The sequence below is a fragment of the Mesorhizobium sp. M0626 genome (assembly GCF_040320665.1).
Classification (GTDB): domain Bacteria; phylum Pseudomonadota; class Alphaproteobacteria; order Rhizobiales; family Rhizobiaceae; genus Mesorhizobium.
The window spans coordinates 1-56,045 of sequence record NZ_JAMYQD010000030.1 but is presented as its reverse complement, the minus strand read 5'-3'; the positions used below and the strand labels follow the sequence as shown (position 1 = coordinate 56,045).

54 protein-coding genes, 3 tRNA genes and 1 pseudogene (1 of these 58 running past the window's edge) are annotated in these 56,045 nt (G+C 62.5%); 34 read left to right on the top strand and 24 right to left on the bottom strand.

What is annotated here, in order from left to right; genetic code table 11:
• The 4 genes from NKI37_RS29315 to NKI37_RS29300 form a co-directional block, all read left to right on the top strand.
• Window positions 1–308, top strand: partial view of a rhomboid family intramembrane serine protease gene (locus NKI37_RS29315; protein WP_023688374.1) — the final stretch only. 460 nt of this gene lie to the left of the window's left edge; 308 of the gene's 768 nt are visible here — the last part of the coding sequence; the start codon falls outside the window, past its left edge; the stop codon is at window positions 306–308.
• A 177-nt stretch (window positions 309–485) separates the two neighbouring features.
• A complete protein-coding gene (locus NKI37_RS29310; protein ID WP_023667498.1) occupies window positions 486–917 on the top strand; it encodes a CBS domain-containing protein in 432 nt (143 codons plus the stop codon).
• Window positions 918–1,119: 202 nt separating this feature from the next.
• Complete coding sequence (gene gatB / locus NKI37_RS29305; RefSeq protein ID WP_023715796.1) at window positions 1,120–2,619, top strand: Asp-tRNA(Asn)/Glu-tRNA(Gln) amidotransferase subunit GatB; 1,500 nt, start codon at window positions 1,120–1,122, stop codon at window positions 2,617–2,619.
• 4 nt (window positions 2,620–2,623) lie between these two features.
• Window positions 2,624–3,112 carry a GNAT family N-acetyltransferase gene (locus tag NKI37_RS29300; RefSeq protein WP_352790619.1) on the top strand — a complete coding sequence of 163 codons (489 nt, stop codon included), beginning with the start codon at window positions 2,624–2,626 and terminating at the stop codon, window positions 3,110–3,112.
• A gap of 16 nt (window positions 3,113–3,128) precedes the next feature.
• Here NKI37_RS29300 and NKI37_RS29295 read toward each other — a convergent pair whose 3' ends face one another.
• The 4 genes from NKI37_RS29295 to panB form a co-directional block, all read right to left on the bottom strand.
• Window positions 3,129–4,529, bottom strand: coding sequence for an ArnT family glycosyltransferase (locus tag NKI37_RS29295; protein WP_352790621.1), 1,401 nt, complete (start codon window positions 4,527–4,529; stop codon window positions 3,129–3,131).
• A gap of 182 nt (window positions 4,530–4,711) precedes the next feature.
• The gene (locus NKI37_RS29290) at window positions 4,712–5,872 is read right to left on the bottom strand and encodes a helix-turn-helix transcriptional regulator (RefSeq protein WP_352790623.1); all 1,161 of its coding nucleotides are present in this window, start codon (window positions 5,870–5,872) and stop codon (window positions 4,712–4,714) included.
• 222 nt (window positions 5,873–6,094) lie between these two features.
• Window positions 6,095–6,952 (bottom strand): pantoate--beta-alanine ligase, encoded by an 858-nt coding sequence (gene panC / locus NKI37_RS29285; protein ID WP_352790655.1) that lies wholly within the window; start codon window positions 6,950–6,952, stop codon window positions 6,095–6,097.
• 11 nt (window positions 6,953–6,963) lie between these two features.
• A complete protein-coding gene (gene panB / locus NKI37_RS29280) occupies window positions 6,964–7,794 on the bottom strand; it encodes a 3-methyl-2-oxobutanoate hydroxymethyltransferase (RefSeq protein WP_023681501.1) in 831 nt (276 codons plus the stop codon).
• 324 nt (window positions 7,795–8,118) lie between these two features.
• Between panB and NKI37_RS29275 the strand changes: the two genes are divergently transcribed.
• The 3 genes from NKI37_RS29275 (at window position 8,119) to NKI37_RS29265 (ending at window position 9,644) form a co-directional block, all read left to right on the top strand.
• Window positions 8,119–8,517, top strand: coding sequence for an NADH:ubiquinone oxidoreductase subunit NDUFA12 (locus tag NKI37_RS29275; RefSeq protein WP_023667491.1), 399 nt, complete (start codon window positions 8,119–8,121; stop codon window positions 8,515–8,517).
• A gap of 115 nt (window positions 8,518–8,632) precedes the next feature.
• Complete coding sequence (locus NKI37_RS29270) at window positions 8,633–9,184, top strand: DUF2155 domain-containing protein (RefSeq protein WP_352790625.1); 552 nt, start codon at window positions 8,633–8,635, stop codon at window positions 9,182–9,184.
• 76 nt (window positions 9,185–9,260) lie between these two features.
• Window positions 9,261–9,644 carry a hypothetical protein gene (locus NKI37_RS29265; RefSeq protein ID WP_023667489.1) on the top strand — a complete coding sequence of 128 codons (384 nt, stop codon included), beginning with the start codon at window positions 9,261–9,263 and terminating at the stop codon, window positions 9,642–9,644.
• A gap of 42 nt (window positions 9,645–9,686) precedes the next feature.
• On the opposite strand, the gene aat is transcribed toward NKI37_RS29265, so the two are convergent.
• The 6 genes from aat to NKI37_RS29235 form a co-directional block, all read right to left on the bottom strand.
• Window positions 9,687–10,304, bottom strand: a complete 618-nt coding sequence (gene aat, locus NKI37_RS29260; RefSeq protein ID WP_023681498.1) for a leucyl/phenylalanyl-tRNA--protein transferase — start codon at window positions 10,302–10,304, stop codon at window positions 9,687–9,689.
• Between the two features lie 27 nt (window positions 10,305–10,331).
• Window positions 10,332–11,675, bottom strand: coding sequence for an acetyl-CoA carboxylase biotin carboxylase subunit (accC, locus tag NKI37_RS29255; protein WP_023681497.1), 1,344 nt, complete (start codon window positions 11,673–11,675; stop codon window positions 10,332–10,334).
• 10 nt (window positions 11,676–11,685) lie between these two features.
• The gene (gene accB, locus NKI37_RS29250; protein WP_023667486.1) at window positions 11,686–12,141 is read right to left on the bottom strand and encodes an acetyl-CoA carboxylase biotin carboxyl carrier protein; all 456 of its coding nucleotides are present in this window, start codon (window positions 12,139–12,141) and stop codon (window positions 11,686–11,688) included.
• A 26-nt stretch (window positions 12,142–12,167) separates the two neighbouring features.
• Entirely contained in the window at window positions 12,168–12,602 is a 435-nt protein-coding gene (aroQ, locus tag NKI37_RS29245) for a type II 3-dehydroquinate dehydratase (protein ID WP_023667485.1), read from the bottom strand.
• A 150-nt stretch (window positions 12,603–12,752) separates the two neighbouring features.
• The gene (locus tag NKI37_RS29240; protein WP_023748766.1) at window positions 12,753–13,556 is read right to left on the bottom strand and encodes a DsbA family protein; all 804 of its coding nucleotides are present in this window, start codon (window positions 13,554–13,556) and stop codon (window positions 12,753–12,755) included.
• Between the two features lie 54 nt (window positions 13,557–13,610).
• Window positions 13,611–15,023: a M48 family metalloprotease gene (locus NKI37_RS29235; RefSeq protein WP_352790628.1), complete on the bottom strand. Its 1,413-nt coding sequence runs from the start codon at window positions 15,021–15,023 to the stop codon at window positions 13,611–13,613.
• Between the two features lie 152 nt (window positions 15,024–15,175).
• Between NKI37_RS29235 and NKI37_RS29230 the strand changes: the two genes are divergently transcribed.
• Both NKI37_RS29230 and NKI37_RS29225 read left to right on the top strand, forming a co-directional pair.
• Window positions 15,176–16,324 carry a pyridoxal phosphate-dependent aminotransferase gene (locus NKI37_RS29230; protein ID WP_023715790.1) on the top strand — a complete coding sequence of 383 codons (1,149 nt, stop codon included), beginning with the start codon at window positions 15,176–15,178 and terminating at the stop codon, window positions 16,322–16,324.
• A gap of 11 nt (window positions 16,325–16,335) precedes the next feature.
• Window positions 16,336–17,265, top strand: a complete 930-nt coding sequence (locus tag NKI37_RS29225) for a glutaminase (RefSeq protein WP_023715789.1) — start codon at window positions 16,336–16,338, stop codon at window positions 17,263–17,265.
• A 93-nt stretch (window positions 17,266–17,358) separates the two neighbouring features.
• Here NKI37_RS29225 and NKI37_RS29220 read toward each other — a convergent pair whose 3' ends face one another.
• Complete coding sequence (locus tag NKI37_RS29220) at window positions 17,359–20,277, bottom strand: ribonuclease E/G (RefSeq protein WP_023715788.1); 2,919 nt, start codon at window positions 20,275–20,277, stop codon at window positions 17,359–17,361.
• Between the two features lie 647 nt (window positions 20,278–20,924).
• Between NKI37_RS29220 and NKI37_RS29215 the strand changes: the two genes are divergently transcribed.
• The 5 genes from NKI37_RS29215 to NKI37_RS29195 all read left to right on the top strand — a co-directional run bounded on the left by NKI37_RS29215 (window position 20,925) and on the right by NKI37_RS29195 (window position 27,331).
• The gene (locus NKI37_RS29215) at window positions 20,925–22,184 is read left to right on the top strand and encodes an N-acetylmuramoyl-L-alanine amidase (RefSeq protein WP_352790631.1); all 1,260 of its coding nucleotides are present in this window, start codon (window positions 20,925–20,927) and stop codon (window positions 22,182–22,184) included.
• 213 nt (window positions 22,185–22,397) lie between these two features.
• Window positions 22,398–24,854, top strand: coding sequence for a penicillin-binding protein 1A (locus tag NKI37_RS29210; protein WP_023667477.1), 2,457 nt, complete (start codon window positions 22,398–22,400; stop codon window positions 24,852–24,854).
• Window positions 24,855–24,984: 130 nt separating this feature from the next.
• Window positions 24,985–26,116, top strand: a protein-coding gene (gene prfB, locus NKI37_RS29205) for a peptide chain release factor 2 (RefSeq protein WP_155922402.1) whose coding sequence is annotated in 2 segments (ribosomal slippage) — window positions 24,985–25,050 and window positions 25,052–26,116 — 1,131 coding nt in all. Because the reading frame shifts where the segments join, the coding sequence is not laid out codon by codon here.
• A gap of 118 nt (window positions 26,117–26,234) precedes the next feature.
• Complete coding sequence (locus tag NKI37_RS29200; protein WP_023691227.1) at window positions 26,235–26,654, top strand: GFA family protein; 420 nt, start codon at window positions 26,235–26,237, stop codon at window positions 26,652–26,654.
• Window positions 26,655–26,941: 287 nt separating this feature from the next.
• Window positions 26,942–27,331 carry a hypothetical protein gene (locus NKI37_RS29195; RefSeq protein ID WP_023715786.1) on the top strand — a complete coding sequence of 130 codons (390 nt, stop codon included), beginning with the start codon at window positions 26,942–26,944 and terminating at the stop codon, window positions 27,329–27,331.
• Between the two features lie 54 nt (window positions 27,332–27,385).
• Here NKI37_RS29195 and NKI37_RS29190 read toward each other — a convergent pair whose 3' ends face one another.
• The gene (locus NKI37_RS29190; protein ID WP_352790633.1) at window positions 27,386–28,255 is read right to left on the bottom strand and encodes an NmrA/HSCARG family protein; all 870 of its coding nucleotides are present in this window, start codon (window positions 28,253–28,255) and stop codon (window positions 27,386–27,388) included.
• A gap of 103 nt (window positions 28,256–28,358) precedes the next feature.
• Here NKI37_RS29190 and NKI37_RS29185 point away from each other — a divergent pair, with 103 nt between their 5' ends.
• The 4 genes from NKI37_RS29185 (at window position 28,359) to NKI37_RS29170 (ending at window position 31,409) form a co-directional block, all read left to right on the top strand.
• Window positions 28,359–29,249, top strand: coding sequence for a LysR family transcriptional regulator (locus NKI37_RS29185; RefSeq protein ID WP_027050429.1), 891 nt, complete (start codon window positions 28,359–28,361; stop codon window positions 29,247–29,249).
• Between the two features lie 146 nt (window positions 29,250–29,395).
• Window positions 29,396–29,764 carry a GFA family protein gene (locus NKI37_RS29180; protein WP_027050430.1) on the top strand — a complete coding sequence of 123 codons (369 nt, stop codon included), beginning with the start codon at window positions 29,396–29,398 and terminating at the stop codon, window positions 29,762–29,764.
• Between the two features lie 149 nt (window positions 29,765–29,913).
• Window positions 29,914–30,564, top strand: coding sequence for a YiaD family glycine zipper/OmpA-like lipoprotein (locus NKI37_RS29175; RefSeq protein ID WP_023667470.1), 651 nt, complete (start codon window positions 29,914–29,916; stop codon window positions 30,562–30,564).
• Between the two features lie 236 nt (window positions 30,565–30,800).
• A complete protein-coding gene (locus NKI37_RS29170; RefSeq protein ID WP_023681486.1) occupies window positions 30,801–31,409 on the top strand; it encodes a hypothetical protein in 609 nt (202 codons plus the stop codon).
• 250 nt (window positions 31,410–31,659) lie between these two features.
• Here NKI37_RS29170 and NKI37_RS29165 read toward each other — a convergent pair.
• Window positions 31,660–31,908 (bottom strand): annotated as a pseudogene (locus NKI37_RS29165) (DUF2798 domain-containing protein); the annotation flags it as partial.
• 47 nt (window positions 31,909–31,955) lie between these two features.
• The gene (locus NKI37_RS29160; RefSeq protein WP_023681485.1) at window positions 31,956–32,840 is read right to left on the bottom strand and encodes an NmrA/HSCARG family protein; all 885 of its coding nucleotides are present in this window, start codon (window positions 32,838–32,840) and stop codon (window positions 31,956–31,958) included.
• Window positions 32,841–32,959: 119 nt separating this feature from the next.
• On the opposite strand from NKI37_RS29160, the gene NKI37_RS29155 reads away from it, so the two are divergent.
• Window positions 32,960–33,853, top strand: a complete 894-nt coding sequence (locus NKI37_RS29155) for a LysR family transcriptional regulator (protein ID WP_023681484.1) — start codon at window positions 32,960–32,962, stop codon at window positions 33,851–33,853.
• Window positions 33,854–34,015: 162 nt separating this feature from the next.
• Here NKI37_RS29155 and NKI37_RS29150 read toward each other — a convergent pair whose 3' ends face one another.
• From NKI37_RS29150 to NKI37_RS29140, 3 genes are all read right to left on the bottom strand, one after another.
• Window positions 34,016–35,629 carry a DEAD/DEAH box helicase gene (locus NKI37_RS29150; protein WP_352790636.1) on the bottom strand — a complete coding sequence of 538 codons (1,614 nt, stop codon included), beginning with the start codon at window positions 35,627–35,629 and terminating at the stop codon, window positions 34,016–34,018.
• Between the two features lie 192 nt (window positions 35,630–35,821).
• A complete protein-coding gene (locus NKI37_RS29145) occupies window positions 35,822–36,589 on the bottom strand; it encodes an NAD kinase (protein WP_352790638.1) in 768 nt (255 codons plus the stop codon).
• A 445-nt stretch (window positions 36,590–37,034) separates the two neighbouring features.
• Window positions 37,035–40,010: a caspase family protein gene (locus NKI37_RS29140; RefSeq protein ID WP_352790640.1), complete on the bottom strand. Its 2,976-nt coding sequence runs from the start codon at window positions 40,008–40,010 to the stop codon at window positions 37,035–37,037.
• A 285-nt stretch (window positions 40,011–40,295) separates the two neighbouring features.
• On the opposite strand from NKI37_RS29140, the gene NKI37_RS29135 reads away from it, so the two are divergent.
• The 4 genes from NKI37_RS29135 (at window position 40,296) to NKI37_RS29120 (ending at window position 44,308) form a co-directional block, all read left to right on the top strand.
• Window positions 40,296–41,330, top strand: coding sequence for an extracellular solute-binding protein (locus NKI37_RS29135; RefSeq protein WP_023688398.1), 1,035 nt, complete (start codon window positions 40,296–40,298; stop codon window positions 41,328–41,330).
• Window positions 41,331–41,427: 97 nt separating this feature from the next.
• A complete protein-coding gene (locus tag NKI37_RS29130) occupies window positions 41,428–42,855 on the top strand; it encodes an amidase (protein ID WP_023688399.1) in 1,428 nt (475 codons plus the stop codon).
• A gap of 69 nt (window positions 42,856–42,924) precedes the next feature.
• Window positions 42,925–43,614 (top strand): TetR/AcrR family transcriptional regulator, encoded by a 690-nt coding sequence (locus tag NKI37_RS29125; RefSeq protein ID WP_023688400.1) that lies wholly within the window; start codon window positions 42,925–42,927, stop codon window positions 43,612–43,614.
• 142 nt (window positions 43,615–43,756) lie between these two features.
• Window positions 43,757–44,308 carry a DUF2569 family protein gene (locus NKI37_RS29120; protein ID WP_352790642.1) on the top strand — a complete coding sequence of 184 codons (552 nt, stop codon included), beginning with the start codon at window positions 43,757–43,759 and terminating at the stop codon, window positions 44,306–44,308.
• Window positions 44,309–44,434: 126 nt separating this feature from the next.
• Here NKI37_RS29120 and NKI37_RS29115 read toward each other — a convergent pair.
• Window positions 44,435–44,510: transfer RNA gene (locus tag NKI37_RS29115), tRNA-Thr, on the bottom strand.
• 158 nt (window positions 44,511–44,668) lie between these two features.
• On the opposite strand from NKI37_RS29115, the gene NKI37_RS29110 reads away from it, so the two are divergent.
• The 3 genes from NKI37_RS29110 to NKI37_RS29100 all read left to right on the top strand — a co-directional run bounded on the left by NKI37_RS29110 (window position 44,669) and on the right by NKI37_RS29100 (window position 45,757).
• Window positions 44,669–44,836, top strand: a complete 168-nt coding sequence (locus NKI37_RS29110; protein ID WP_023710564.1) for a hypothetical protein — start codon at window positions 44,669–44,671, stop codon at window positions 44,834–44,836.
• A 163-nt stretch (window positions 44,837–44,999) separates the two neighbouring features.
• Window positions 45,000–45,248 carry a hypothetical protein gene (locus tag NKI37_RS29105; RefSeq protein WP_023702462.1) on the top strand — a complete coding sequence of 83 codons (249 nt, stop codon included), beginning with the start codon at window positions 45,000–45,002 and terminating at the stop codon, window positions 45,246–45,248.
• A 200-nt stretch (window positions 45,249–45,448) separates the two neighbouring features.
• Entirely contained in the window at window positions 45,449–45,757 is a 309-nt protein-coding gene (locus NKI37_RS29100; RefSeq protein WP_023667455.1) for a BA14K family protein, read from the top strand.
• 76 nt (window positions 45,758–45,833) lie between these two features.
• Here the strand turns inward: NKI37_RS29100 and NKI37_RS29095 are convergent, their stop codons facing one another.
• Entirely contained in the window at window positions 45,834–46,196 is a 363-nt protein-coding gene (locus NKI37_RS29095) for a hypothetical protein (protein ID WP_245263552.1), read from the bottom strand.
• A 47-nt stretch (window positions 46,197–46,243) separates the two neighbouring features.
• Window positions 46,244–47,062 carry an HTH-type transcriptional regulator BhcR gene (bhcR, locus tag NKI37_RS29090; protein WP_023681470.1) on the bottom strand — a complete coding sequence of 273 codons (819 nt, stop codon included), beginning with the start codon at window positions 47,060–47,062 and terminating at the stop codon, window positions 46,244–46,246.
• A gap of 203 nt (window positions 47,063–47,265) precedes the next feature.
• Here bhcR and gcl point away from each other — a divergent pair, with 203 nt between their 5' ends.
• The 3 genes from gcl (at window position 47,266) to NKI37_RS29075 (ending at window position 51,112) form a co-directional block, all read left to right on the top strand.
• On the top strand, window positions 47,266–49,047 hold the full coding sequence (gcl, locus tag NKI37_RS29085; protein ID WP_352790645.1) for a glyoxylate carboligase: 1,782 nt from the start codon (window positions 47,266–47,268) through the stop codon (window positions 49,045–49,047).
• A gap of 168 nt (window positions 49,048–49,215) precedes the next feature.
• On the top strand, window positions 49,216–50,013 hold the full coding sequence (gene hyi / locus NKI37_RS29080) for a hydroxypyruvate isomerase (protein ID WP_023702459.1): 798 nt from the start codon (window positions 49,216–49,218) through the stop codon (window positions 50,011–50,013).
• Between the two features lie 214 nt (window positions 50,014–50,227).
• Window positions 50,228–51,112: a 2-hydroxy-3-oxopropionate reductase gene (locus NKI37_RS29075; protein WP_023725775.1), complete on the top strand. Its 885-nt coding sequence runs from the start codon at window positions 50,228–50,230 to the stop codon at window positions 51,110–51,112.
• A 70-nt stretch (window positions 51,113–51,182) separates the two neighbouring features.
• On the opposite strand, the gene rlmB is transcribed toward NKI37_RS29075, so the two are convergent.
• Window positions 51,183–52,034, bottom strand: a complete 852-nt coding sequence (rlmB, locus tag NKI37_RS29070) for a 23S rRNA (guanosine(2251)-2'-O)-methyltransferase RlmB (protein WP_352790647.1) — start codon at window positions 52,032–52,034, stop codon at window positions 51,183–51,185.
• 210 nt (window positions 52,035–52,244) lie between these two features.
• On the opposite strand from rlmB, the gene NKI37_RS29065 reads away from it, so the two are divergent.
• Together NKI37_RS29065 and NKI37_RS29060 are read left to right on the top strand one after the other, a co-directional pair.
• Window positions 52,245–52,329, top strand: a tRNA-Tyr gene (locus NKI37_RS29065).
• A 28-nt stretch (window positions 52,330–52,357) separates the two neighbouring features.
• Window positions 52,358–52,431, top strand: a tRNA-Gly gene (locus tag NKI37_RS29060).
• A 16-nt stretch (window positions 52,432–52,447) separates the two neighbouring features.
• On the opposite strand, the gene NKI37_RS29055 is transcribed toward NKI37_RS29060, so the two are convergent.
• Window positions 52,448–52,837 (bottom strand): VOC family protein, encoded by a 390-nt coding sequence (locus tag NKI37_RS29055; RefSeq protein WP_352790649.1) that lies wholly within the window; start codon window positions 52,835–52,837, stop codon window positions 52,448–52,450.
• Window positions 52,838–52,935: 98 nt separating this feature from the next.
• Between NKI37_RS29055 and NKI37_RS29050 the strand changes: the two genes are divergently transcribed.
• Window positions 52,936–53,823 carry a helix-turn-helix transcriptional regulator gene (locus tag NKI37_RS29050; protein WP_023691241.1) on the top strand — a complete coding sequence of 296 codons (888 nt, stop codon included), beginning with the start codon at window positions 52,936–52,938 and terminating at the stop codon, window positions 53,821–53,823.
• On the opposite strand, the gene NKI37_RS29045 is transcribed toward NKI37_RS29050, so the two are convergent.
• Window positions 53,820–54,296 carry a YidB family protein gene (locus NKI37_RS29045; RefSeq protein ID WP_352790651.1) on the bottom strand — a complete coding sequence of 159 codons (477 nt, stop codon included), beginning with the start codon at window positions 54,294–54,296 and terminating at the stop codon, window positions 53,820–53,822. The two genes, NKI37_RS29050 and NKI37_RS29045, sit on opposite strands and share 4 nt — an antisense overlap.
• 131 nt (window positions 54,297–54,427) lie before the next feature.
• On the opposite strand from NKI37_RS29045, the gene NKI37_RS29040 reads away from it, so the two are divergent.
• A complete protein-coding gene (locus NKI37_RS29040) occupies window positions 54,428–54,685 on the top strand; it encodes a GlsB/YeaQ/YmgE family stress response membrane protein (RefSeq protein ID WP_023688411.1) in 258 nt (85 codons plus the stop codon).
• Window positions 54,686–54,750: 65 nt separating this feature from the next.
• Here the strand turns inward: NKI37_RS29040 and NKI37_RS29035 are convergent, their stop codons facing one another.
• Window positions 54,751–55,638, bottom strand: coding sequence for a DMT family transporter (locus NKI37_RS29035; RefSeq protein WP_352790653.1), 888 nt, complete (start codon window positions 55,636–55,638; stop codon window positions 54,751–54,753).
• Window positions 55,639–55,950: 312 nt separating this feature from the next.
• Here NKI37_RS29035 and NKI37_RS29030 point away from each other — a divergent pair.
• Window positions 55,951–56,045 (top strand): GTP-binding protein (locus tag NKI37_RS29030; protein ID WP_131922527.1); only part of this gene is annotated, 95 nt, incomplete at its 3' end.

Sequence of the window (56,045 nt, the reverse complement as noted above, 5' to 3'; positions counted from 1 at the left end):
TGATGGGTGCGGCGGCTCGCTTCGGGTTCCGTACCGACCGCTCCTCCGGCAGGGCGGCCTTTGCCGGTCCCGTGCTGCCGATCGCAATCGTTTTGCGCATGCGCGGCGTCGTCAATTTTCTCGGCGCCTGGATGGTCATCAATCTCGCCACCGGCCTTTACGGTCTCGGGCTCGGAGAGCCCGGCCAGATCGCCTGGGAAGCGCACATTGGCGGCCTCGTCGCAGGCTTCTTCGGGTTGCGCTGGTTCGACCGGCGCTGGCGGGCGCCTGAATGGGAGATCCCCGACGACCAGCGCACCCCCGACTAGCGCACTCTATTGGCGCAGCCCACTGGCACACCCCACTGGCACACCCCACTGGCACACCCCACTGGCACACCCCACTGGCACACTTGAAAAGCAACCGATCACGGCGCACGATGTTCACTCTTATGTGAAGCCGGTCAGGGCGGGAGCTGGCTAGCCAAGCAGGAGGAGGAGGACGCCATGACGGTTAAGGCAATTCTCGAGAGAAAAGGCCATGACGTGTTCACGCTCGGGCCGAATGTAAAGCTCAGCGAAGCCATTCGAATCCTGGCCGACCACAAGATCGGTGCACTGGTCATCACCAATGGCGATCGCAAGATCGTCGGCATCCTTTCCGAGCGTGACATCGTGCGGGTCGTCGCCAGGGAAGGCGCTGCCGCACTTGATATAACGGTACGCTCGGCGATGACGCCGAAAGTGAAGATCTGCAACGAGAACCACACGGTCAACGAGGTGATGGAGATCATGACCAAAGGCCGTTTCCGCCATCTGCCGGTGGAAAAGGACGGGCTGCTCGACGGCATCGTGTCGATCGGCGACGTGGTCAAGCGCCGCATCGAGGATGTCGAGCGCGAGGCCGACGAAATCAGGGCCTATATCGCAACGGCCTGACCTGACGAAGAAACCGCCGACCGAATACCGGCCGGCGGCGTTCATTCTATCGGTTGCCGAGCGGCCGAAAGGGGCTGAAAAGACCAGCCCGCTGCTCTGCGCTGCTTTGGGCGCTTGTCTCGCGAAGCGGTTTGCACTAGCGAAGACCGATACCCAAATTCGCGAAAATCGCAGTTTTCGCGAGCCAAAAGCGCAGGCCACCATGACCCTTATCGATACCCGCACGCCCGATGCCAAACGTTTTATTCCCGGCGCTACCGGCGATTGGGAGATCATCATCGGCCTCGAGGTTCATGCGCAGGTGACCTCGGAAGCAAAGCTGTTTTCCGGGGCGTCGACGACTTTCGGCGCGGCGCCCAACGCCAATGTCAGCCTCGTCGACGCGGCCATGCCCGGCATGCTGCCGGTCATCAATGAGGAATGCGTCAAGCAGGCGATCCGCACCGGCCTCGGATTGAAGGCGCAGATCAACCACAAGTCGGTGTTCGACCGGAAAAACTATTTCTATCCCGACCTGCCGCAGGGCTACCAGATATCGCAGTTCAAGCAGCCGATCGTTGGCGAAGGCACGATCGTCATTTCGGTCGGTCCCGACCGGCAGGGCGAGTTCGAGGACATCGAGATCGGCATCGAGCGCCTGCACCTGGAGCAGGACGCCGGCAAGTCGATGCACGACCAGCATCCGACCATGTCCTATGTCGATCTCAACCGCTCCGGCGTGGCGCTGATGGAGATTGTCTCCAAGCCGGACATGCGCTCCGCCGACGAGGCCAAGGCTTATGTCACCAAGCTGCGCACCATCGTGCGCTATCTCGGCACTTGCGACGGCAACATGGACGAAGGCTCGATGCGCGCCGACGTCAACGTCTCCGTTCGCAAGCCCGGCGGCGAATTCGGTACGCGCTGTGAGATCAAGAACGTCAACTCGATCCGCTTCATCGGCCAGGCCATCGAGTTCGAGGCGCGCCGCCAGATCGCCATCCTCGAGGATGGCGGCAAGATCGATCAGGAAACCAGGCTGTTCGACGCCGTCAAAGGCGAGACGCGCTCGATGCGCAGCAAGGAAGAGGCGCATGACTACCGCTACTTCCCCGATCCCGACCTTTTGCCGCTGGAATTCGATCAGGCCTATGTCGACGCGCTGGCCAAGGAGTTGCCGGAGCTGCCCGACGACAAGAAGGCGCGGCTGATCTCTTCACTTGGCCTGTCGACCTACGACGCCTCGATCCTGGTGTCGGAAAAGCCGATCGCCGACTATTTCGAGCAGGTGGCCTCGGGCCGCGACGGCAAGCTTGCCGCCAACTGGGTCATCAATGACCTGCTCGGCCAGCTTAACAAGGCCGGCAAGGACATTGAAAATGCTCCTGTAACACCGGAGCAGCTCGGTGCCGTGATCGACCTGATCAAGGAAGGCACCATCTCCGGCAAGATCGCCAAGGATCTGTTCGAGATCGTTTGGAACGAGGGCGGCGATCCGCGCCAGCTGGTCGAAAGCCGCGGCATGAAGCAGGTCACGGACACCGGCGCCATCGAGAAGGCGGTCGACGAAGTGATCGCCGCCAACCCCGACAAGGTCGAGCAGGCTCGCGCCAAGCCGACCATGGCCGGCTGGTTCGTCGGCCAGGTGATGAAAGCCACCGGCGGCAAGGCCAACCCGCAGGCGGTCAACGATCTGGTCAAGGCCAAGCTCGGTATCGAATAGAACAATGTTCGTCCGCACCGCCAGCGAACGTGACCTTGCCGCTGTCCGCGCGCTGCTGGTCGAAACCTGGCACGCAACCTACGACGCGATCTATGGCGCCCAGCGGGTGATCGAAATTACCGACGACTGGCATTCGATCGCCTCGCTCAAGGCGCGGCTGACAAGGCCGAACTCGGAATTCCTGGTCGCCGATGACGGCAAGCGTATCGGCGGCATGGCTTTTGCCGCCGCAACGGCGGATGCGAAGATCGCGTTGCTGAACCAGCTCTATGTACTGCCGGCCTGCCAGCGGCAAGGCATCTGCCAGGCCTTGCTGGACGAGGTCGAAGCCAGCTTTCCCGAGGCAAACACTTTGCGGGTCGAGGTGGAAGAGGCCAACGTGCCGGCCATCGCCTTCTACCGTTCGAAGGGATTTTTGCCGGCCGGCAGCACCGCCGATTGCGGCGGCGGTTCGGGGTTGCCGGCGCTGATCTTCGAGAAGCCGCTGGGATAAGCGTCCGACGAAACGTTCAGTGCTGTCCCTTCAGGACGACCAGATAGCCGCGTTCCACCGGCTGCCGGAAGGCGATCTGTTCGGATGTGCCCGGATCTTTCGATTGCTTTTCGATGACGTAGCCACCGGGATGAGACTTGAGCCATTCCTCAGGCTTGTCGGCGTTCTCGAATGGCTTCTCTATTCGCCCAAGGAAACCGACCTCGCCCTGATAGTCGAATGCAACGGCCCAGTCCGCGTCCTTTCGTTCGTCGATGAAGCTCGCCAGCGGCGCGAGATCGTAGCGTTTGAACACGGTTGCCGAGGCGGCGGCGTGGCCGACGGCGAAAAGGGCAAGCATGACAAAGGCCGTAGCCCTCAGCCTGGCGACTGAAATCTCGGCCATGAAGTAGCCCAGCAGAATGGTCGCGAACGGTAGTGCCGGCACGACATAGTGCGGCTGCTTGCCGGATATGGCGCTGAAGACCAGCAGCACCGCAATGAACGAGAACGACAGCAGGCGCAGGGCACGCAGATCCGGGGATTTGGTGTCGATCAGGCTGCTTATCTGGGCAACCGGCCTCAGCCGCCACACCGGGGGGATAAAGGCCCAGGGCACGAACATGAGCGGCAACAGCATCAGGTAAAAGTAAAACGGCCGGCCATGCGAATTGTGCAGGCTTCCGGTAACCCGACCCGCCGACTGGTTCCAGACGAGGTCGTAGACGAAACTGCCCTTGGTCAGGATGGTCGCGGGCGCCAGCCATATGGCGACCGGGACAAGGGCGGCGAGAATTGCCAGGCCGGCTCCGGCAAAGAACTGCAAAGGGGCAAGGCCGGCTCGCCGGTCACGCCAGAGGGGATAGAGCAGGACGGGCGTGCCGATGTGAATGAGCACGACCGGGCCTTTGGCCAGCACGCCGAGCCCGATGAACAGACCCGCCAGCACCGCCTGCCACCGGTTGCCGGTCCTGGCGAAGACCAGCAACGACAGCAGTGCGGCGACCACGCAGGCCGTCAAAAGCATGTCGAACAGGATCAGGGTCGAATAGATGACAAAGACGGTGCTGCCGGCCACCAGCCAGGGGATGCGGCTGGCGATGTCCGGGCGCTCGGGAAACAGGGTTTTGGCCAGAAGCGTCGTCAGCCAGATGACCAGCGACGAGGCGGCGAAGATGACGAGCATCGCCGCCGCGCGGCTCACACCGAAGATGTTCCAAGAGAGATCGATGAGCCAGAACAACAGCGGCGGCTTCTGCAGATAGGGCGCAAAGTTCATCGTCGGTACGAAGACATGTCCACCGAGATACATCTCCCAGGCGACGCTGAGATAGCGCGTCTCATCGACCGGCAGTAGCGGACGAAAAGCGAGCGCGATGCAAAGCAGGGCCAGCAGGAAGAGGTAAGGCAGCAGCCGTTCAATTCGTGTCGGTATCAAGTTCGGGGACCGCCCAGGAAATGGTTTCCACGTCCGGTCGTGCACGATGCACCGTCTTCGGACCGGAGCAGAACCGCACCATGATTTTGGCCGAATTGCAACGATGCCGGCTTGGTATTGTGGATTACGCCTGCGTACCGGCAAATAGTTGAAAAATTTGACGATTGTCTCCGAGTATGGCTTCAGGCCGAGCGCAGCGGCGGCGTCAATTCGCGCATCAGGAGTTCCAGCTCTCGCTGGTCGCCGGTGGCGGTCTTGTCGAAGATGGTTGCCAGCTGTGATTTGACGGTGCCGTCCGAGACGCCGCTGGCAGCCGCGATTTCACGCCGTGTCAGCCCGGCGGCGACATGGCCGGCGACACGCTTTTCCGCTGCGGTCAGTCCGAACAGCGCAGCGATCGCTTCCAGCGCCGGCACTGATGCGGCGCCGGCGGCGGCAATGAAAATGGCCGCGGCGGCGCGCGGCGATATGCGGGCCGAAATGTCGCGTCGCGCCAGAGGCATGACATGCGCCACCGCCGGAGACATGGCCTTCACCAGCGGAATGTTGATGCCGGACGGTCCGAGCGCGAATTCGTCGCGCGTGCCGAGCTGGACGGCGCGACCGATGGCGGTGTTGGCGTTGGCATAAGCGAAGGACAGCTGGCCGCGCACCGAGGACACTGAGGCGGTTTCGGTGAGCAGGGCTTCGGCTGCCGGATTGGCGAAAATGATCTGCATATCGTCGGCGACGATCAGCACTGGATGGTCGAGGCTCTCAAGGATCGAGCGAAAGACGTCGGCCTTGCGCCGCTCGGCCTCGAACAGGTCGCCGATGGTCACCGCACGCCGGACATGGGGGGCGAGCCTGGACATCAGGTCGATATCCCTGGCTGAAATCTGGGGCCTGTCCTTGTCGGTAACCACCATCAGCGTGCCGGTGCGCGCCGGCTGCTTCATCAGCGCCACCCAGAAGAAATCGTCGAGACGGTTGGGTTCCACCCACTCGCGCACGATGCGGCTTTCGAGCCAGTTCTGGCGGGCGTCAGGGCCTTGCAGGGCGTAGACGCTATCGACGGTGAACGGCATGTCGATTTCCATCTTCGGCACCGCCTTGAAGAAGGGCACCTCGCAGGCGTAGTCGCGCTGCAGCGGCTCAAGCAGGACCGGATCGCCGCAGGAAGTCGAAAACCGGGCCGAGTTTCTCGCCGTATCGACGACCGCCAGCATGGCAAGCCGGCCGAGCGCCAATTTGCAGATTGATTCAAGCGTCGATGGCCAACGGCCGACATCGGCAATCGAATCGTAAATCGCTTCGACGATCTGCGGCAGGGCGCGACCGAATATGTTGGCCTGGACAGACACGTAGAGCCTCGTAAGGATTGCAGCGTAGTGTCAGGTCACACACTGTCTCCGCCTGAGTCGCACACAACATAGCCGGCCTGGTTCGTCTGTGAAACGTCTCACAGCGGCGTTCGGTGTATTGTGAGCGCCTACGGGCTGACCAGAACGTGCCTGATGAGCCGTTGTCTAAGAGCGCTCGGGCCGGTCTGCGATACAAATCAAAGTGAACGGAACTGGAATTTTTCAGGGAATAAATGAGGAAACTTCCACATTGTCGATCAACCTGGTTCTGCCAAGCCACGCTGCGGCAAGCAGGCGGCCATCGCCGTCACGCCGCCACGAGGTGAGCGTCAGGCTCTTGCGCGCGGCGACATAGTCGACGCTGTCGAAGCCTGCCTCGAGAAGCGCGGCAGTGGCTTTGCGGGTGACGCCGTTTTCATCGGCGCCGGCCGCGAGCGCTGCCGCCGTCTGGCGCAAGATGACATTGAGCTGTCGCGCGACGTCGAGTTCGGCGGCGTCGAGATAGGCGTTGCGCGACGACATTGCCAGGCCATGCGCATCGCGCACGGTTGGCGCGCCGACGATTTCCACCGGAAGGTCAAGATCGCGGCAGAGCTTTCGGACGACGCAAAGCTGCTGGTAGTCTTTTTCGCCGAAGATGGCGTAGTCGGGCAGGGCTTGCAGAAAGAGCTTGGCCACGACCGTGGCGACGCCCTCGAAGAAGGTCGGCCTGAAATCCGATTCCAGGCCAGAAGACGGGCCGCCGACCGAAATCTTCGTCGCAAAGCCTGCCGGATACATCTCGGAAACCGTAGGCGTGAAGGCAAGCTGTGCGCCGGCCTCGGTCAGCCGGTCGAGATCGCGGGCCAGCTGACGCGGATACTTGTCGAGATCTTCAGTGGGGGCGAACTGGGCCGGGTTGACGAAGATGGAGACGACGCAGCGATCGGCCGTTGCGAGCGCAGCCCCGACCAGCGAGATATGGCCGTCATGCAAAGCGCCCATGGTCGGCACCATGGCGACGCTCAGGCCTTCGCGCCGCCATTCGCGGATCTGCGCGCGAAGGCCGGGCACGGTGTCGACGACGAGCGGCTGGCGGATGGGGGGCCGGTTCATGCCTTGTCCTTGTCGCTCGCGGCTGAAAAGACGTGGCCCGGCCCGGGGAAGGTGCGGCTGCGCACCTCCGCCGCATAACGCGCCGCGGCATCGGCGACCGCGCTGCGCAAATCGGCGTATTCCTTGACGAATTTCGGCACCCGGTCGACCGTCAGGCCGACCATGTCGTCGATGACCAGGATCTGGCCGTCGCAATCGCGGCTGGCGCCGATGCCGATGGTAGGAATGGTAATGTGCCGGGTGAGGTCGGCGGCAACGGTCTCGACCGTGCCTTCGATGACCAGCGAAAACGCGCCGGCCTTTGCGACCGCGTCGGCGTCGCGCATGAGCGCGGCCACATTCTCCGGCGTGCGGCCCTTGATCTTGTAGCCACCGTCCTTTTCCACCGATTGCGGCTGCAAGCCGATATGGCCCATCACTGGAATGCCGGCCGTGACGATTGCGGCGATCTGGAGGGCGACTTCGACGCCGCCTTCCAGCTTCACCGCCTCGCAGCCGGTTTCCTCAGAGATGCGGCGCGCCGAGGCAAGGGCTTGCGCGGCCGAAGTCTCGTAGCTGCCGGCCGGCATGTCGACCACCACGCAGGCCTTTGACGAACCGCGCATCACGGCCTGGCCATGGGCGATCATCATCTCCAGCGAGGCGCCGAGCGTGGTCTTGTGGCCATGCAGCACCATGGCAACGCTGTCGCCGACCAGGAGAAGGTCGACATGATCGTCGAGCAGGCGGGCGACGGGATAGGTGTAAGCGGTAAGGCATACGACCGGCACGCCGCCCTTGCGGGCGCGTATTGTCTCCGCACTGATCCTGGCGACAGCTAAGGCCATTCCTCACCTCCCGCAGCCGGCGTTGACTACAGCGCCGCGCGTCCCGTGGACGCGCAAAGGACGCTGTAGCACTTTGGTTTGCGCATGATCCTTTCCGAAAATCGATTTCGATTTTCGGGGTCATGCGGCAGCGCCGGGCGATGAGAGCTTTAGGAAGACGCAGCCGGCTTGGCAAGCGTCGGTTCGCAGGTGCGAAATGGATCGGCCAATGACCGAGCGTTTCGGCATGCCGTCAGTGCCGCAGGCGCCGCAAAACCCTTGCCTTCGCCAAGGCCTGACGCCATAAGCAGGGACAGCCACCGCCGCGCGCCCGCGAGGATCTGAATGAAAACTTTCCTTCTGCAGTTTTTCACCTGGTGGAACCGCCAGACGCTGGGAACCCGTTTTCACACCTGGCGCCACGGCAACAAGGTCGGCCAGGATGGGGCCGGCAACGTCTACTACGAAGGCGGCGTCGATTCGGAAGGCCGCACCCGCCGCTGGGTCATCTACGCCAATTATTCGGAGGCGTCAGCGATCCCCCCGGGCTGGCACGGCTGGATGCATCACCGCGTCGATGTGGCGCCGCCAAGCGATGACTATCGGCCGCGCGAATGGGAAAAGGCGCATGAGCCGAACCTCACGGGAACACCGGCGGCTTATCGCCCAAAGGGTTCCGTGCTCACCAATCAGCACCGTCCGCAGGTGACGGGCGACTACGATGCGTGGACGCCTGGTTCTTGACCGCCGGCCGGTCCTTTGTCGCCACAATTGGCGTTTAGCTGCTTGCTGATATGACAACGGCGAATAGCCTTGGGCGTGACAGAATCACCCGGGCCCAAACCACCGGTATCTCCGCATGAACATTTTCAGCCTGACATCGATGGCCGGACTGGCGGCAATTGGCGCTATCGCCATGTTTTCGACAGCGTTTGCCGCGGCGCAGGCGCCTGCGACAGCACCCGCAATCTCCGATCGCATCACCAATCCGGTCGCCGAATTTGCCGGCATCGACAAGATCACCGGCCGTATCATCACCTTCGATGTCTACATCGACGAAACCGTGCAGTTCGGCGCTTTGCAGGTGACGCCGCGCATCTGCTATTCGCGGCCGGAGAATGAAGAGCCGAAGACCGATTCCTTCGTCGAAGTCGACGAAATCACGCTCGACCGCAAGATCCGCCGCATCTTCACCGGCTGGATGTTCGCCGAGAGCCCCGGCCTAAACGCCGTCGAGCACGCCGTCTATGACGTCTGGCTAAAGGGCTGCAAGCAGAAGTCGGATGTGCCGCCGCCCGACGCGGCCAATGCCGAGACGCCCAAGGTCGACACGTCCAAGCCAAAGCCCGCCGCTGCTCCGGCCGCCGAACAGCCGGACCCCACGGAGCCTGACGCGACCAACACCAACTGATCCTCCGGAACCGTCATTGGCCACCATGCGTTGGGCCATGGACGACCGCGCATTTGCGCGCTTGGAGGATATTCTGATGTCGGACAGCAAACGGATCACGGCCAGCAAAGACGACCTGCTCGAACTCGAAAAGGGGTTCTGGACGGGCGACGAAGCTTACTACGCCGCCAATGTCGACACAGAATGCCTGGTAGCATTTCCTGAGATGGCACAGGCAATGGACAATGCCGATCTGGCCAAGACCGCGACCAAGCCCAACCGCTGGCGCGACCTTCAGATCGACCTCAAGGGTATCATCGAGCCCGGCAGCGACATTATCATGCTGACCTATGAGGCTCATGCGACACGAGAAAACGGCGAGCCCTACGCCGCGTTGGTCAGCACCGGCTATGTTCATCGTGTCAACGGCTGGAAGATGATGTTCCATTCGCAGACGCCGATGGAAACCGCGAAGGGCTGACCCCTTTCACCGGTCGAGCCGGCTCGGCCGCTCGGTCTCCGGTCAGGGATAAAAAACGGCTTCGCCCTTCAGCGCGTCGGCCAACATCTTCTCGTATTTGACGCGCGGCACGTCGACCGCGCCGAAGCGTTTGAGATGCTCGGTGGTGAATTGCGTGTCGAGCAGGGCAAAGCCGCGCGCCTTCAGCCGCTCGACCAGATGATACAGGCAGGTCTTGGACGCGTCGGTTTCCCGGGCGAACATGCTTTCGCCGAAGAACACGCGACCGAGCGAGACGCCATAGAGGCCGCCGACCAGCCGTTCCTCGCGCCATGCCTCGACCGAATGGCAGTGCCCAAGACGGTGCAGCTCGATATAGGCTTCGCGGATCGGCGCGTTGATCCAGGTCGAGCGGCGCTCCTCGCGCTTTTCGGCGCAGCCGTCGATCGTCGCCTCGAAATCGAAATCGAAGCGGATGTCGAACGGGTGCTTGCGGATCGTCTTCCGCAGGCTCTTCGGCGTGTGGAAGCCGTCGAGCGGGATGATGCCGCGCGTCTCCGGCCGCACCCAGAACACTTCCGGGTCGGAAGCGCTCTCCGCCATCGGGAAGACGCCCGAGGCATAGGCCTTGAGCAAGAGGTCGGTCGGAATGCGATAGCCGGGTGCGTAAGGGCGGGTCATCGCGGCATCATAGCGGCAATTCGGGCGCTATTCCTCTTTGGCCAGATACTTTTCCAGCCAGTGGATGTCGTAGTCGCCATTGGCGATATCGGCATTGCCGACCAGGTCCCGAAACAGCGGCAGCGTCGTTTTGATGCCGTCAACGACGAATTCGTCGAGCGCCCGGCGCAGCCGCATCATGCATTCGACGCGGTTGCGGCCGTGCACGATCAGCTTGCCGATCAGGCTGTCATAATAGGGCGGGATCTTGTAGCCGGAATAGACACCGGAATCGACGCGGATGCCGAGACCGCCAGGCGTGTGGAAATGTGTAATCGTGCCGGGCGAAGGCGTGAAGGTGCGCGGGTCCTCGGCATTGATGCGGCATTCTATGGCGTGGCCGTTGAACTTGATGTCCTCCTGGCGCACCGAAAGCCCGCCGCCGGAGGCAACGCGGATCTGTTCGTGGACGAGATCGATGCCGGTGATCGCCTCCGTCACCGGATGCTCGACCTGCAGCCGCGTGTTCATCTCGATGAAGTAGAACTCGCCATTCTCGTACAGGAATTCGATGGTGCCTGCGCCGGAGTAGCCGAGGTCGGCGATGGCCTTGGCACAGATATTGCCGATGCGGGCGCGCTCCTCGGCGTTAAGGGCCGGCGAGGGCGCCTCTTCCCAGACTTTCTGGTGGCGGCGTTGCAGCGAACAGTCGCGCTCGCCGAAATGCACGCCGCGGCCGGCGCCGTCGCCGAATACCTGCACCTCGATGTGGCGCGGCTTTTCCAAGTATTTCTCGATGTAGACGGCATCGTCGCCGAAGGCGGCTCCCGCTTCCGTGCTCGCTGTCTGCAAGGCGATCTCGAGATCGGCCTCGGTAAGGGCGACCTTCATACCGCGCCCGCCACCGCCTGCCGATGCCTTGATGATCACGGGATAGCCGATCTCGGCGGCAATGCGCCTGGCTTCCTTTTGATCGGTGACGGCGCCGTCGGAGCCCGGCACAACCGGAATGCCGAGCCGCTTTGCGGTGCGCTTGGCCTCGATCTTGTCGCCCATGATGCGGATGTGGTCGCCCGACGGGCCGATGAAGGTGATGTTGTGGGCGGCGAGAATGTCGGCGAACTTGGCGTTTTCCGACAGGAAGCCATAGCCCGGATGCACGGCATCGGCGCCTGTGATCTCGCAGGCTGCGACGATCTGGTGGATGTTGAGATAGCTGTCGCGCGACGGCGGCGGACCGATGCACACGCTTTCGTCGGCGAGCCTGACATGCATGGCGTCAGCGTCGGCGGTCGAATGCACGACCACGGTCTGGATGCCGAGTTCCTTGCAGGCGCGCAGCACCCGAAGCGCGATTTCGCCGCGGTTGGCGATGAGGATCTTCTGGAACATCCGGCCCGCTCTACTCGATCACGACGAGCGGCATGCCGTACTCGACCGGCTGGCCGTCCTCGAACAGGATCGCCGTCACCGTGCCGGCGCGCGGCGAAGGGATCTGGTTCATCGTCTTCATCGCTTCGATGATCAGCAGCGTCTGGCCTTCCTTGACCTTCTGGCCGACTTCGATGAAGGCCTTGGCGTCGGGCGAGGGCGCGAGATAAGCGGTGCCGACCATCGGCGAGGGGACCGCGTTCTTGGACGGATCGGCCACTGCTGGTGCGGCAGCCGCGGGCTGCTGCGCTGCCGGAGCATAACCGGCCTGCGGTGCGGCGATGGCGTGGACGGCCGGCGCCTGGCGCGATACGCGCACCTTCAGGTCGCCGAGCTCGACTTCGATCTCGGTGAGATTGGTGTCGTTCAGTATGCCCGCGAGATCGCGGATCAGTTGCTGGTCAACACCGGTCTTCTTTATCGACATTTTCGAGCCTTCTGTTTGTGGGCCGGTCATAGGCGTGCCGCCAGCGCCTGCAGCGCCAGCGAGTAGCCAAGCGGCCCGAACCCGCAGATCATGCCGACAGCGACCGGCGCGACCATGGAGACGTGGCGGAATGGTTCCCGCGCGTGGATGTTGGAGAGGTGAACTTCGGCGACGGGCAGCGGCGCGACAGCGCGGATGGCGTCGTGAATGGCAATCGAGGTGTGGCTGTAGGCACCCGGATTGATGACGATGCCGGCTGCCTTGTCGCCGGCTTCCTGGATCCAGTCGACGAGGTCGCCCTCATGGTTCGACTGGCGAAAATCAATCTCGAGGCCAAGCGCGGCGCCCGCCTGCTTGCAGTCGTCGGCGATCGCGGCAAGCGTCTTGCCGCCATAGATGCCCGGCTCGCGCTTGCCGAGCGCGTTCAGGTTGGGGCCGTTCAGGACGAAAATCGTTTTCAAAAATGCCGACCTTTTTCGACGCCGGCCTCAAGCCGGCGCGCAGGGCCTTCTATAATGGGCATAGCCGCCCGCGGAAAGAGCACAAGTGCGATCTTTCACTGTCCACAACAGGCGGAAATGTGCCCGTGAGAAATAGGCTCGCGTGCAAGATCAGAGCGCGGCTTTCGCCGCCTCGATCTTTTCAGCCAGCACTTCCTGGCCGAGCGCCCCGAACACCACCTCATTGCCGACCACGTAGGAAGGCGTTCCGGTGATGGCCAGCTTGTTGGCGAGGTCGAAGGTCTTGGAGAAAGCCTCGGTGATGGTCGGATCCTTCATCTTCTCGCGCAATTTCGCCTCATCGGCGCCTAGCGACAGCGCAACCTTGATGGCCGCCGCCTCGGTGGCGCGGCCCTGGCCGCCGAGCAGGGCGTTGTGGAACTCGCCGTATTTCTCCGGATGCATCAGGTGGAAAGCCATCGAGACGACGCTGGCCTTTTGCGAATCCGGCCCGAGGATCGGGAATTCCTTGAGCACGAAGCGCAGCTCCGGATCGGCCTTTGTCAGAGCCTGCATGTCGTCGATGGCGCGTTTGCAGAAGCCGCAATTGTAATCGTAGAATTCGACGATGGTGACCTTGCCCTTCGGGTTGCCGACGACACCGTCGAAGGTCGAGTTGAAAATCTCGGACTTGGCCTTCTCGATGACTCCGAGGCTGGCGATGCGCTGCTCTTCCTTCTGCTTGGCCTCGAGCGCCTCCTGCACTTCGAGCAGCACTTCGGGGTTCTTCAGGAGATAGTCGCGGATAATGCCCTCGACCTCGGTGCGATCGATCTTGGTGTCGGCCGAGGCGGTCTGCACGGCCTGCGCCGTGCCGGCCTTGGCCACCTGCGGACTGCCGGCGACGAACCCGAAAGCCAGCATGGCAAGAGCAGCCGCCACTCCCGTCGTGCCGAGCAATATTGCCTTGTTCATCGTCTGATCCTCTTTACCGGTTCCGGTCTATCCTAGTCGCCGCCGGCGACCGGTTCATTTCTTGAGTTTGCCTGAAGGGTTGTAGTTTATGATGTCCTGCGCCCGAATCCAGCCGGGTTCGCCACGCTTCAAGTCCTTTTGCGCGCGCATGGCGAAAATTTTCGCATTCGTGTAATCGCCGGAATAGAAATGGCCCTCGGCGGTGGCGAGTTCCGCCGCCGGAATGTTGCCAAGCTCGCCATAGGCCTGGGCGAGATAGCGGTATCCGACCGTGTTTTCCTTGTCGCGCCCGAGGCCGTTGTTGATCTGCACCACCGCCTTCTTCAGCGAATCGGGCGTGCCGATGGCCATCAGCGCCTGGCCGAGAGAAACGGGCAACAGGCCCGACCTCACCGGATCGAGGCTGACCGCCTTGGCATAGGCGTCCGCGGCGTCCTTGGGCTTGTTGGCCTTCATCAGTACGTCGCCGCGCATTTCCTGGAAGTAGGGGTTCTTCGGCTGTTCCTTGATCAGTGCATTGGCCTTGGTCAGCGCCGCACCCAGATTGCCGTAGAGATAGGCCATCTGCGCTTCGCCATAGCGCGAGGCGAGGCTGCCCGGGGCCTTGCGGATCAGCCGCGTGGCCGCGGCCTGGCCGCCCATATAGGCGGCGATCTTGATGCGCATCATGTCGTGCCGCTGCTGCAGTGCCGGCGGATCGACCTTGTCGACATTGGGGCTCTGCTTGACCAGCACTTCGAGATTGGCGATGCGCTCCTGCGGCATCGGGTGGCTGATGCGGTAGGGATCGACCTGCGTGCCGGAAAGCGACAGCGCGCTCTGGAAGCGGGCGAAGGTCTTCAGCATGCCCATGCCGGACTGGCCGGTGGCATTGAGATAGGTGATGGCAGAGCGGTCGGCGGTCGACTCTTCGGTGCGCTGGTAGGCAAGAATGCTGCGCTGCGCCATCTCGCCGCCGCCCGCGGCGACACCCATGCCGGCGCCGGCAAGGCCGCGGCTGTTGGTGGTGGCGCCGGCAACGATGGCGCCGGCGCCAAGCAGCGTGGCGATGATGGCCATGGTCTTGGCGCGCTCGAGCTGGTCGCGCAATTTCTGCTGATGGCCGCCGGCGATGTGGCCGGCCTCGTGGGCGATGACGCCGATGATCTCATTGGGCGTTTCGGCCTGCATCAGCGCGCCGGTGTTGATGAACAGCCGGCGCCCGGTGACGAAGGCGTTGAAGCTCTGATCGTTGACCAGAACGATATCGACACCGTCATTGGCAAGACCGGCCGCCTTGAAGATCGGCCGCGCATAGTCGCGCACCAGCGCCTCGATCTCGGCATCGCGCACGACCGGCACCGCCTGGGCGAAGGCCGTCACCGAGCCGGTGACAGCGACGGCGGCGGCAAGCAAAAGCGTCGCGAAGCCGCGCGCTGTCTTCCCGATGGAAGATTTGGACATCGTTGATTTGGGTCGGCTCAGCATGAGGTCCACTGGTAAACGAGCGCGCGAACGATGAAAAGTCACGGCACCGAAACTAGGCGAACTTGTGATCCTCACATCAATCGGGCATTTGTGCGGCGCTGCCGCCGGTTGATGGCTTTGAGCGGCGGGCCGGACGGAAAGATTGAGGTCAAATGGTAGTTTCGCTGTCGCGCCGCGGTGAAGTCGAGCCGTTTCACGCCATGGACATTCTGGCCGAAGCCAACCGGCTGAAGGCGACGGGCGTGCCTGTCGTCTCCATGGCCGTCGGCCAGCCATCCGATCCGGCGCCCGTGGGCGTGAGGGAAGCAGCCGCAAATGCGCTGAGGATCGGACGCATCGGCTATACCGACACACTCGGTCTGGCGGATCTGCGCAAGGCGATCGCCACGCATTATGGCGACCATTACGGGATCGATGTCGCGCCGAACCGGATCGCCGTGACCACGGGATCGTCGGCCGCCTTCAATCTGGCATTCCTGGCGATGTTCGATCCCGGCGACCGCGTCGCCATCGCAGCACCCGGCTATCCGGCCTACCGCAACATCATGGCCGCGCTCGGTATCCAGATCGTCGAGATCGAGCTCGGCAGCGACGCCTATCTTCATGCCGAACATTTGAAATCGGCGCACCGGGAAAAACCGCTGAAGGGTGTGTTGTTCGCCAGCCCGGCCAATCCGACAGGTGCGGTCATTCCCGTCGACGAGTTGTCGGCACTGGTGAGGACAGCCGAAGAACTCGGCATCGCGGTGATTTCGGACGAAATCTATCATCGGCTGGCCTATGCCGCGCCCGACACCACGGCGCTGGCCCATGGCTCAGGCGTGACGGTGATCAATTCCTTCTCGAAATATTATTGCATGACCGGATGGCGCATCGGCTGGATGGTGCTGCCGGAAGCTCTGGTGAGGCCGATCGAACGCATCGCCCAGAGCCTCTACATCTCGCCGCCGGAACTGTCGCAGATCGCGGCGATCGAAGCCTTCAAGGCGGCGGAAGAGCTGGAAGCAGTGAAGGCGCGCTATGCCTGGAACCGCGAGCTGTTGATGCGGCGCCTTCCGGAACTCGGATTTCCCTTGGCGGCGCCGATGGACGGTGCCTTCTACGCTTTCTGCGATGTCACCCGGCATACCAATGACAGCATGGCCTTTGCGCGCAAAATGCTGGCCGAAGCGCATGTGGCGGCGACGCCCGGTCGCGATTTCGATCCGCTGGCAGGACACCGCACGATGCGCTTTTCCTATGCCGGCAGCCATGACGACATGGTCGATGCGATGGCGCGCATCGAGCGCTGGCTGAAATAGCGGGGACGAGCATGCCGGATCTTGAACAAACGCTGGCCGACATCGCCGCCGAGATGGCCGAGCGCTCCGATCGCGGCGAGGTCGCCACCTACATTCCGCAGCTCGGCAAGGTCGATCCGAAGAAATTCGGCATTGCCGCCGTGACCAATGACGGCCGCGTGCTGGTCGCCGGCGACGCCGACCAGGCGTTTTCGATCCAGTCCATCTCCAAGGTGTTTACGCTCACGTTGGCGCTCGGCAATGTCGGCGACGCGCTGTGGCAGCGTGTCGGACGCGAGCCGTCGGGCAATCCGTTCAACTCGATCGTGCAGCTCGAGCATGAGAACGGCATTCCGCGCAATCCGTTCATCAATGCCGGCGCCATCGTCGTCTCCGACATACTGCTTGCCGGCCACCAGCCGCGCGAGGCGATCGGCGAAATCCTGCGCTTCATCCAGTTCCTTGCCGATGACGAAGCGATCATCATCGACCGCGAGGTCGCGGCTTCCGAACGCGCCACCGGCTATCGCAACTTCGCGCTTGCCAACTACATGAAATCCTTCGGCAATCTCCACCATGCACCGGAGCTGGCGCTGGGCGTGTACTTCCACCATTGCGCCATCGCCATGAGCTGCCGGCAATTGGCGCTGGCCGGCCGCTTCCTCGCCAATGGCGGCAGAAACCCGGCAACCGGGCACTCCGTGGTGTCTGCCGAGCGGGCGCGGCGCATCGGCGCCATGATGCTGACCTGCGGCCACTATGACGGTTCCGGCGATTTCGCCTTCCGTGTCGGCATTCCCGGCAAAAGCGGCGTCGGCGGCGGCATATTGGGGATCGTGCCGGGTGTGGCTTCACTCGCCGTATGGTCGCCGGGCTTGAACGCCAACGGCAATTCCAAGCTGGGGTCGATCGCCTTGGAAAAACTGGCCAGGATGATGAACTGGTCGATTTTCGCCCCCTGATGCTTTCCGCCATTCGCGCATGAAAAAATCCCGCGCCGTGGTTTGAACGGCGCGGGATTTTTGTCAGGAACCTATCTTAATCGGCTGAATAGCTTAGAAAAAGCCCTTCCGCTGCCACCAGCCGGCGCGCTTCGGCTTTTCCTCGGCCTTTGCCTCGTCGGCAACGCTGGAGGAAACCACCGGCACCGCGGAGGTATCCGCGGCCACGGCTTTGCGCCGTGACGGGCGAGCCTTGGCGGGCTCGTCGTCGACGGTCGTTTCCGTGGCGGCATCGGCCGCAGCGGGGGCGGCTGCTTCGACGGCAGCTTCCGGTGCAGCCTCGGCCGCCGTCTCATCGGCGACTTCCACCACAGCCTTCTTTGCCCTTGAAGCGCGCTTCTTCTTCGGCTTTTCGGCTGGAGCGTCGTCGTTCGCCGCGGCGGGAGCCGCTGCTTCTTCAACCGCTACGGCTGCTACGGGCTCGCTTGCGGCCGTTCCGACTTCAGCGGCCTCGGCCACCGAGGCGGTTTCGCCGGCTTCGGTCTCCGTGCCGTCTTCGCGACGATTGCGCTTGCCGCCGCGCTTGCCGCGACGGCGCTTCTTGCCCTGGGCGTCATCTGATGCTTCCACCGTTTCGACGGCGCCAACCTGGGCTTCGTCTTGCTGTGTTGCATCGTCACCGCCTGGTTCAGCGGCAAAGTCGTCGCTTGCCGCCGAAACCGAAGCACCTTCGGCGCCATGCTCGCGATCGCCATGTTCGCGTTCGCGATCCTTGCCGCCGCGCCGCCTGCGGCGCTTGCGACGCTTGCGATCGCGGCCTTCGCCGTCCTCAGCCGATCTCGGCTGCTGCTGCTGCGACTGCGGCTGCGCCTGGCGCGGCTGCTCGGCCTGTACCACAACCTCGTCGTCTTCCTCCTCGATGACGATCTCGTCCTCGGGCTCTTCCGGCTCGACATAGGCCGGGAAGGTTCGCGCTTCGACAAAGCCTTCCGGCTTTTCGGCAATGGCGCCGCGGAAGATCGCGTAGTGCTGCACACCCACCGTATCATCGGCCTCGACGGTGATGGTCAGGCCAAAGCGGCTTTCGAGTTCCACCAGCGTGCCGCGCTTGTGGTTGAGCACATAGAGAGCGGTCGCCGCCGGGGTTCGCACCGTGATGTGGCTGCGCGAATCCTTGAGCAGGAATTCCTCGATCGCCCGCACCACCATCAGCGCCACCGACGAATCGGAGCGCACATGGCCAGTGCCGCCGCAATGAGGGCACGGCTTCATGGTTGATTCCAGCACGCTGGCGCGGATGCGCTGGCGCGACATCTCCATCAGACCGAAATGCGAGATGCGGCCGACCTGGATGCGGGCTCGGTCGTTCTTGAGGTGATCCTTCAGCCGCTTCTCGACGGAGCGGTTGTTGCGGTTCTCCTCCATGTCGATGAAGTCGATGACGATCAGGCCGGCGAGATCGCGCAGCCTCAATTGCCTGGCGACTTCTTCCGCCGCTTCAAGGTTGGTGTGGAGAGCGGTGTCCTCGATCGAGTGCTCCTTGGTGGAGCGGCCCGAATTGACGTCGATGGCGACCAGCGCCTCGGTCTGGTTGATGATGATATAGCCGCCGCTCTTCAGCGTCACCTGGGGCTGCAGCATGCGGTCGAGCTGCGCCTCGATGCCGTTGCGCACGAAGATCGGCGTCGTGTCGCGGAACGGCTGAACCACCTTGGCGTGGCTCGGCATCAGCATGCGCATGAAATCCTTGGCCTCGCGGTAGCCTTCCTCGCCGGAGACAAGAATCTCGTCAATATCCTTGTTGTAGAGGTCGCGCACCGAGCGCTTGATCAGGCTGCCTTCCTCATAGACGAGGGCAGGGGCGGTGGATTGCAGCGTCAGATTGCGGACGTTTTCCCAAAGCCGCATCAGATATTCGTAGTCGCGCTTGATTTCCGCCTTGGTGCGGCTTTCGCCGGCGGTGCGCAGGATGACGCCCATGCCCTGCGGCACTTCGAGATCGGCAACGACCTCCTTGAGGCGCTTGCGGTCGACCGCACTGGTGATCTTGCGCGAAATGCCGCCGCCGCGTGCGGTGTTGGGCATCAGCACGGAATAGCGGCCGGCAAGCGACAGATAGGTGGTGAGCGCCGCGCCCTTGTTGCCGCGCTCTTCCTTGACCACCTGCACCAGCAGAATCTGCCGGCGCTTGATGACTTCCTGAATCTTGTACTGGCGGCGCACCGGCTTGCGGCGGCTGCGCACCTCTTCCAGCGCATCCTCGGCGCCTACGGATTCGATCTCGTGGTCGTCCGGATGCGAGGACTGCACCTCTTCCAGCATGCCGCGGTCATTGTCCTCGGAGGTGGCTTCGCCACTTGCCTCGCTGGACGACCTTTCGTCACCCGGCTCCGCCGCAGGGACAGCTTCGGAGATCACATCCGCTTCGACGCTTGCCGCGATCGATGTCGGGCCGCCTTCCGACGGTTCGGTCGCGGATGTCTCGGCGTCGGAGGCTTCGCTGTCGCCATGCCCGGCATGATCGTCATGCCCGGCGGTATTGGCCGCGGCATGCTCGGAAGCAGGCGCTTCGGAGACGGCATCGCTGCCGGCATCGCCATGTTCGCCGTTTTCATCATCGGCGCCGGCGTCGCGCTTGTGTTCGCCTCGCTCACGACCCTTGCCGCCGCGCCGGCGGCCGCGCCGGCCGCGATCGCGGCTCTGGCGGTCGTCGCCGTCATTGTCCTCGTTCTCCTCGTCCTCGGCTTCCTGCGCTTCAGCGCGCAGCAAAGCCTGACGATCGGCGACCGGGATCTGGTAATAGTCGGGGTGAATTTCACTGAAGGCGAGGAAACCGTGACGGTTGCCGCCATATTCGACAAAGGCTGCCTGAAGGGAAGGTTCGACGCGCGTTACGCGGGCGAGATAGATGTTTCCTTTGAGCTGCTTCTTGTCCTGAGATTCAAAGTCGAATTCTTCAATACGGTTACCGCGGATAACGACAACGCGTGTTTCCTCCGGGTGGGAGGCGTCTATCAGCATTTTGTTGGGCATTATTTCGTTTCCTCCCGGCAGCCGTCAGCCGCAGCTTGCGAGGCAAAGCCCGCTGCTGCGTGTCTGGGATGTGGGTGCCGGATGTCTGAATGTCCGCCGGACGCCGCTTGAGCGCCATGGCGGTGCCGCCCGCAGCCACAATGGCGCGGTTTGATGCGGACCTTTCCATGATTGCGCTTGAAGCCATCGTCACCAGCAGAACCTTTTGAACCAAAGCCCGGACGAACCGGACCAGCTTGTTTGCTCATACAGAGCCGGCACGGGAACAACCCCGGCCGTTTTCCTCACGCAGGCGATTCCCCCGCCACGGGCGCACACCTGCGAAATTCGTCGCGATCACCTGAAGCCTTTTCGCTGGAGCGAAAGGAGCCGCCTTTCATCTGACCTGTAGCAGGAAGCTGCGGGAGAAGCGGTTCCAGGATTGCAGTGATCCACCATCGCTTTTATGATTTGACGGGGTGGAAGGCAACCCCGATTTCGGATGCCGGCAAAAAGCAGTGCCGTAACGGAAGCACAGGCCTTAATCCTCAATGAAAAGGCTTGGTTAACCTTCTCTGGATACCAATCGTTAATCGAGTCTGCGGCCTGACCGGCATTTCGACCAACCACGCGGGCGCAAGCGCCAAACCGGGAGCGACTGCAAAGAAATGGGACTGGCGGGCATCACAGACAAGGGCCATGGCTGTGCAGGCCGTTTCCTGCGCGCTGCCGGTGTGCTGTTGCTGCTGGCGCTTTGCCTTGCTTTTGCGCCGGTCTCACGCGCCGCCGATGCGCCACTCGGCGCCACCGCCTACAAGATGGCCGGCGACGCAACCAAGATGCGCATCGTCATCGATTTCGACCGCGAGCCCGACATCAAATGGTTCCTGCTGCGCGGCCCCAACCGGCTGGTCGTGGACCTGCCGCGCACCCGATTCGCCATTGGCGCGAAGGACGCCAAGGCCCGCGGCCTGGTCAAAGCGGTGCGTTATGGCGATCAGGGCGAGGGATCGCGGCTGATCCTGACCGGCAAGGGGCCGTTCTCGGTCGACAAGCTCGAGGTGCTCAAGAACGAGGACGGCGCAGGCTATCGCATCGCCATCGACATGTCGGCAGCCTCCGACCGCGAGTTCGACGAAGCCCTTGCCAACCAGGCGCTGACCACTGGCTCGACCGTCTCCACCGACAAGGGCTCCAGGGTCGGCACAGGGCCGATCTCCAATCCCGGGCATCGCTTCACCATCGTCATCGATCCCGGCCATGGCGGCATCGACGGTGGCGCCGAAGGCCTCAACGGCACCATCGAGAAGAACGTGACCTTGGCCTTTGCCACTGAATTGCGCGACAAGCTCGCCACCGTCGGCAACTACGACGTGTTCATGACGCGCGACACCGACGAGTTCCTGCGGCTCGATGACCGCGTGCGCATCGCCCGGCAGCACGAGGCTGACCTTTTGATCTCGATCCATGCCGACACGATCAGCGTCAAGGGTATCAGAGGCGCCACCGTCTATACCGTCTCCGACAAGGCGTCCGATCCGCAAGCGCAGGCGCTTGCCGACCGTGAAAACCTCTCCGACCAGTTCGCCGGCATGGTGATCAAGGACGACAACAAGGAAGTCACCGACATACTGATCGACCTGATCCGCCGCGAGACGCATAATTTCTCGATGAGCTTTGCCCACACTCTGGTCGGCCAGTTGTCCACCAGCGTCGGCCTGATCAACAATCCGCAGCGTTCGGCCGGTTTCAAAGTGCTGAAAGCGCCCGATGTGCCGTCGGTGCTGGTGGAACTCGGCTATCTCTCCAACGCCAAGGATGAAGCGCAACTGCTCGACGCCGACTGGCGCGGCAAGGCGGCGGAGAGCATCACCAACGCCGTCGCCCTGTTTGCCTCCGCCAAGATGGGAACGGGAACCGGAGGCTGAGATGGTCGCCGCCGCCCACGACCGGAGGCAGCGTTGCACGACGACAACACCAGGCGCTTTTATTTCAGGTGGGGGATGCCTAAACCGGGCACTGCCGTATTTTGCCCACATGGTGGCGACATGGGTTTTCCATCACGGATCGGGACAGTTGCGAAGGCTTGCGCGAAAGGCGGCTTCGTCTAGGAAATTCCCGGACCTCGGACTGGAGCGGGCATGATTCGTCTTATCGGCTATTTCTTTGGTATCGGCACGACGCTGGCGCTTATCGTCGCCGCGGGCGTGGCGATATACATCAGCCATCTATCGAAAGACCTGCCCGACTACGAGGTTCTGGCCAAGTACGAGCCGCCAGTGACGACCCGCATCCATGCTTCCGACGGCTCGCTGATGGCCGAATATGCGCGCGAACGGCGGCTCTATCTACCGATCCAGGCGGTTCCGGACCGGGTCAAGGCGGCGTTCCTGTCGGCCGAGGACAAGAATTTCTACAACCATCCCGGCATCGACATCACCGGGCTTGGCCGCGCCATCTACGTCAACCTGCAGAATCTGGGTTCGGGCAGGCGCCAGGTCGGCGCCTCGACCATCACCCAGCAGGTGGCGAAGAACTTCCTCTTGTCCTCGGACCAGACCTACGAGCGCAAGATCAAGGAGATGATCCTGGCCTTCCGCATCGAGCAGGCTTATTCGAAGGACCGCATCCTTGAGCTCTATCTCAACGAAATCTTCTTCGGTTTCGGCGCCTATGGCGTTGCGGGCGCGGCACTGACCTATTTCGACAAGTCGGTCAACGAACTCACCGTCGCGGAAGCCGCTTATCTGGCGTCGCTGCCGAAGGGGCCCAACAACTACCATCCCTTCAAGCATGCCGACCGCGCCATCGAGCGCCGCAACTGGGTCATCGACCAGATGGTCGAGAACGGCTACGTGACGCGCGAGGAAGGCGACAAGGCCAAGGCCGAGCCGCTTGGCGTGACGCCGCGCCGCAATGGCTCCTATCTGTTTGCGGGTGAATATTTCACCGAGGAAGTGCGCCGCCAGATCATCTCGCGCTATGGCGAGAACGCGCTCTATGAGGGCGGCCTTTCGGTGCGCACGACGCTCGATCCGAAGATCCAGCTCATCGCCCGCAAGTCGATGCAGAACGGCTTGCTCAAATACGACACGCTGCGCGGCTATCGCGGACCGGTGACGCATATCGATGCTTCCGGCGACTGGGGCGTGGCGCTGGGCAACGTCAAGGGGCTGGAAGACGTGCCGGAATGGTCGCTTGCCGTCGTGCTCGACAGCTCGGCGACCGGCCTTTCCATCGGCCTGCAGCCGACGCGGCAGATATCAGGCGACATCGTCAAGGAACGCGTCGAAGGCGCCGTCAGCAAGGAAGACATGAGCTTTGCCATGCGCCATGTGGTCGATGGCAAGACGGTCAAGGCCAAGTCTCCGGCCGATGTACTGCAGCCCGGCGACGTCATCTTCGTGCAGAAGAACGAAGGGTCGGAAGGCGCCTACACGTTGCGCCAGGTGCCGGAAGTGGAGGGCGGCCTGATCGCCATGGATCCACATACCGGCCGCGTGCTGGCCATGGTCGGCGGCTTCTCCTATGCGCAGTCGGAGTTCAACCGCGCCACGCAGGCGATGCGCCAGCCGGGATCGTCCTTCAAGCCGATCGTCTATTCGGCCGCGCTCGACAATGGCTATACGCCGGCCTCGGTGATCATGGACGGACCGATCACCATCCAGAGCGGCACCACGACCTGGACGCCGAAGAACTATGACGGCACGGTGGCCGGTCCCGCGACCTTGCGTTCCGGCATCGAAAAGTCGCGGAATTTGATGACGGTGCGGCTCGCCAACGACATGGGCATGAAGCTGGTGGTGGAATATGCCGAGAGGTTCGGCGTCTACGACCATCTGGCGCCGTATCTGCCGATGGCGCTGGGTTCCGGCGAGACGACGGTGATGCGCATGGTGTCGGCCTATTCGATCATGGCCAATGGCGGCAAGTCGATCAAACCCTCGCTCATCGACCGCATCCAGGACCGCTACGGCAAGACCGTGTTCAAGCAGGACGAGCGCGGCTGCGAAGGTTGCAATGCGCCCGAATGGAACAACCAGCCCGAACCGGAACTGGTCGACAATTCCGAGCAGGTGCTCGATCCGATGACCGCCTACCAGATCACCTCGATGATGGAAGGCGTCGTCCAGCGCGGCACCGGCGCCACCATCGCCGAGCTTGGCCGCCACATCGCCGGCAAGACCGGAACGACCAATGACGAGAAAGACGCCTGGTTCATCGGCTATACGCCGAACCTCGTCGTCGGCCTCTACATGGGTTACGACACGCCACGCGGTCTCGGCCATGGCGCCACCGGCGGTGGTCTGGCGGCGCCTATCTTCAAGGACTTCATGCGCGTTGCGCTGGACGGCACGCCCAATGTCGACTTCAAGGTGCCGGAAGGCATGAACCTGGTCGCGATCAACCGCAAGACCGGCATGCGTGCCGCGTCGGGCGATCCCGGCACCATCATCGAAGCCTTCAAGCCCGGCACCGGCCCAGCCGACAGCTATTGGGTGATCGGCATGGGCGCCGACGGGTCCAACGGCGCCGGCGGACCGCTATCGCCGCAGGCTACGGAAGCCATCCAGGCACCCGGCGGCGGACTCTACTGACGACCTGATTTTTTACGTCGAGTGGGCTGGCTTGTTGAGCCGGCCCATTTCGCTTTACAGGCAGCAATGCCGTGCCTATGTATCGCGCCGACCCAAGCGCCACTTCAAAAACAGGACAGAACAACCAGCCATGCGCGCGGAAACGCAGAATATTGTCGACGAGATCAGGCAGGCGATCACCCTGCTGAGGAGGCATCTTTGACTGGGATCAGGCTATAAAGCGGCTTGAATACCTGAACGTGCGCGCCGAGGATTCCAGCCTCTGGAATGATCCGCTGGAAGCGCAAAAGCTGATGCGCGAGCGCCAGGGCCTCGAAGACGGGATCGCCGGGGTCAAAAGCCTGACTCAGGCGCTGGAAGACAATATCGGCCTGATCGAACTGGGTGAGGAAGAGGGCGACCAGAGCGTGATCGCCGAGGCGGAAGCAGCCCTCCGCTCGATGCAGGGCGAGGCCAAGGCCCGCCAGGTCGAGACGCTGCTGTCGGGCGAGGCCGACGCCAACGACACCTATCTCGAAGTCCATGCCGGCGCCGGCGGCACCGAGAGCCAGGACTGGGCCTCGATGCTTCTGCGCATGTACACGCGCTGGGCCGAGCGTCGCCGTTTCAAGGTCGAAGTGCTGGAAGTCCATGACGGCGAAGAGGCCGGCATCAAGTCCGCCACGCTCCTGATCAAGGGCCACAATGCCTATGGCTGGCTGAAGACCGAGTCGGGCGTTCATCGCCTGGTCCGCATTTCACCCTATGACAGCAATGCGCGCCGCCACACGTCCTTCTCCAGCGTCTGGGTCTACCCGGTCGTGGATGACAGGATCGAGATCGACGTCTCGGAATCCGATGTACGCATCGACACCTACCGCTCATCCGGTTCGGGCGGCCAGCACGTCAACACCACGGACTCGGCGGTTCGCATCACCCATATCGCCACCGGCATCGCGGTTGCCTGCCAGGCCGAACGCTCGCAGCACAAGAACAAGGCGAAGGCCTGGGAAATGCTGCGCTCGCGCCTTTACGAGGAAGAGCTGAAGAAGCGCGAAGCGGTGGCCAATGCCACAGAAGCGTCGAAGAGCGACATCGGCTGGGGTCACCAGATCCGTTCCTATGTGCTGCAGCCCTACCAGTTGGTGAAGGACCTGCGCACCGGCGTCGAGAGCACCAGCCCGTCGAGCGTGCTCGACGGCGACCTCGACGACTTCATGGAAGCTTCGTTGTCGCAGCGCATCGAGGGCGGTGCCGGTGAAGCCGTGGCCGACCTCGACTAGGATATGTCCATATTCAGGTGAGGCCGGCCTGCGAATGGCTGATTCCTGCGCTTCCGCCACTTTCGACTCAGCTGACTTGAATAAGAACATCCCTGGGCGGGGGAGCGAAGGAGGAACCATGACTCGCAGGCTCACCGGCAAATGCTTTTGCGGCGCGGTCCAGTATGAAGTGGCGGACGAGTTCGTCTATGCCGCCAACTGCCATTGTTCGAACTGCCGGCGCACCACAGGTTCCGCCTTCAAGCCCTTCGCCGGCATCGAGCGCGAGAAACTTGCCCTTGCCGAAGGGCATCACGGGCTCATCCATTTCGGCGATGACAGCGGCCACGATGCGCATTGCAGCCGCTGCGGCTCGTTGCTGTATTCGCTGGTCCGCGACGGCGCCTATGTCCATGTCGCCATGGGCACGCTGGTCGACGATCCGACGATCCGGCCGACCGCGCACATCTTCGTCGGCTCCAAAGCGCCATGGTTCACCATCGCCGACGACTTGCCGCAATATGAAGGGCATGTGATCGCCGGTCCAGGCGACGTATAGGCTGGAACCACATACGGCCAATCCCGTTGTTTCGTTGCCCGTCTGCCGGGATTTGAGCCTGGCCTTGGATCTCGTCAGCGGTTGCAGATAGCGGCGTAGATGTGCGGCCTCGCGCAGCAACTTCTTGCGCCGGCCAAGGAATCAGCCCAGCATCCGAGGGCTGGAAGAGAAAAAGCATTTATGGCCGGACGCGGCATATCTGCGACCTGACGATCCGGCCACTGGGAAGACACGTTCCGGGAACGGGCAAGCGAAACGCTTGATGCTCGTTTGAAAGGAACGCTTCCATGTCTGCTGCCACTCTCCGATCGGCCAGAGCCGTTCAACCGGCTGGCCGACTCCTGTTTTCCTTGTTCGTCACCCCGATCTTTGCAATCGCGATGGCGGTGCTGACCGCACCCGCCTTCGCCCATGACGCCAAGCCTACGGCGGCGAAGCCGCAAGGCTGGAGCTATCCCTTCGCCTGCTGCGCAAACTACGACTGCCGCACCACCCATACCGGCGAGGTGCTGGAAAAGCCGGAGGGCTATGTCATCGCCGGAACGGGGGAGGTCGTTCCGATGAGCGACAAGCGGGTCAAGGACTCACCCGACGGCGATTTCCACTGGTGCGCGCACCAGGCCGGCCTCGACGCAGGCAAGACGATCTGCCTGTTCGTGCCACCGCGTTCCTACTGAGTTCTGTTGGCAGTTCTCATCGGAAGGCCGGCCTTGGTGCTGAAGGCGCTTGCGTCAGACGGAAGCAGCGAGTGCTGAGGCGAAGTCGCGATACGGGCGCAGTGGGCGACCCAGAAGTGCCGTCAGGCGCTCGACGTCGCCGGCCTCGGGCAGCATCCCGTCGGTGAAGAAGCGCTCGCCCATCAGGCGCATGTCGTAGGCCATCCAGGCGGGCAGGAACTGCTTGAGATTTTGCTCAAAACCCTCCGTATTGTCGCCGCTGTAGCTGATCGGGCGGGCGAGTACGTCTGACCAGATTGCGGCAATATCCGTCCCGGTCAATGTCTGCGGACCGACGAGGTTGATCCTCTCGAACGCAAGCGGCTCCTTGGACCGTTCGCGACGCAGCAGCTCAAGAGCGGCGACCTCGGCTATATCACGGGCATCGATCATGGCGAGACCCTTGGGGCCGATCGGCATTGGGTAGGTGCCGTAGCCGGTGATGACGTCTTCGACCGTCCGATCGTTCTGGATGAAGTAGGCCGGGCGCAAGATCGTAGCTTTGAAGTCCATCTGTTCGATCATTCGCTCGACGCCGAACTTGCCCGCGAAATGCGGCACGTTCACATAGACGTCAGCGTGGATCACCGAGAGATAGACGATCCGCTCGATGCCGGCCGATCGGGCGACATTCAAGGCGATCAAAGCCTGGGTGAATTCGTCCGGCACCACGGCGTTCAAGAGGAACAGCGTGGAAACGCCAGACATGGCTTTGCGCAGCGAATCGACATCGAGAAAGTCGCCTTGCACGACGGATACGCCTGCCGGAAAACTGGCTTTCGACGGATCGCGCACGAGAGCACGCACATCGGCGCCGCGCTTGGCGAGCTGTTCGACGACTTGGCGGCCGATATTGCCGGTGGCGCCGGTAACGAGAATGGTCATGGAATTTCTCCTGTTGGGTTGCTTGACAGCCCCAATATGTGTGGCTCACAAAGAGCCCAGTAGACGGCATTTTTAGACACGTCGTCTCGCTGGTGGGACAGTCATGGATCTTTTAGCCCTTGCCGATTTTAACCTCGTGGCTCGCCATGGCGGCTTCGGCAAAGCGGCAAGGTCCACCGGCCGGCCCAAGGCAACGTTGTCCCGGCGCGTTGGCGAATTGGAAAGCAGTCTGGATCTGCGTCTGTTCGAACGGGGTGCGCGTAACCTGAAGCTGACCGAAGAAGGACGGGCGCTCTTCGAGCGGACGGGGGCGTTGCTTGCCGAGCTGGACGAGACGGCATCGGCGATTGCCTCGGGCGGTCAGAGACCCAAGGGCAGATTGCGGATCAGCGCGCCTTTGCATTTTTCGCAGACTGCAATGGGGAGGATCGCTGCGGGATTTGCCCTGAGGTATCCTGAGGTGAGGCTTGAAGTGACCACCGAAGACCGGCATGTCGACATGATCGAGGAAGGCTACGATCTGGTAATCCGGGTCAATCCGGATCCCGATGAAAGCCTGGTCGGACGGGCGTTTCTCCGCGACCGCCTGGTCGTTGTGGCGAGCCCGGACCTTCCTCGCCCGACCGATGGGCTCGCCGCTCCTGGCGTTGCGCGCGGGACAGGCGAGCGGCAAACATGGCAGGTGAAGACACCAGGTGGCCGGGCAACACTTAGAATCGAGCCGGTCCTCGCCTTGTCGACGCTGATCATGGTCCGCGATGCGGTGCGAGCCGGCGTCGGCGCAGGACGGCTTCCCATTTCGTTGGTGGCCCACGACCTGGCTGACGGCACACTGGTGAATTGGGGGGATATTGACGGCCCCGAAATTTCTCTATGGACGCTCTACCCGTCGCGGCGGCTGCTCAGCGCGCGCGTGTCGGCGTTCCTGGATTTTCTGAAACAGGCTTTCCCAAACGGGACGCCGGACGAACTGGCCGCCTATATCGGCAGGTGACGACGATTGGGAGGTGACGACGGGTCCGCTTCGGCCAGAGCGCCGCTCGGCTCGATCGATCGAAGCCTGCTGACAGACAGTTGTCAGGAGCCTTCCTTTATGGTGCCTTGCCGCATGGGTGGCGGCAACGGAGAGGAAAGCTTTTCATGACCATCAAGGCCAGCTGTCATTGTAAGGCGACGACGTTCGAGGTTTCGCAGGCGCCCGAGACGGTAACACAATGCACTTGCTCGTTCTGCTCCAAGCGCGGTTCGCTGTGGGCTTACTACGTTCCGTCGCAATTCAAGCTCACCAGCTCGCCGGAAAACGTTTCCTTCTATCAATGGGGATCGAAGACCGTCAAACACGGGTTTTGCGCCATTTGCGGCTGCGGCACCTTCACCGAAACGCCGGACTGGTCAACCGGCAAACCGGGCTTCGACAATCCCAAGATATCAGTCAATTCGCGGCTGTTCGACGATTTCGACCTCGATAAGGTCGAGGTGGTCGTCATTGACGGCAAGAACCTCTGGTAGGCCAGCACCAGCCACCGAAGCGGAAGAGTGGCGCGAGCGGGGAAAAGCCGCTTTCGCCGCTCGGTTTTTCGCCGCATTTCATGTTACAAGACCCGAGAAGGGCTTATATGCGCGAGCGCAAAGGCCGCGCTTTGGAGAGGGACGATTCTATGAAAAAGACTGTGCTCGTCGCCGTTGCGACGGCTGTGCTGGTGAGTGCCTGCACCACGACCGATCCGTACACCGGCGAGCAGAAGGTTTCGAACACCGCAGCCGGCGCCGGCCTTGGTGCCCTGGCGGGCGCGGGCCTCGGCCTGCTTGCCGGCGGCAATGACCGCCGCAACGCGCTGATCGGCGCCGGTATCGGCGCGCTGGCCGGCGGCGCCATCGGCGCGACCATGGACCAGAACGAGGCTGAACTGCGCCGCCAGCTCGAAGGCACCGGCGTCAGCGTCACCCGCACCGGCGACCAGATCATCCTCAACATGCCGTCCGACATTACTTTCAACGTCGACCAGGATGCGGTGAAGCCTGGCTTCTACCAGGTGCTGAACTCGGTTGCGCTGGTGCTGAAGAAGTTCAAGCAGACCACGGTCGACGTGTTCGGCCACACCGATTCGACCGGCGGCGACGAACACAATTTCGATCTGTCGCAGCGCCGTGCATTGGCGGTCGCCAACTATCTCTCGGGCCAAGGTGTCGATTCGCGCCGCTTCGCCGTCACCGGATTCGGCAAGACCCGCCCGATCGCTTCCAACGGAACGGCGGCCGGCCGTGCGCAGAACCGGCGCGTCGAGATCCAGCTTTCGCCGCTGACCTGAATTGTTCGGCATCGAAATGCGAAGGCGGCCCCCGCAAGGGGCCGCTTTCTTTTTGGGCTCCTGTGGTCCGTCAAAAGGTCTAACGCATTAGAGATTTCTAATAATTCCTTTCCGGAGGCCTTGGAAGGGATTAGCATTGGTGCGGTTCCAGAGGGGATGGGGCGATACAAACGGCCGCGCAGTCACTTAGTCGGCCCCGGTCCTGCACGGCCAGATAGGAAATCTGGGAGGAATGCATGACAAGAACAGCTCGTCTTGGGCGTTGCGGCGTCCTCATTTTGACAGGTCTGGTCTCAGCTTGGTGCGCAGCGGCCACGGCTCGAGCCGAGGACGCCAACAAAGCCGACATCGAAGCGTTGAAGAAATCGCTCGCCAAATATGAAGACTACACGGTCGCCGTCCGCGACCTTTATCTGTCGACTGTCGGGTGCGTCTATTACAGCGGGGACAGGATCGAGGGCGCAATGGACTATCCGAAGGGCGCTATGGGCATCCATTTCGTCAACGTCCCGAGTGTCGGTCAGAAACTCGATCCGATGCGCCCCAATGTGCTGATCTACGAGCCGACCAAGAAAGGCTTGAAATTGGTTGGCGTGGAATGGCTGGTGCCCCTGACGCCAGACACCAAGGAACCTCCAAAACTATTTGGCCAGACCTTCATGGGACCGATGGAAGGGCACTATCCGCTCATTCCGAGGGAGTTCGTCCACTACGACCTTCATGCCTGGCTGTTCAGAGACAATCCGAACGGCATGTTCAGTCCGACCAACCCGAACGTGAAATGCAGCAAGGCAGAGTTTCCGATGCTGGAAAAACCGACCAAGATGATGCCCGGCCCGATGTGACGGACGGGCCAGGATAGGAGCGTGCCAAGAGTGCAAGCTGGCCGGCTGCATTTGAGAGCGCTCGGGATCAGGCTCGGACGACGATCGGCATGAGGGCCGGCGCGCATGAAGGCTGCCCGCATGATGTCGTCGCGGAAGCCGACAATGGCGCTGCGAGCCGTCAGTCGAAGGTAAAAGCGGCCCGCAAGGGCCGTTTTTGTTTGGCATGTCGGACCCTGTAATCAAGGCCTACGAGGTCGGCTGATCGACAAATTGCCGCAACGATACGGCGCACGATCGGCAAGACCGGCAGCAGACTTGGAAAGCCCACTAGCCATGATGCTCCCCATGCATACGGCCAGGTCGCCACGAAACCGGTTGTCCAGCCCGCATTGATCAGCGTCGCTACCGCGGAAACAATGCACGACATCAGGATGGAAAGAACGAATGGCATCACCAGCGCATTGTAAGAGGCCGGTAGCTTCCTCGATTTCAAAACCTTGTGGGATGACGGTCGCATCAAATATCTCCTTCTCGAAAAGTGGAAGTATGCGCGGCTGGGCGCAGTCAGGCGGCCTGCGCCATTTGCTGGGCAAGGTTTCGAATAAAGCCGCGCAACGAACGCGGTTCGCGGCCCAGGGCGGCGCGCAATGTCAGACTGTTCCCACCAAGGCCATAGTGGGCGTAGTGGGCGTATATTTTGGCCAGCACCTGCATTTGGCGGTCATTGTAGGGAAGGCGTGCCTCGGCCGCCCACTCGCCAAATGTCGGCTCACCAGAAGAGATGGGTCGGCCAAGTTCCTCACTCATCATCGCAACGATGTCTTCCCGGCTGTGCATGCCGTCAGCGCACAGATCGAGGGTCGCGTAGGACAATCGCGCTTCGGTTAGGGCGATCGCCGCCACCTCAGCGACATCGCGGTAGTCGACGCGGGCCAGCTTCGCCGTCTTTGGAAACGGTTCCGAGAAAACACCATGTTCAACGACGGACGGCCAGGCCGCTGCGAGGTTCTGCATGAAATTGGCAGGGTGCAGAATCGTATATTCCATCGTTGTCGAGTAGAGAGCAACCTCGACAGGTACCTTGCTGGCATGGTTCTTCAGTCGCGTATTGGTAGGCTGGATCACCGACGAGAAGACGAACTTTCGAACTCCTGCTCGCGTGGCGGCCTCAACCATGGCAACGCCCATGGCTGCTTCATCGGGAGCAAAAGCCGGCCCAATGTGAAAGACGCCGTCGACGCCCTCGACCGCCTTTTCGAGGCTCTGACGATTTCGCAAATCTCCTGTCGCAACCTCGGATGCCCCTAGCTTCCGGGCCTTTTCGGCATTCGCAGGGTCGCGAACGAGCGCTCGAACATTGGCATTGCGTCGGACAAGTTCAGGCACGACAAGTCCCGCAACTCGGCCTGTGGCACCAACGACCAGAACAGTTGGATTGGCTACTTGCATGACGATTCCCTTCCATCAAGCCTGTCCTCGCGGGACAACTTGCAGAGAGGTACGACGTCGCAATTGTCGTTACAATTACCCGTTTTTGCGATATATTATGTCGAAGATCGGGATAATACATGAGCCGGATGGACGATTTCGAGGCTTTCATCGCGATCGTCGAGCATGGAAGTCTGACGACTGCCGCACATCGGCTGAACCGCTCGCTGCAGTCGGTCAGCCGGTCTCTGGCGGCACTGGAGGAATCAGTCGGCGTCGAGCTGATCCACAGGACAACGCGTCGCTCGACACCGAGTGAAGTCGGAGCAGCCTTTTTCAACCGGATCAAACCCGCGGTCGACGAAATAAACGACGCAAGACTTCAGGCGATCAATCAACGATCGGAGCCGGCAGGCGTCCTGCGCATCGGGGCGCCGGTTCTGTTTGGCCCGAACGTCCTGATGCCTGTCATCGCCGAATACATGCGGACATTTCCCCGGGTCGAGGTCGATCTTCAACTTTCCGATGGATTTGCCGATCTTGGCGCCGAAGGTCTCGACCTGGCAATACGCATCGGCGATTTGCCGGATTCCAACTTGAAAGCCAAACGCCTGGGGGCGTTGCGGCGCGTTGTGTTCGGCGCGCCTTCCTATTTCGCGCGGTGTGGCCGGCCGGCCCATCCCTTCCAGCTGAGTGAGCACAGTTGCATAATCAGAACCGCTAACGAGCGTCCAGGTGAATGGACGTTTCAGATCGACGGGAAACCCCGGACCGTGAAGGTCGCAGGCGCTTTTCGCTCCAATCTGATGACCTCGGTCTATGCCGCCGCAATCCACGGACTGGGTTTGGGCTTCTCGCCTCTGTGGCAGATAAGACATTTGGTCGACGACGGTCTCGTCGAACTGGTTTTGACGGAATTCGAGCCGGCACCGGTGCCGATCCATGCCTTGTGGCAGGAAGGCCGGTCATCTTCGGCCAAGGTTCGGGCGTTTCTGGATTTATTGGCATCCCGCCTGGAACTGAAAAGCCTGTAGCATCGACGGGCTATTTAAGCCTCCAGACCGGAAGCGATCGGGTAGATCGAGCCTGTTTTGCGGTTACCGCGCATGGCGCCGATCCTGGAGCGGGCTCCAGATCTCACATCCCAGTCGCGTCCAGGCAAGCCGCGCGTCCTCGGGACGCCGCGGCTCATGGGATCAGACCTTGGCGACGATCTTCATGAAGGCCGGCATGTCGTCGCCGAAGCCGACGGTGCCGTCATTGTCTTCACCGCGGTTGTTGCCGCGGGCAGGGCGGCTGTTGCTGGCGCGCTGCGGCCTTGTGTCGCCGCGTTCCGGGGCGCGGTTCTCGTTGTTGCGATCGGAGACCTTGCGGTCGCTGTTTTCGGAGCGGATCGCTTCCTTGCGCTGATGCCGTTCGCCGGTGTCGGCGACCGCGGCCTCGGCTACCACCGGCTGTTCCTCGCGCGCGGCTTCTGCCGCCGGCGCGTCGTCGCTGCGCTTGGCATGGCGTTCGCGCGGCTTGCGCTCGCCACCGTCCTTGCGATCATGGGGCTTGCGGTCCTCGTCCTTGCGGCCGGCGCGGCGCGGAGCGCCACGGCCACGGCGGGGCGCTTCGTCCTCGCCGCCTTCGCTGGCGACCACGGTCGACAGGTCGCCGTCATGCCACTCGATCTTGTTGCCGATCAGCCGCTCGATGGCGTCGATGTATTTGGTGTCGGACTTGGTGGCGATGGTGAAGGATTTGCCCGAGCGTCCGGCGCGGCCGGTGCGGCCGATGCGGTGGACATAGTCTTCGGCGTGGATCGGCACGTCGTAGTTGAAGACGTGGCTTACGTCGGGAATGTCGAGGCCGCGCGCGGCGACGTCGGACGCCACGAGATAGCGCAATTTGCCATCGCGGAAATTGGCCAGCATCTGCATGCGGGCGCGCTGGTCCATGTCGCCATGCAGGGCGCCGGCGTCGAAATCATACTTCAGCAGCGAGCGGAACAGCTCCGCGACCTCGACCTTGCGGTTGCAGAAAATGATAGCGTTCTTCAGCTCGGCGTCTTCGGCCTTTATCAGATTGCGTAGCGTCTCGCGCTTGTCCCACGGCTTGGAGCCGGACTTGACCAGGCGCTGGATGATGTTGGTGGCAGCGGATGCCGCCTTGGACACCTCGACGCGCACCGGCGCATGCAGGAATTTCTCGGTGAGCTTGGTGATCTCCGGCGGCATGGTCGCTGAGAAGAACAGCGTCTGCCTGGTGAACGGGATCATCTCGCAGATGCGCTCGATGTCGGGGATGAAGCCCATGTCCAGCATGCGGTCGGCCTCGTCGATGACGAGGATCTCGACGCCGTTGAGCAACAGCTTGCCGCGCTCGCGGTGATCGAGCAGACGGCCGGGTGTGGCGATCAGCACGTCGGCGCCGCGCTCGAGCTTCTTGTCCTGCTCGTCGAAAGAGACGCCGCCGATCAGCAGCGCGATGTTGAGCTTGTGGTTCTTGCCGTATCTGATGAAATTCTCTTCGACCTGCGCGGCGAGCTCGCGCGTCGGCTCGAGGATCAGCGTGCGCGGCATGCGTGCACGGGCCCGGCCTTTTTCGAGGCGGGTCAGCATCGGCAGCACGAAGGAGGCCGTCTTGCCGGTGCCGGTCTGTGCTATGCCCAGAATATCCTTGCCGAGCAAGGCATGCGGGATGGCCCCAGCCTGGATCGGCGTCGGCACGGTGTAGCCGGCATCGGTGACTGCGGAAAGGACCTTCGGCGACAGGCCGAGGTCTGAAAAGGTCAACGCTTCTGGAGCGGTCGTGGTGTCTGAGGACAAGAGTTGCTGTCTTTGGCTGGTTCGGGGAAGCGCAACGGCATCCGTCGCGGCAAGCACAGCGTGCCTGCAAGATTGGTATTGCGATTAGGCGCAAGCCCGCGATTTGTCAACAGAAACGGGCGGGATTGGCACGATTGTGAAAACGTAAGCTTAATCGCGATGCTTAATTAGGTAGTCACTCTTTGCGCCGGCTCAATAGCGAAATTGCTCGGCGAGAATGCGTTCGTTCCACGAATGGTTGGGATCAAACAGCAGCGTCGCTGTCGCAGTCGGCGATTCCCGGACCGTCACGGAAGCCACCGCCTTGACCTCGGTATGGTCGGCGGCGGTGTTCACCGGGCGCTTTTCCGACTCCAGAATATCGAAGCGTACGGTCGCCTTGTTTGACAACAGGGCACCCCGCCAACGGCGCGGCCGGAACGGGCTTACCGGGGTCAGCGCCAGCAGCGGCGCATCCAGCGGCAGGATCGGACCGTGCGCCGACAGATTGTAGGCGGTCGAGCCGGCCGGCGTCGCGATCATCACGCCGTCGCAGTTCAGTTCCTCGATTCGTACCTGCTCATCGACGGTGATGCGGATCTTTGCCGTCTGGTAGGACTGACGCCACAGCGCCACCTCGTTGATGGCGAGTGCCGAAACCGTCTCACCCTCATGCGTCACCGCCAGCATTTCCAGCGGGCGGATCGTTTCGGCGACCGCGGCAGCAATGCGCTCGGTGAGGCCGCCGACGCGGTACTCGTTCATCAGGAAGCCGATGGTGCCACGGTTCATGCCGTAGACCTTCTTCCCCGTGCTCATGGTGTCGCGCAAGGTCTGCAGCAGGAAGCCGTCGCCACCCAGCGCCACCACCACCTGGGCGTCGTCGAAGGATGCCTTGCCATAGCGGGCCGACAGGCTCTCCATCGCCGCCTTGGCATCGGCAGTGTCGGAGGAGACGAAGGCGAGATTGGCTTTGCTCATGACATTCCGATTGCGGTCGGCCGATGGCGGTCGGCGGCGGTTGCGTGGGGTAGCATGGGCAAGCGCATCTGCAAAGGGAGGCATCGTCCGGCACAGTTGCGGCCGCGGCGAAACGAAATCGGCGGCTCGCGCTTGATGTCGCCGGAACGGCGAATGTGATGGTTAAGAGCGAGCTTAAACACTCGTAAAGCCTGATCGATCATGTTAGCCGACAGAGGATGGGTGGCTGGGGGGCTAGCCAGTCGAGACCTGTCTATTGCCGGTGACACGCCTGATTATCGTCTTCCTTGTGATGGGAAGTTTCGCCCTTCTCTTTGCGGAGCTTGTGCGGCAGTCCGAAGACATGAGCTCCAGGCCGATGGCCTCACGCTGCGGCGGCGCCGGCGTGCCATGCCCGCAAAACGCGTTGTAGGCTGAAGCCAATCTGCCAACGACGATCCGTCGCCTACTGCGCGACAATCCTCAGATTGGCGTTGCCGTAGAATGTGTAGGCGAGATAGGTCGGATCGCCGGTCCGGTAGAATTCTCTGCGGACATCCTGCAGGATCTCGGCCAGATAGACCGGCCCGTCCTTGATCCGCGTGCTGATGCCGCCATAGAAATCGGTCGAGAAGGCCGCTGCCGCGCGGTCGGTCAGTGGCCACATGCCGCCGATGAAGCCGGAAGCGCCGCCCGCCAGCACCGCCGGACCCCAGCCCTGCACGAAACCGCCGAGCATCTGCGAACGGCCGGTGTCGCAGGCGTTGAAAAAGTAGAACGGGTTGCCCTTGCCATGCGCGGCCGCGACCAGCGCGGCCCATGTATCGGGGTCGAGCGACTGGTCGACGAGATCGATGGCAAAGACGGGCCGGCCACTGCTCGGCTGGTTGACCTCGCCATGACCGGAGAAATGAATGAAACCGGTCGAGACTTCACCGACCAGTTTCTCGAAAGAGGTGAAATCGCCATCGAAGCGGCGGTAGCCGTAAAGCTTGCTCAGCGCCGCGATCTCGTCCTGCTGAAAGCGCAGCGAGCGCTTGTCGAGATAGGAGGGCGCGACGGCCGCGACGCCGGTGAAGGTCCTGCGGTCGAGCGGGTTGTCGACCTGTGAGGCACTGCTGCGCGGAGCCCAGCGCGCCAGCCGGTAGCCCATGCCGAGAAAACCGTCGGCGACGGCGCCGTCGGCGCTGCGCGGGCGGATCAATTCCCAGGGCAGCGTCGGGCTGTTCGAGGTGATCTGGATCGAATGGAGTTCGCCTTTGCCGCGCAGCGACCAGAACACGTCCTTGAACGGTTTCGGCACATAGTCGCGGTAGAGCGCATCGCCAAAACCTTCGGCGGCGAGCGTGACAAAGCGCTTTTGCGCCCCCGTATCGCTGCTTGCGGCAGGCTGCTGCAGCGAAACGGCGCCGCGCAGGCTCAATCCGAGCTGCAGCAGGCGGCGGTATTCGGAGTCCAGCCATGCCGCCATCTCAGGTGGCGTCGAGAACGTATCGGTCACCGGACCGGCCAGATGCGGCGAATGGATGATGATCTGCCCCGAACCCAGCCCGCTCGGATCGTCATAGAGGATGGTCACGTCGAGATCGGGGACGTCATCGCCGGCTGCGCCGCCGAGCGTCACATTGCCAGTTACCGCCGGCTGCGGCGCCGCTGCGGCCAGCATCAGCATGGCAGGTGCTGCGGAGCGTTCGGCTGTGGCGCTCAGAGCGGCTGCCTCGACAGGCGCGGTGCGGCGAATGATAACCGACCGCGACGCCGATCCCAGGAACCTCCCGGCGCTGTAGATGCGCGCGATGAACTGGGCCGGCTTGCTGTCCTTGGCGATCGGCCGCGCCTTGACGTCGAAGCGGACGAAGTCGCTGTCGCCCTGGCGGTAGAGCGTCGTCCGTCGGCTCCATTTGCCGCCGTCAGCGAGATCGAAGCCGGAGGCGAACAGATCGATATCGATCGGCCATTGCTCGGTTCCCGCCGGCATCGCCATGGCCAGGGCGCCATCTTCCGTCACCGACGAGCCCGGCGCTGCCTTCACCTTCACTTCGGGCGTGAATTGCTCTTCGGTAAGGGCGATCGAAACGGTCACCGTCTCGCCGGCGACAATCTCATCCGGCGCATCGATGGTTGGATGGCGCACCACCTCGACAGCGCCCGTCTCGGGTTGTGGAAGGGCGCCGCCGGAAGGAGGGCTTTGCGCCTGGTCGATGGGCGGCGGCGCTGGTTTCGGTGGCGCCTGCGCCTCCGGCGGACTTTCGGCGCCGGTCGCGGGTGGCGGGGCCGATGTCATGCCGTCCTCAGGGGGGATCCCTGCCTTATCGGGGGGCGGTTCGGCGCCGGTGGCTCCGCCATCCTGCGGATAGGTCCCGCCGAGATTGTTCTGGGCAGCGGCCACAGCTGCGTCTTCAAGACGTTGCTTTTCCTCTTCGTATCGTTGCCGAGCCTGCTCTTCCTGCAATTGGCGCTGCTGTTCCTGGCGTTTGTATTCCTCGTAGAGCGCCGCCTCCTTGGCGCTGTCGCCCATCGCGGCATCGGGACTGCCGGAGCCCGGTGCAACGTCCATGGGGTAGGGCTCCTGACCGCTGCCATCGGCGTAGTCGCTGCCGTCAGGCTGCCAACCCCCACTCCGGGAGATGTAGCCGCCGCTCGCCATCGCCGGCGGTGCCGGTTCCGGCACAAGCGGCAGCGCCGGTGCCGCGCCGGCCACTTGGTCCGGCGTCAGCACAAAGGCAGCGTCTGCCGAGCGGCCATATGCCATCCATGGCCACTGGGCGCCTGACGTTTTGTCGATAGTGGTTTGCCTGACCGAGGCGAGGATGATGGCTATGTCCGCGCCGCGCTTGACCAGCGCAGCGGTGAGCGCATCGGCAAATACGGTGACGGGGCGGGCTTCGCCCAGTGCAACGGTTCCGGGTTTGGCCGACAGAGCGACGATGGCGTGGGTGAGGGGATCGACCGCCGCCAGACCCTGCATCACGCCGGAAGTAGGGTTGTGGCCATCGCCGGGATTGTCGAGCAGAACCACCTTCAATGTCGGGGTTGCCTCGAGCGCCTGCATGAACAGATCGAGGGGCAATGCCGTCTGGTCGACCGTTTCCTTTGAATCGATCCGGGTGCCGCGCGTCAGTAAATAGTTCCTGCCGTTGGCCTGCGCGGTGTGGCCGACATAGTAGAAGATGCCGACGGAGTCCGGTTTGGCCAGGGATTGGGCGAAATCATGCATGGCGCGCGCGACATCGGCGCGGTCGCCATCCGACACCTGCCGGACGGTGAAGCCAAGCGATCGTAGTGTCGCTGCAACGAGTTCGGCACTGAGGTCGGCGTTGGCGATTGCCGGTGAGCCCTCAGAGGCCGGATTGGCGACAACCAGCGCTATCCGCTCTTCGCCGCGCGCAGCGGAGAAGAGCGCCATGGTCATCAGCAGCACGACCGCCAGAAAAAGGCGCATGACCGTGATCCAAGCCCTGCAGGCTGCGGCGCTCACGCCACGGCTTGCCCCAATTCATCAATGGCCCAACCTTGACCATATCATGTCGGCTTCGCCGGCGCACTGCCGGTGCCGATGATGCAGTTGTGTCGCTAAAAGATATTGACTGTATGTTTAGTAATTAATACCGTTGCCCGAGATACCGAGTTGGTCAGCCGGCATTCGCCGGTGAATGATCACCAGGACGAAGGGAACTTAGGGACTCGAGGCGCAATCCCGCCGGTCCCAACAATGGGAGACACAAGCATGCAGTTGAAATCGACCGCCACGGCGCTCGGCCTGTCGCTGCTGGCGATGACCGGCATTGCCCGCGCCGAGGGCGAACTCCAAATCTACAATTGGGGCAACTACACCAGCCCGGACCTGATCAAGAAGTTCGAGGAAACCTACAAGGTCAAGGTTACCGTCACCGACTACGACTCCAACGATACGGCTCTGGCCAAGGTCCGCCAGGGCGCTTCCGGCTATGACATCGTCGTTCCATCGGCCAGCGTGATGCCGATCTGGATCAGCGAAGGCCTGCTCTTGGAAACCGATCCCAACACGATGGAGAACTTTAGAAACGTCGATCCGAGATGGGTCGACGTGCCGTTCGACCCCGGCCGCAAATATTCGGTGCCGTGGCAATGGGGCACGACCGGCATCTCGGTCAACAAATCGGTCTATGCGGGCGATCCGAACACCTCGGCGATTTTCCTCGATCCGCCGCCGGAACTCGTGGGCAAGATCAATGTCGTGCCCGAAATGGGAGACATCATGTTCCTCGCCATTGCCTATGAGGGCGGTAAGTACTGCACCGACGACAAGGTGCTTTTGAAAAAGGTGCATGACAAGCTCATCGAGGCGAAAGCGAAATGGCTGTCGCTCGACTATGCGGCCGTCGACGGTCTCGGCAGGGGCGACATTGCCGCCGGCGTCAACTGGAACGGCATATCGCTGCGCGAGCGGCTGGAGAACGACAAGATCGTCTACGGCTATCCCAAGGAGGGCTTTCCAATCTGGATGGACAATGTCGCGGTGCTCAAGGATGCCAAGAACGTCGAGAACGCCAAGCTCTTCCAGAATTTCATCATGGACCCCAGGAATGCAGCGATGATCTCGGCCTTCGCGCACTACGCCAATGGCATCAAGGGCTCCGAGCCCTTCCTGCCGGCCGATATGAAGGGCGCGCCCGAAGTGGATGTTCCGGCCGAATTTGCCGACAAGGGCCAATTCATGTCGGCCTGTCCCGCCGACGTCCAGGCGCTCTACACCAGGATCTGGACCGATCTGCAGAAATAGCAGCGCCGCCGGCCGAAGCTGACCAACATCGGGCCGCGCATCGCGGCTCGGCCATCCCCAATGCCAGATGCCGTAAAGCCGCCGCGGGAGATTTTTTATGTCCGATCTCGACCTTTGCTACATGCCGGCCAGCGAGGCGTTGCGGCTGTTCAAGGCGAAGAAACTGTCGCCTCTGGAACTGATGCAGGCCACCATCCGCCGCGCCGAGGCAACCAAGGCGACGATCAACTGCCTCACCTTCACGCATTTCGACGAGGCGATGGATCTCGCCAGAAAAGCCGAGGCGAAATACGCCAGAGGCGCCAGGACCGGCGCGCTCGAGGGCCTGCCGATCGGCATCAAGGATGAGAGCTACATCAAGGGCAAGCCGACCTCGCATGGCTCGCTGCTGTCCGGGGACGCCATTGGCGGCCATACCTCGACCATGAACGAGCGTGTCATGAAGGCCGGCGGCATCGTCCACGCCCGCACCGCGACGCCCGAATTCAGCTGCGCCGGTTATACCTGGTCGAAGCGCTGGGGCGTCACGCGCAACCCCTGGAACCCGGATTTCACGCCGGGCGGTTCGTCGGGCGGTTCGGCGGCAACGCTGGCCTCCGGCACGTCGTCGATCGCAACCGGCTCGGACATAGCGGGCTCAATCCGCATCCCTGCCTCGGCCTGCGGCCTGGTCGGCTTCAAGCCGCCTTACGGCCGCAATCCCGATGAGCCGCCGTTCAATCTCGATTTTTTCTGCCACACCGGGCCCTTGGCCCGAAACGTCGGGGATGCGATCCTGCTGCAGAACGTCATGGCCGGGCCGAGCCCGCTCGACATCGCCACGCTGCGCCCGAAACTGCGCCTGCCGCTCGACTACAAGCCGATCAAGGGTTGGAAGATCGCATTCTCCATGGATCTCGGGTCCTTCGAGGTGGATGCGGACGTGCGCAAGAACACGCTCGCTGCCTGCGATGTGTTCCGCTCGCTCGGCGCCACCGTCGAGGAGGTGGACCTCGGCTGGGGCGACGAGGTGCTCAAGGCCGGCATGGCCTATCTCGAACATCTCTTCGGCGCCTCGCTGTCGCCGCTGCTCGCCAAGAACGGCAAGGACATGACCAGCTATGCCAGGCAGTTCGCGCAGGACGGGCAGAAGTCGAAGGCGACGGATTTTGTCGCGACGCTCGATGTGGCGGCCAGGATGTACCTGACGCTGGGGCCTTTGCTGGAAAAATACGACGTGCTGATCTGCCCGACCAATGCGCTTCCCGCAGTGCCGGCGGAATTCGATCAGACCAAAGGCAAGGTCGAGATCAATGGACGAGAGGTGAACCCGTCGCTGGGCTGGGTGATGACGACGCCGTTCAACATGCTGAGCCGCTGCCCGGTTCTGTCGATCCCGTCGGGCCGCGCCGCCAACGGCGTGCCGACAGGCATCCAGATTGTCGGCCGCACCTATAGCGACGCTGACGTGTTCCGGGCGGGTATGGCCTATGAGACGGCTCGTGGTCAGTGGTACACGAATGCCGGGACACGCCCGGCGCTGTGAGTCCGCAGGGCGCCGGCATGCCAAGGCAGCGGCGGGATGTTTCGGCCGCCGGGGAAAGGCCTGACGACAATGGCGCAACGCATAGCCACTCCGGATGCGGGAAAAAGCAAGGCGGCCAAGGGTGCGGCGAACGACGCCGCGCCCAAGGACCGCCGGCGCGAGCGCGGCGAAGCGAGCGTCCAGCGCATCATCGACGCCACCATCGAGCTCATCGCGGAGGAGGGGCTGGCCAGCGTCACCATGCAGCGCATTGCCGAGCATGTCGGCTCGTCCAACGCACTGGTGGTCTTTCATTTTCGCAGCAAGGAGAACCTGTTCCGGGCCGTCCTGCAATATCTCAGCGACCAATATGACGCGCTGTGGCTGACGCTGGTGCGGGCGCCCGGCCTGTCGCCGGTGGAGCGGGTGTTGGGCGCGGTCGATTGCGCGCAGCGCTTTGCCCGGCAGCATCCGAAATGGGTCTCGGTCTTCGTCGTGTTTTCCAGCGACCGCAAGAGCATGCAGATCTACAATGAAATCGGCCTGCCGAGCGATCTCGCCTACACGGCCGAAGCGCGCGAGCTGCTGATCGAGATTTCACGCAGCGGCGGTTACACCGGCGTCGACATAGACACGCTGTCGGAGAGCCTGAACTATCTGGTGCATGGCGCCTGGTATTGGGACCATCTCAACCCGTCCAGCCGCGACACCGACGTGCTGCGCAAGACCATGCTGCTCCTGCTGCACCAGGCCTTTCCGCGGCATTTTGACTTGGGGTGAGATGCGGCCATTGCGAGCGACGAAAGCGTCCTCTGCAAACCTAAACCCGAAAATCTCTACGATGCCTTGATCTCTGTAAAAACGCTTGCACAATCCAGAGGTGCGAGCTAAACAACCCAGGGATGCATTCGAGGGTGGGTAAATGTGGCATTGGGCGATACTTCTGTTGCTGATTGGCGTGCCGGTTTTCTTCGCCGTCCGGTCGTCGCGCAAATCCTCACAGAGCCCAGATGACCTCGTGGGGTTCGGCGGCTGGCTGATCCTGCTGGCGATCAGCCTGTCCCTTTCGCCGTTGCGCACACTTGTCGATATGGCCAGTCTGGTCAAAACCTACCAACAGCTTGTTACAGTGCCCAGCGGGGCCTTGGCCATCTATGGCGAGGCAGCCCTCAATCTGGCATTTCTGGTGCTTCAGCTGGTCGTGCTTGTTTCGATGCTGCGGCGAAGCCACCGCTTTCCGCAGCTGTTCATATGTCTGTGGTTCGCGATCCCTCTCTTGTTCGTACTGGACACAGTTTGGATATCGACTGTGCTTGGTGTCCCGGTAAACCGTTTGCTTGCCGGAGGAGCTCTGGTTACACCTTTGGCATCCTTCATAGTCACAGGGATCTGGGCCGCCTACGTCTACAGGTCGGTTAGGGTGAGGAACACGTTCGGCGATACGGCAGCCATACAGGCTGCCACATTTTCCTAGAAGGTCCGACGGCTGCGAGTTGGCCTGATGTCGTGCTGCCAGCTCCGCAGAATAGAACCGTCGGCAGTCCTCCTTCGTCTAACGAGCTTCGAGTGGCCTGCCACCCGAAGCTCGAAGAGTGAAGGGTGGTGCCCCCGGACGGAATCGAACCGCCGACCTTCGGTTTACAAAACCGCTGCTCTACCAGCTGAGCTACAAGGGCACGGCGCTCCGGTTAGCATATTTCGTGCGCCAGTAAAGACAAAACTCCGTTTTCGATCGCTAATGGACCCCGCCGAGGTGGGCGGGCCGCCATGCTGAAAACCGCCAATGCGATCCCTACATATCTCTCAGGTGCAAACGCATCGAACGGGGTGTCGCATGATCAGACTTGTCATCATCCTGCCGCTTGTCGTCATCGCCTGGTTTCTCGTGGTGAAGCTCATAAAGGATGTGAAGAGCGCCAAGATCGACTGGACCGGCGTCGCCACCATCATCGGCTTCATCGTGCTGGCCTTCTGGCTGCGGCACGTTACGGGCATGGGGTGACGGGAGCGAATAGCGAATAGGGAGTAGCGAATAGGGAAGTCTTAACTCCCGAAAGCCATTTCGCTACTCGCTACTCGCTACTCGCTGAAACCTTCGAACCTTTCGCCGCACCGCGACGACTGATCTCCAGAGGCGAATGGTCGCCTCGACCAGGGAGATCATCATGTTGAAGCGCACTCTTACGTCAGGCCTCGTCGCCATTCTCGTCGCCACCGGCGCGCTCGCCGGCACCGTGCAGTCGTCCTCCGCTCACAGCCACCACCATCATCACAAGCACCACGACAAGCCTTGGTGGTGGTGGAACCACCACCACAAGCACCACCACCACGACAAGCCTTGGTGGTGGTGGAACCACCACCACAAGCACCACCACCACAAGCATCATCATGGCAAGGTGATCATCTTCCTTTGAGCGAGACGACCGCCTCGCGGAAAGGGCGGCTTCGGCCGCCCTTTTTTGCTTGGCCTCGATAGCGATGAAACCGGCACGCAGCAGATTTTTGCCGGACCCGAGAAGAAATCTCAAAAACCTTCGAACCTTTTTTCTCGTCGCGACAACCCATCATCAAGAGGCGGATGGATCGCCTCTCGCAACGAAACAAGGAGATCGTCATGTTCACGCGCAAAATCGCTTCCGCTCTTATCGCCAGCACTGTCGCCGCCACCTCGCTGGTCGGCACCGTCCAGCCGTCGGCCGCCCACAGCCATCACCACAACCGCGAAATCGGCATCGGCATCGCCGCCGGCGTCGGCGGGTTCGTGCTCGGCAGCCTGCTCAACCAGCAGCCCCGCACCGTCTATGTCGACGACGAGGGTGGCTCCTGGCACGTCCGCCGCTGCGCCAACCGCTACGCCAGTTACGATCCGTACTCCGACACCTATGTCGGCTATGACGGCTACCGCCACTATTGCCGCCTTTAGGAGGAGGCACCCCCACACGGAAAGGAGGGGCTGTACGCAGCCCCTCCTTCCTGATTTGAGCGCGCCGCGGTGCGGGCTACGGTTCGGAGATCGGCAATCCCGCTGCACGGCAGATGCGGGCAACACTCGCATTCTGCGATTGATCGCCCATGGCGATGAGTTCGAAGCTGCTTCCTTCATCCGGATAGATCTTGGCGGCGAACGGTTGGTCTGTTGTATGACCACCGGACGACGTCTTTGCAGCGACATGGCCGCAGACCAGGATTTCGCGGCGGCCGTCGAGCGTTCGCTCGCCGGCACGCATCTGCCCGAATCTGGCGGATACAGGATCCTGCAAATGCTGGCGAATGCCGATCGTGATTGTCTCCTCCAAAGCGAGCGAGATCGGAATCTCGCTGACTTGCTGGGAGACAGGGGCGGGTTCGGGCGCCGTCGCCACGCATCCGCACAGTGAAGCGGCGAGCAAAAGCTGAAGCGTTCTCCGCATTATAATCGGAACCCGCCGATCATCCTCGTCACCTCAGCGGCGGCGTCGCGCACCAGCGGCCCGATCTCGTCCAGCCGCTCCATCGTCACCCGCACCGTCGGTCCGGAGACCGAGACACCGCCGATCGGCTCGCCGAACTCGTTGAAAATGGCGGCGGCTACGCAGCGCATGCCGGGATGCCGCTCCTCGTCGTCGACCGACCAGCCGCGGTGCTTGATGACAGCCAGGTCATGGGCCAGCGCCGAAATGTCGGACAGCGTCTTGTCGGTGAAGCGCTGCAGGCCCGACTTGCGCAGGATGGCGGCGACGCGTTCCGGCTCGAGCTGCGCCAGCACCGCCTTGCCGATGCCCGAGGCATGGAAGGAGCTGCGCGTGCCCGGGCGGAAGAAGGCGCGGATCGCCTGATGGGTCTCGACCTGGCTGACGAAAACGACGCAATCGTCCTCGGCGACGCCGAGATTGGCGGTTTCACCGGTCTTCTCCATCAATTCCTGCATGACCACGCGGGCCCGGTCGACAAGCTTGCGGCGGCGCAGGAAGGCGGCACCCATGCGGTAGGTCTCGACGCCGATCGACCACAGCTGGTCCGATGTATCGAACTCGACCATGCCGTGGTTCTGTAGCGTCGTCAGCATGCGGTAGGCGGTGGACGCCGCGAGCTCGCTACGCGCCGAAATCTCGCTCAGCGACAGGCCACTGCCTTCAGCGACGATGGCCAGGATGCGCAAGGCCCGGTCCAGCGACTGTACAGAACCGGCCTCGGACGGACCGTTGAAAGCGCGCGGCCGGCCGCGCTGGCGTTTTTCGCTGGTTTCCATGGCGGCATTGTCGCCGGTTTCGCCGAAATCGCAATGAAAAACTTTTTCACAGATTCTGGTGCCCGGATTCATGAAAAACGGAAAAGCCAGCGAAATCAGTGGACAGGAGCCGTTTTCTAGAAATGAAAAATTATTCTGAAAAAATTGAAAAATGAAAACCATACTGGCATTGTCGGTCGACCAACAATTTGCGGAGGCTGGACGTGGCCAGGATGCGCGCTGTAGATGCAGCGGTTCTCGTTCTCGAAAAGGAAGGCGTTTCCTGCGGCTTCGGCGTGCCGGGCGCGGCGATCAATCCGTTCTATTCGGCGCTGAAGGCGAGGGGCTCGATCCGCCACATCCTGGCGCGCCATGTCGAGGCGGCCTCGCATATGGCCGAAGGCTACACGAGAGCCAAATCCGGCAATATCGGGCTGTGCATCGGCACCTCGGGCCCGGCCGGCACCGATATGATCACCGGGCTTTATTCGGCGGCGGCGGACTCGATCCCGATCCTGTGCATCACCGGTCAGGCGCCGCGGGCACGGCTCAACAAGGAGGATTTCCAGGCGGTCGATATCGCCGCCATAGCCGCACCCGTCGCCAAATGGGCGGTCACGGTCATGGAGCCCTATCTCGTGCCGATGGCGCTGCAGAAGGCGTTTCATCTCATGCGCTCGTCGCGACCGGGCCCGGTGCTCATCGACCTGCCGGTCGATGTGCAACTGGCCGAGATCGAATTCGATATCGATGCCTACGAGCCGCTTGTCCCGTTCAAGCCGGCAATGTCGCGCGCCCAGGCCGAAAAGGCCTTGGCGATGCTCAATGCCGCGGAAAAGCCGCTGATCGTTGCCGGCGGTGGCATCATCAATGCCGATGCGTCCGATCTCCTGATCGAATTCGCCGAGATCACCGGCGTTCCGGTCATCCCGACATTGATGGGCTGGGGTACGATCCCCGACGATCACCGGCTGATGGCCGGCATGTGCGGGCTGCAGACCTCGCACCGCTACGGCAATGCGACCATGCTGGAAGCCGACTTCGTCTTCGGCATCGGCAACCGCTGGGCCAACCGCCACACCGGTTCGGTCGATGTCTACACCAAGGGCAAGAAATTCATCCATGTCGACATCGAACCGACCCAGATCGGCCGGGTGTTCGCGCCGGATCTCGGCGTCGTCTCGGACGCCGGTGCGGCACTAAAGATGCTGCTCGACGTCGCCACCGAATGGAAGACGGCAGGAAAGCTGCGCGACTGGTCGGGCTGGGCGAAGGAATGCCAGACCCGCAAGAAGACGATGAAGCGCAAGACGCATTTCGAGCAGGTGCCGCTGAAGCCGCAGCGCGTCTATGAGGAGATGAACAAGGCGTTCGGCCGTGACACCACCTACGTCACTACGATCGGCCTCTCGCAGATCGCCGGGGCGCAGTTCCTGCATGTCTACAAGCCGCGCAACTGGATCAATTGCGGCCAGGCCGGCCCGCTCGGCTGGACGCTGCCGGCAGCGCTTGGCGTGCGCGCCGCCGATCCGGATCGCTCCATCGTGGCGCTGTCGGGCGACTACGACTTCCAGTTCATGATCGAGGAACTGGCGGCCGGCGCACAGCACAAACTGCCGTATATCCATGTCGTCGTGAACAATGCCTATCTCGGCCTGATCCGCCAGGCGCAGCGCGGTTTTGCGATGGATTTCGAGGTGAGCCTGGCCTTCGAGAACGTCAACCGCGCCAACGATCCGGAGGCCGGCTACGGCGTCGACCATGTCGCGGTCGCAGAAGCGATGGGCTGCAAGGCGGTCCGGGTGCGCAAACCGGAAGAGTTCGCCGGCGCGTTCAAGGAAGCGCAGCGGCTGATGAAGGAATACCAGGTGCCGGTGGTGCTTGAATTCATCCTCGAACGCGTCACCAACATTTCCATGGGCACGGAAATCGACAAGATCACCGAATTCGAGGACCTTGCCGAAAGCCATGAGGATGCGCCGACGGCGATTGTGTTGCTCGATTAGGCGCGCCGATATTCAGGTGAGACAGGCCTGCAAACGGCGCCTTCCTGCGCTTCCGGTGCTCACGTACAGAAAGTACGTTCCGCTCCGGTTCTCGAAAGTCACCGTTTTCGACTCTGCCCGACCTGAATCTCAACACGCCTAGGGCCAAGCAGAAGAAGGAGAAAAAGAATGCCGCGTTTTTCAGCCAATCTGTCGATGCTCTTTGGCGAGCATGAGTTCCTCGATCGCTTCGATGCCGCAGCCCGCGCCGGCTTCAAGGGCGTCGAATATATCGGCCCCTATGATCATACGCCTGACGTGGTCGCGGCCCGGCTGAAGAAGAACGGCCTGACACAGGTGCTGTTCAACCTCCCGGCCGGCGACTGGGGCAAGGGCGAGCGCGGCATCGCGGTTTTGCCCGACCGCGCGCCGGAATTCCGGCAAGGCATCGCCAAGGCGATCAGCTATGCCCATGCGCTCGGCTGCGAGCAGGTCAATTGCCTCGCCGGCATCGCGCCGCAGGGCGTGGATCGTTCGGTGCTGGAAAATACTTTAGCCGAGAACCTCGCGTTTGCAGCCGAGAAACTGGAGCAGGCCGGCATCCGGCTTTTGATCGAGCCGATCAACACGCGCGACATACCGGGTTTTTTCCTGAACTATTCGGAGCAGGCGCTGGCGCTGATCGAGCGCGTCGGTTCGAAGAACCTGTTCCTGCAATACGACATCTATCACATGCAGATCATGGAGGGGGATCTCGCCCGTACCATCGAGGCCAACCTCGGCCGCATCGCGCATATCCAGCTTGCGGACAATCCCGGCCGTCACGAGCCGGGGACGGGCGAGATCAATTATCCCTTCCTCTACGAGCATATCGACAGGACCGGCTATTCCGGCTGGGTCGGAGCGGAATACAAACCGAAGGCGGGGACGGAGGCTGGGCTGGGGTGGTTTCGGGAGCTTAACGGGCAGGGGAGTGCCGCGGCTTAGCTGTTACGATTGAAGTCGCGTTCCTTCGCGCCCCCCTCTGGCCTGCCGGCCATCTCCCCCACAGGTGGGGAGATCGGACGTCATCCCGGCTTTCGCTCCCCAACATTGCAGGGTGAGCGAGGCGCCGAAACTGCCAATCTCCCCACAAGTGGGGGAGATGGCCGGCAGGCCAGAGGGGGCGCGAAGGAACTCAGCCTCAACAAAGGAGAAAACAATGGAAACCATCGGCTTCATCGGCCTTGGCATTATGGGCGCGCCGATGGCGGGGCATCTCCTGGATGCCGGCTACGCCGTCATTGCCAGCGACCACCGCTCGAAGCCGCCGGCCGATCTCGTCGCCAAGGGCTTGAGAAGCATCACCGGCCACGCGGCAGTGGCGAAGGCCGCGGATATCATCATCACCATGGTTCCCGACACCCCGCAGGTAGCCGAGGTGCTGTTCGGCGAGAACGGTGTCGCTTCCGGCCTGAGCAAGGGCAAGCTGGTCATCGACATGAGCTCGATCTCGCCGATCGAGACCAAGGTTTTCGCCAAGAAAATCAACGATCTCGGCTGCGACTATCTTGACGCGCCGGTGTCGGGCGGCGAGGTCGGCGCAAAGGCGGCGTCGCTGACCATCATGGTCGGCGGCGAGGACAAGGCGTTCGAGCGCGCCAAGCCCGTGTTCGAAAAGATGGGCAAGAACATCACGCTTGTCGGCCCGAACGGCGTCGGCCAGACCACCAAGGTTGCCAACCAGATCGTCGTGGCCCTGACCATCGAGGCGGTCGCCGAGGCGCTGGTCTTCGCCGCAAAAGCCGGCGCCGATCCGGCCAGGGTCCGGCAGGCGCTGATGGGCGGGCTGGCGGCATCGCGCATCCTCGAAGTGCATGGCGAGCGCATGATAAAGCGCACCTTCGCGCCGGGCTTCCGCATCGAACTGCACCAGAAGGATCTCAACCTGGCGCTGGAAGGCGCCAAGGCACTCGGTGTCTCGCTGCCCAATACCTCGACGACGCAGCAGCTGTTCAACTCATGCTCGGCGAATGGCGGTGCAAAAGAGGATCACTCAGCGCTGGTTCGTGCGCTGGAGCGGATGGCGGGACATGAAGTGCGGTGAATGGTGAATGGTGAATAGTGAATGGTGAATGGTGACGGTAAGAACGCTTTCCCATTCACTATTTCACCATTCACCCTCCAAGGAATTTCCGTGCCGCATAAAGGCTCACCGCCGCCGCATTCGACACGTTGAGCGAGCGGATGGCGCCGGGCATGTCAAGGCGGGCGAGCGTGGTCACCGTCTCGCGCGTCTTCTGGCGCAGGCCCTTGCCTTCGGCGCCAAGCACCAGCGCGATCTTCTCGCCTGAAAAACCCGTTTCGAGTTCGGCCGGCCCGTCCGAATCGAGGCCGATGGTCTGGAAGCCGGCTTCGTGCAGCTGTTCCAGCGCGTCGGCGAGGTTCTTCACCTCGATCTGGTCGATATGTTCCAGCGCGCCGGAGGCGGATTTGGCCAGCACGCCGGATTCCTGCGGGCTGTGGCGGGCCGTGGTGATCAGCGCACCGGCGCCGAAGGCGACCGCCGAGCGCAGGATGGCGCCGACATTGTGCGGGTCGGTGACCTGGTCGAGGACCAGCACCAGTTTCGTGTCGCCGAGCGCATCGAGGCGCTTGGGCTTCAATGGCTCGGCCTCGATCAGCACGCCCTGATGGACGGCGTCCGAACCGGTGATCTTGTCGATCTCCTTGGGCTCGACCAACTCGGCCTTGAACGGCAGAGCGGCGAGGTCGGCGATCGCCAGGCGCTCGGCGGCATTGCGCGTCACCAGCATTTTACGGATCTTGCGTCGCGGATTGTCGAGCGCCGCTCGCACTGTATGCAGGCCGTAGAGCCTGACCCGCCCGTCGGCGGCGTTTTCGCCCGGCGGCACCGGCTGGCGCGGCCGGAAGGCGGGCGCGCCGCCGGCCTTCTCGTCGCGGTGGGCGCGGCGCAGCTTGGCGTAATGGGTGTCTTTGGCGGTCTTGGGCGTGTTGTCATTGCTCATGGCCGGCTTCTATAGCCGCGTCGCCGGGCCATGGATACAGGCAGAAAGCCGGCTTGCCGGGTGAGCTGTCAAAATCAGCGCATTTTGCCTTGCGGTGCGGTTGACACCCACTGGCCTTGCCGCCATAAGGCGCTTCGCTGATTTCGGACAAAACCCTGGTTTCGACCTGATCGGCGAGAATGCCTCGTTGCAAGGCTTCGACGGCAGGCTGGAGAGGTGCCCGAGTGGTTAAAGGGGACGGACTGTAAATCCGTTAGCTTAGCTTACGTTGGTTCGAATCCAACCCTCTCCACCACTGCCAGCCCGCGAACCTTGAGGACGATGCGGGTATAGCTCAGTGGTAGAGCAGCAGCCTTCCAAGCTGAATATGCGGGTTCGATTCCCGCTACCCGCTCCAAACTCCCCACTCCGCATCAGATCTCAGCGAATATCTCGACAACGTTGCCGTCCGGATCGCGGAAGAACACTGTCCTGTGGCCCCATTCCTGGTCGGTGAGCGGCAGGACCGGCTGCACGCCCTTGGCCTGAAGCGCCTGGGCGCAAGCAGCGACCATCTCCGGCGCCACCCGGAATGCCAGCTGAAGCGACAGCGCATCCCGCTGCTGCGGCGTGTCGTTGAACATCATGCCGAGGCTGGTCAAGGCCAGCGTGTTCGGGCCGACCCGATATTCGATCCACCTGTCGCCGAGTTCGCGCTGCAGATCAAATTCCATCACATCCCCGTAGAAGTGCCGCATGGCGGCCATGTCGCGGGCGAAGATGACGGTGTAGTCGATCTGACGGATTTCATTGAGCGCATTCATTGTCGAAGTCCCGTGGGCTGATGTTCGATCGCCCGCAACCTAGCTTTCCTTTAAAGTAGTACAAGACTATAGCTTATACTGGTATCGGAGGTGACTGCATGCCATACGACGGCCCACGGCACGATGAGCTTGCCCGCTTCCTGCGCGAGCGGCGGGACCGCTTGCCGCGGATCGATGGCGCCAATGGCCGCCGCCGGGCGCCGGGCCTCAGGCGCGAAGAGGTCGCCGCCGAGGCGGGGATCAGCACCACCTGGTACACCTGGCTCGAGCAGGGACGGGAGGTGAACGCGTCGCCGCAGGTGCTTCGCTCGCTGGCGCGGGTGCTGAGACTGAGCCGGTCGGAGCAGGCCTATCTCTTCCAATTGGCGCGGCCCGATCTCGATTGGCGGAACCGGCTCGGCGCGCAAGGCCTGCCCAGCGCGCCGTTGCTCAGCCTGCTCGACGGGCTGGCGCCGCACCCGGCATATGTCGTCAATCGCTACTGGCAGGTCGTCGCCTGTAACCATCCGGCGGCGGTGCTGCTTGGGGATTTCGAGACGGATGATGAGTGGTCCGGCAGCCTGCTCGCCCGGCTGTTTCTCGACCTGGAATGGCGGCAGCGCTTTGTCGACTGGCCGGAGGTTTCGCGCTCGGCGGCGGCGCAGTTCCGGCTTGCCACTGTCGCCATGACTCGCGATCCGGTGCTGGCTGCGCTGGTTTCGTCACTGGAAGCCGCAAGCGAAGCGTTCGCCACGTGCTGGAACAGCCGCGACATCGCCGAGCCACCGATCTGGCGGAAATCCATCCGGCACCCTGTCGCCGGCGCGATGTCGTTCGATTTCGCCACGCTGCAGCCGGGCGGCCGCGACAGTGATTTCTCGGTTTCCGTCTACACGCCGGTCGATGCGTCGACTGCCAGGCGGTTCGCGGCGCTGGTCGCAGCAACGCCCGACAGCCGCAAGGCGGTGCCGGGCGTGTTTGCGCGTGATGCAGGCGCAGAAGTCTAGCTGTTGAAGGCGGACGCGACCTGGTGTTGCTGCGGCACCTGTCCGTTCGGCGTCAGTCTGTCGACAATGCCGGGCAGGGCTGTGGACAATTGCTTGAGCAACTCCTGCTCGTCCAGTCCGGTCCTTTGCGCGATCTCTCGAATGACCTGCGGGCCGATCGCCTTGCCGAGATCATTGGCGTTGATCGGCTGGTTCTGTCCGGTGCCGACCCAGGAGTCAGCGACATTGCCATGGCCGGCAGTCTTGAGCTTGTCGAGCAGTCCGCCCAGTCCGCCAAGCAGGCCGCCATCCCCTGAGGCCGTGGTTCCGGTGGGGGCTGGCGTTTGAGGCTGGGCGGGCTCGCCCGTCTTTTCGGCACTCGTCTGTTCGGCGCTTCTGCCGCTCAGCATCTTTCCCACCAGCAGCGCGCCGAGCGCGATCATCAGCGGTTTGGTGATGTTGCCGCCAGGTACGGCGTTGTCAAAAAGTCCCATAGGTCAATCCTCCATAACGACCAAGCCCGTCCCGCCGGCTACAATGGAGCATGCGGGCGGAAATTCAAGTTGGCTTGAGCTTTTGACAATCATGTGACCATGATCGGCCGGCGGGGGAATGGAGAGGAAAAATGGGCATTATCAGTTGGATCATCCTCGGCGTCATCGCCGGCTTTATCGGCAGCAAGATCGTCAACAAGACCGGCCAGGGCCTGATCATGGATATCGTGCTCGGCATTGTCGGCGCCATCGTCGGAGGGCTGATCTTCAGCGCCTTTGGCGCCACGGGCGTGACCGGCCTCAACATCTGGAGCCTGATCGTCGCCATCATCGGCGCGGTGGTCGTGCTGTGGGCCTATCACCAGTTCTCCGGCAAGCGAACGCTTTAGGCACCAGTCTGCCGACTGGCTGACCGCAGGACGGCCAAACCTGCTTCGACGCGTTGACTTGAAGGTCAGGCGACGACGGTCAGCCTGCGCTTGCGTTCATCAAGCGAGACGATGGTCAGCCCGCTCGCAACCACCAGCAGGATGCCGCAGACCGCCAGGGCATTCGGGAACTGGCCGAACACCAGAACGCCTGAGATGACCGCCCAGACGGTGAAGCAGTAGTAGAACGGCGCCACGACGCCGGTGGGACCGACGCGATAGGCCATGAAGATGAAGAAATGGCCGAAGATCAGGAAAAATCCGGCGCCGGCCATGAGCAGCAGGTGCCGGGCTTCCGGCATCACCCAGCGCTCGGAAACGAGATGCGCGGCGCCCGCGCCGATCAGCACCACCACGACGGCGGAAATGGCGACGATCATGCCCGGCACCTCGGCCGCGACCCGCCTGCCGGCAAGATCGCGCGCCGCCGCCAATGCCGCGTTGCCGAGCGCCAGCAACGCATAGACCGAGATGCCCTGCATGGTCGGCTGGGCCACCATGAGCGCACCGATGAAGCCAAGCCCGATCAGCGCCATGCGCACGCCGCCGATCCGTTCGCCGAACAGGATGGAGGAGCCGACCAGCATCAAAAGCGGGGTGATCTGCCCGAGCGCGGTCGAATCGGCGATCTGCATGTTGGCCAGCGCCACGACGTAGCAAAGGATGGCCGCCAGCTCGAGCAGGTTGCGGCGCAGCACGCGTTTGTCGAAGATCAATGGAATCTGCCTGCCATAGCCCAGCAGGAACAGCAGCGGCATGCCCCATAGCGTGGCCGCGACCCCGCGCAGGAACAGCACTTCATAGGACGGCAAGCCCGCGGTCGCGAGTTTCATCATCGTGTCGTTGACGAGGTACGACCCCGTCGAAACGATCATGAACAGCGGGCCGCGTATGGCGGTCGGTATGAATTGCATGGGGCAACCAAATCAGACCGCCGCCGTAGCGGCAATGGGCCAGGCGCTGGCTGCACATCCGGCAGGCAAAGGCCAGGACATGGGCGGGACAGGACATGGGCGGGAATAGCAAACAGGTGCTGGAGCCCGCAGCCCCCATTTCATTTCCGCTCGCGCGTTCCTATATCAGCGCCACATCCCGCAATCGGATCATCGGTTCGCACCGAGTGGACAGCGCACCCGGCCACAAGGCACTTGTGTTTTTCGGCCGTAGTCGCTAATCGCCCCGCATTCGACTGAACTGAAGGTCAAGGCCGTCCAAGGAAAGAGACTATGGCAAAAGGTAAATTCGAGCGTAACAAGCCTCATGTGAACATTGGCACGATTGGCCACGTCGATCATGGCAAGACGTCGCTGACGGCGGCGAT

Coding starts and splice junctions, on each gene's coding strand:
- NKI37_RS29190 (WP_352790633.1), bottom strand. CDS start 28,255: ATGACCATTCTCGTTACCGGCGCCACCGGCAATATCGGCCGCCAAGTC.
- NKI37_RS29145 (WP_352790638.1), bottom strand. CDS start 36,589: ATGAGCAAAGCCAATCTCGCCTTCGTCTCCTCCGACACTGCCGATGCC.
- NKI37_RS29200 (WP_023691227.1), top strand. CDS start 26,235: ATGACTCGCAGGCTCACCGGCAAATGCTTTTGCGGCGCGGTCCAGTAT.
- NKI37_RS29215 (WP_352790631.1), top strand. CDS start 20,925: ATGGGACTGGCGGGCATCACAGACAAGGGCCATGGCTGTGCAGGCCGT.
- NKI37_RS29035 (WP_352790653.1), bottom strand. CDS start 55,638: ATGCAATTCATACCGACCGCCATACGCGGCCCGCTGTTCATGATCGTT.
- NKI37_RS29050 (WP_023691241.1), top strand. CDS start 52,936: ATGCCATACGACGGCCCACGGCACGATGAGCTTGCCCGCTTCCTGCGC.
- NKI37_RS29275 (WP_023667491.1), top strand. CDS start 8,119: ATGAAAACTTTCCTTCTGCAGTTTTTCACCTGGTGGAACCGCCAGACG.
- NKI37_RS29310 (WP_023667498.1), top strand. CDS start 486: ATGACGGTTAAGGCAATTCTCGAGAGAAAAGGCCATGACGTGTTCACG.
- NKI37_RS29105 (WP_023702462.1), top strand. CDS start 45,000: ATGTTGAAGCGCACTCTTACGTCAGGCCTCGTCGCCATTCTCGTCGCC.
- NKI37_RS29075 (WP_023725775.1), top strand. CDS start 50,228: ATGGAAACCATCGGCTTCATCGGCCTTGGCATTATGGGCGCGCCGATG.
- NKI37_RS29120 (WP_352790642.1), top strand. CDS start 43,757: ATGTGGCATTGGGCGATACTTCTGTTGCTGATTGGCGTGCCGGTTTTC.
- accB (WP_023667486.1), bottom strand. CDS start 12,141: ATGTCGATAAAGAAGACCGGTGTTGACCAGCAACTGATCCGCGATCTC.
- NKI37_RS29155 (WP_023681484.1), top strand. CDS start 32,960: ATGAGCCGGATGGACGATTTCGAGGCTTTCATCGCGATCGTCGAGCAT.
- NKI37_RS29270 (WP_352790625.1), top strand. CDS start 8,633: ATGAACATTTTCAGCCTGACATCGATGGCCGGACTGGCGGCAATTGGC.
- NKI37_RS29195 (WP_023715786.1), top strand. CDS start 26,942: ATGTCTGCTGCCACTCTCCGATCGGCCAGAGCCGTTCAACCGGCTGGC.
- NKI37_RS29140 (WP_352790640.1), bottom strand. CDS start 40,010: ATGCGCCTTTTTCTGGCGGTCGTGCTGCTGATGACCATGGCGCTCTTC.
- NKI37_RS29225 (WP_023715789.1), top strand. CDS start 16,336: ATGCCGGATCTTGAACAAACGCTGGCCGACATCGCCGCCGAGATGGCC.
- NKI37_RS29265 (WP_023667489.1), top strand. CDS start 9,261: ATGTCGGACAGCAAACGGATCACGGCCAGCAAAGACGACCTGCTCGAA.
- NKI37_RS29185 (WP_027050429.1), top strand. CDS start 28,359: ATGGATCTTTTAGCCCTTGCCGATTTTAACCTCGTGGCTCGCCATGGC.
- NKI37_RS29040 (WP_023688411.1), top strand. CDS start 54,428: ATGGGCATTATCAGTTGGATCATCCTCGGCGTCATCGCCGGCTTTATC.
- NKI37_RS29045 (WP_352790651.1), bottom strand. CDS start 54,296: ATGGGACTTTTTGACAACGCCGTACCTGGCGGCAACATCACCAAACCG.
- NKI37_RS29175 (WP_023667470.1), top strand. CDS start 29,914: ATGAAAAAGACTGTGCTCGTCGCCGTTGCGACGGCTGTGCTGGTGAGT.
- NKI37_RS29300 (WP_352790619.1), top strand. CDS start 2,624: ATGTTCGTCCGCACCGCCAGCGAACGTGACCTTGCCGCTGTCCGCGCG.
- NKI37_RS29055 (WP_352790649.1), bottom strand. CDS start 52,837: ATGAATGCGCTCAATGAAATCCGTCAGATCGACTACACCGTCATCTTC.
- rlmB (WP_352790647.1), bottom strand. CDS start 52,034: ATGAGCAATGACAACACGCCCAAGACCGCCAAAGACACCCATTACGCC.
- NKI37_RS29220 (WP_023715788.1), bottom strand. CDS start 20,277: ATGCCCAACAAAATGCTGATAGACGCCTCCCACCCGGAGGAAACACGC.
- NKI37_RS29110 (WP_023710564.1), top strand. CDS start 44,669: ATGATCAGACTTGTCATCATCCTGCCGCTTGTCGTCATCGCCTGGTTT.
- NKI37_RS29135 (WP_023688398.1), top strand. CDS start 40,296: ATGCAGTTGAAATCGACCGCCACGGCGCTCGGCCTGTCGCTGCTGGCG.
- accC (WP_023681497.1), bottom strand. CDS start 11,675: ATGTTCCAGAAGATCCTCATCGCCAACCGCGGCGAAATCGCGCTTCGG.
- panB (WP_023681501.1), bottom strand. CDS start 7,794: ATGGCCTTAGCTGTCGCCAGGATCAGTGCGGAGACAATACGCGCCCGC.
- hyi (WP_023702459.1), top strand. CDS start 49,216: ATGCCGCGTTTTTCAGCCAATCTGTCGATGCTCTTTGGCGAGCATGAG.
- bhcR (WP_023681470.1), bottom strand. CDS start 47,062: ATGGAAACCAGCGAAAAACGCCAGCGCGGCCGGCCGCGCGCTTTCAAC.
- gatB (WP_023715796.1), top strand. CDS start 1,120: ATGACCCTTATCGATACCCGCACGCCCGATGCCAAACGTTTTATTCCC.
- NKI37_RS29240 (WP_023748766.1), bottom strand. CDS start 13,556: ATGAACAAGGCAATATTGCTCGGCACGACGGGAGTGGCGGCTGCTCTT.
- NKI37_RS29160 (WP_023681485.1), bottom strand. CDS start 32,840: ATGCAAGTAGCCAATCCAACTGTTCTGGTCGTTGGTGCCACAGGCCGA.
- NKI37_RS29100 (WP_023667455.1), top strand. CDS start 45,449: ATGTTCACGCGCAAAATCGCTTCCGCTCTTATCGCCAGCACTGTCGCC.
- NKI37_RS29130 (WP_023688399.1), top strand. CDS start 41,428: ATGTCCGATCTCGACCTTTGCTACATGCCGGCCAGCGAGGCGTTGCGG.
- NKI37_RS29125 (WP_023688400.1), top strand. CDS start 42,925: ATGGCGCAACGCATAGCCACTCCGGATGCGGGAAAAAGCAAGGCGGCC.
- NKI37_RS29180 (WP_027050430.1), top strand. CDS start 29,396: ATGACCATCAAGGCCAGCTGTCATTGTAAGGCGACGACGTTCGAGGTT.
- NKI37_RS29210 (WP_023667477.1), top strand. CDS start 22,398: ATGATTCGTCTTATCGGCTATTTCTTTGGTATCGGCACGACGCTGGCG.
- NKI37_RS29230 (WP_023715790.1), top strand. CDS start 15,176: ATGGTAGTTTCGCTGTCGCGCCGCGGTGAAGTCGAGCCGTTTCACGCC.
- NKI37_RS29235 (WP_352790628.1), bottom strand. CDS start 15,023: ATGCTGAGCCGACCCAAATCAACGATGTCCAAATCTTCCATCGGGAAG.
- aat (WP_023681498.1), bottom strand. CDS start 10,304: ATGACCCGCCCTTACGCACCCGGCTATCGCATTCCGACCGACCTCTTG.
- NKI37_RS29170 (WP_023681486.1), top strand. CDS start 30,801: ATGACAAGAACAGCTCGTCTTGGGCGTTGCGGCGTCCTCATTTTGACA.